The organism is Cohnella baijiui (assembly GCF_020731285.1).
Classification (GTDB): domain Bacteria; phylum Bacillota; class Bacilli; order Paenibacillales; family Paenibacillaceae; genus Cohnella.
On record NZ_JAJFOW010000035.1, the window covers coordinates 1 to 56,532 of the forward strand.

The 56,532-nt window shown below is 61.9% G+C and carries 59 protein-coding genes (1 of these 59 only partly in view); 2 read left to right on the forward strand and 57 right to left on the reverse strand.

Annotation, left to right across the window (positions count from 1 at the left end; all coding sequences use genetic code 11):
- The 15 genes from LKX83_RS24270 to rpsB form a co-directional block, all read right to left on the reverse strand.
- Positions 1–769, reverse strand: a 769-nt coding sequence (locus tag LKX83_RS24270) for a translation initiation factor IF-2 N-terminal domain-containing protein (protein ID WP_227885422.1), incomplete at its 3' end; no start/stop codon positions are given.
- Positions 762–1,091 (reverse strand): L7Ae/L30e/S12e/Gadd45 family ribosomal protein, encoded by a 330-nt coding sequence (locus tag LKX83_RS24275; protein WP_227885423.1) that lies wholly within the window; start codon positions 1,089–1,091, stop codon positions 762–764. The genes LKX83_RS24270 and LKX83_RS24275, both read right to left, overlap by 8 nt.
- Complete coding sequence (rnpM, locus tag LKX83_RS24280; RefSeq protein WP_227885424.1) at positions 1,078–1,395, reverse strand: RNase P modulator RnpM; 318 nt, start codon at positions 1,393–1,395, stop codon at positions 1,078–1,080. The genes LKX83_RS24275 and rnpM overlap by 14 nt, the downstream gene beginning before the upstream one ends.
- Before the next feature lie 49 nt (positions 1,396–1,444).
- Positions 1,445–2,542 (reverse strand): transcription termination factor NusA, encoded by a 1,098-nt coding sequence (nusA, locus tag LKX83_RS24285; protein ID WP_227885425.1) that lies wholly within the window; start codon positions 2,540–2,542, stop codon positions 1,445–1,447.
- A 26-nt stretch (positions 2,543–2,568) separates the two neighbouring features.
- On the reverse strand, positions 2,569–3,030 hold the full coding sequence (gene rimP, locus LKX83_RS24290) for a ribosome maturation factor RimP (RefSeq protein ID WP_227885426.1): 462 nt from the start codon (positions 3,028–3,030) through the stop codon (positions 2,569–2,571).
- A 218-nt stretch (positions 3,031–3,248) separates the two neighbouring features.
- A complete protein-coding gene (locus LKX83_RS24295) occupies positions 3,249–7,568 on the reverse strand; it encodes a PolC-type DNA polymerase III (RefSeq protein WP_227885427.1) in 4,320 nt (1,439 codons plus the stop codon).
- Positions 7,569–7,808: 240 nt separating this feature from the next.
- A complete protein-coding gene (proS, locus tag LKX83_RS24300) occupies positions 7,809–9,257 on the reverse strand; it encodes a proline--tRNA ligase (protein WP_227885428.1) in 1,449 nt (482 codons plus the stop codon).
- A gap of 34 nt (positions 9,258–9,291) precedes the next feature.
- Positions 9,292–10,554 carry an RIP metalloprotease RseP gene (gene rseP, locus LKX83_RS24305; protein WP_227885429.1) on the reverse strand — a complete coding sequence of 421 codons (1,263 nt, stop codon included), beginning with the start codon at positions 10,552–10,554 and terminating at the stop codon, positions 9,292–9,294.
- Positions 10,555–10,654: 100 nt separating this feature from the next.
- The gene (locus LKX83_RS24310; RefSeq protein ID WP_227885430.1) at positions 10,655–11,800 is read right to left on the reverse strand and encodes a 1-deoxy-D-xylulose-5-phosphate reductoisomerase; all 1,146 of its coding nucleotides are present in this window, start codon (positions 11,798–11,800) and stop codon (positions 10,655–10,657) included.
- Between the two features lie 41 nt (positions 11,801–11,841).
- Positions 11,842–12,633 (reverse strand): phosphatidate cytidylyltransferase, encoded by a 792-nt coding sequence (locus LKX83_RS24315; protein WP_227885431.1) that lies wholly within the window; start codon positions 12,631–12,633, stop codon positions 11,842–11,844.
- A 3-nt stretch (positions 12,634–12,636) separates the two neighbouring features.
- Entirely contained in the window at positions 12,637–13,440 is an 804-nt protein-coding gene (locus LKX83_RS24320) for an isoprenyl transferase (RefSeq protein WP_370639123.1), read from the reverse strand.
- A gap of 69 nt (positions 13,441–13,509) precedes the next feature.
- Positions 13,510–14,064: a ribosome recycling factor gene (gene frr, locus LKX83_RS24325; RefSeq protein ID WP_227885432.1), complete on the reverse strand. Its 555-nt coding sequence runs from the start codon at positions 14,062–14,064 to the stop codon at positions 13,510–13,512.
- A 2-nt stretch (positions 14,065–14,066) separates the two neighbouring features.
- The gene (gene pyrH, locus LKX83_RS24330) at positions 14,067–14,795 is read right to left on the reverse strand and encodes a UMP kinase (protein WP_227885433.1); all 729 of its coding nucleotides are present in this window, start codon (positions 14,793–14,795) and stop codon (positions 14,067–14,069) included.
- Between the two features lie 84 nt (positions 14,796–14,879).
- The gene (gene tsf, locus LKX83_RS24335; protein ID WP_227885434.1) at positions 14,880–15,530 is read right to left on the reverse strand and encodes a translation elongation factor Ts; all 651 of its coding nucleotides are present in this window, start codon (positions 15,528–15,530) and stop codon (positions 14,880–14,882) included.
- A gap of 130 nt (positions 15,531–15,660) precedes the next feature.
- Positions 15,661–16,359 (reverse strand): 30S ribosomal protein S2, encoded by a 699-nt coding sequence (gene rpsB / locus LKX83_RS24340; RefSeq protein ID WP_227885435.1) that lies wholly within the window; start codon positions 16,357–16,359, stop codon positions 15,661–15,663.
- Between the two features lie 376 nt (positions 16,360–16,735).
- On the opposite strand from rpsB, the gene LKX83_RS24345 reads away from it, so the two are divergent.
- Together LKX83_RS24345 and LKX83_RS24350 are read left to right on the forward strand one after the other, a co-directional pair.
- Positions 16,736–17,167 carry a hypothetical protein gene (locus LKX83_RS24345; protein ID WP_227885436.1) on the forward strand — a complete coding sequence of 144 codons (432 nt, stop codon included), beginning with the start codon at positions 16,736–16,738 and terminating at the stop codon, positions 17,165–17,167.
- The gene (locus tag LKX83_RS24350; protein ID WP_227885437.1) at positions 17,164–18,240 is read left to right on the forward strand and encodes a phosphodiester glycosidase family protein; all 1,077 of its coding nucleotides are present in this window, start codon (positions 17,164–17,166) and stop codon (positions 18,238–18,240) included. Before LKX83_RS24345 ends, LKX83_RS24350 begins: the two co-directional genes overlap by 4 nt.
- A gap of 126 nt (positions 18,241–18,366) precedes the next feature.
- Here LKX83_RS24350 and LKX83_RS24355 read toward each other — a convergent pair whose 3' ends face one another.
- From LKX83_RS24355 to topA, 42 genes are all read right to left on the reverse strand, one after another.
- Positions 18,367–18,918, reverse strand: coding sequence for an endolytic transglycosylase MltG (locus tag LKX83_RS24355; RefSeq protein ID WP_227885438.1), 552 nt, complete (start codon positions 18,916–18,918; stop codon positions 18,367–18,369).
- Positions 18,902–19,525 carry a hypothetical protein gene (locus LKX83_RS24360; protein WP_227885439.1) on the reverse strand — a complete coding sequence of 208 codons (624 nt, stop codon included), beginning with the start codon at positions 19,523–19,525 and terminating at the stop codon, positions 18,902–18,904. The genes LKX83_RS24355 and LKX83_RS24360 overlap by 17 nt, the downstream gene beginning before the upstream one ends.
- A 32-nt stretch (positions 19,526–19,557) precedes the next feature.
- Positions 19,558–19,887 carry a hypothetical protein gene (locus LKX83_RS24365; protein WP_227885440.1) on the reverse strand — a complete coding sequence of 110 codons (330 nt, stop codon included), beginning with the start codon at positions 19,885–19,887 and terminating at the stop codon, positions 19,558–19,560.
- Positions 19,888–19,939: 52 nt separating this feature from the next.
- On the reverse strand, positions 19,940–21,352 hold the full coding sequence (locus LKX83_RS24370; RefSeq protein WP_227885441.1) for a DUF342 domain-containing protein: 1,413 nt from the start codon (positions 21,350–21,352) through the stop codon (positions 19,940–19,942).
- A gap of 54 nt (positions 21,353–21,406) precedes the next feature.
- Positions 21,407–22,192 (reverse strand): FliA/WhiG family RNA polymerase sigma factor, encoded by a 786-nt coding sequence (locus LKX83_RS24375; protein WP_227885499.1) that lies wholly within the window; start codon positions 22,190–22,192, stop codon positions 21,407–21,409.
- 16 nt (positions 22,193–22,208) lie between these two features.
- A complete protein-coding gene (locus LKX83_RS24380; protein ID WP_227885442.1) occupies positions 22,209–22,625 on the reverse strand; it encodes a hypothetical protein in 417 nt (138 codons plus the stop codon).
- A 1-nt stretch (position 22,626) separates the two neighbouring features.
- Positions 22,627–23,121: a chemotaxis protein CheD gene (locus LKX83_RS24385; protein ID WP_227885443.1), complete on the reverse strand. Its 495-nt coding sequence runs from the start codon at positions 23,119–23,121 to the stop codon at positions 22,627–22,629.
- Positions 23,118–23,705: a chemotaxis protein CheC gene (locus tag LKX83_RS24390; protein WP_255654848.1), complete on the reverse strand. Its 588-nt coding sequence runs from the start codon at positions 23,703–23,705 to the stop codon at positions 23,118–23,120. The genes LKX83_RS24385 and LKX83_RS24390 overlap by 4 nt, the downstream gene beginning before the upstream one ends.
- Before the next feature lie 36 nt (positions 23,706–23,741).
- A complete protein-coding gene (locus tag LKX83_RS24395; protein ID WP_227885445.1) occupies positions 23,742–24,203 on the reverse strand; it encodes a chemotaxis protein CheW in 462 nt (153 codons plus the stop codon).
- A 28-nt stretch (positions 24,204–24,231) separates the two neighbouring features.
- Positions 24,232–26,331, reverse strand: coding sequence for a chemotaxis protein CheA (locus LKX83_RS24400; protein ID WP_227885446.1), 2,100 nt, complete (start codon positions 26,329–26,331; stop codon positions 24,232–24,234).
- The gene (locus LKX83_RS24405) at positions 26,322–27,881 is read right to left on the reverse strand and encodes a protein-glutamate methylesterase/protein-glutamine glutaminase (protein ID WP_227885447.1); all 1,560 of its coding nucleotides are present in this window, start codon (positions 27,879–27,881) and stop codon (positions 26,322–26,324) included. The genes LKX83_RS24400 and LKX83_RS24405 overlap by 10 nt, the downstream gene beginning before the upstream one ends.
- A gap of 34 nt (positions 27,882–27,915) precedes the next feature.
- On the reverse strand, positions 27,916–28,779 hold the full coding sequence (locus LKX83_RS24410; RefSeq protein WP_227885448.1) for a MinD/ParA family protein: 864 nt from the start codon (positions 28,777–28,779) through the stop codon (positions 27,916–27,918).
- Positions 28,772–30,295: a flagellar biosynthesis protein FlhF gene (gene flhF / locus LKX83_RS24415; protein WP_227885449.1), complete on the reverse strand. Its 1,524-nt coding sequence runs from the start codon at positions 30,293–30,295 to the stop codon at positions 28,772–28,774. The genes LKX83_RS24410 and flhF overlap by 8 nt, the downstream gene beginning before the upstream one ends.
- Positions 30,292–32,325 (reverse strand): flagellar biosynthesis protein FlhA, encoded by a 2,034-nt coding sequence (gene flhA, locus LKX83_RS24420; RefSeq protein ID WP_227885450.1) that lies wholly within the window; start codon positions 32,323–32,325, stop codon positions 30,292–30,294. The genes flhF and flhA overlap by 4 nt, the downstream gene beginning before the upstream one ends.
- Before the next feature lie 45 nt (positions 32,326–32,370).
- A complete protein-coding gene (flhB, locus tag LKX83_RS24425) occupies positions 32,371–33,471 on the reverse strand; it encodes a flagellar biosynthesis protein FlhB (protein ID WP_227885451.1) in 1,101 nt (366 codons plus the stop codon).
- Between the two features lie 37 nt (positions 33,472–33,508).
- Entirely contained in the window at positions 33,509–34,297 is a 789-nt protein-coding gene (gene fliR, locus LKX83_RS24430) for a flagellar biosynthetic protein FliR (RefSeq protein WP_227885452.1), read from the reverse strand.
- A gap of 7 nt (positions 34,298–34,304) precedes the next feature.
- Positions 34,305–34,574, reverse strand: a complete 270-nt coding sequence (gene fliQ, locus LKX83_RS24435; protein WP_227885453.1) for a flagellar biosynthesis protein FliQ — start codon at positions 34,572–34,574, stop codon at positions 34,305–34,307.
- 33 nt (positions 34,575–34,607) lie between these two features.
- Positions 34,608–35,318: a flagellar type III secretion system pore protein FliP gene (gene fliP, locus LKX83_RS24440; RefSeq protein ID WP_370639124.1), complete on the reverse strand. Its 711-nt coding sequence runs from the start codon at positions 35,316–35,318 to the stop codon at positions 34,608–34,610.
- Between the two features lie 38 nt (positions 35,319–35,356).
- Positions 35,357–35,890, reverse strand: coding sequence for a flagellar biosynthetic protein FliO (locus LKX83_RS24445; protein WP_227885455.1), 534 nt, complete (start codon positions 35,888–35,890; stop codon positions 35,357–35,359).
- A 17-nt stretch (positions 35,891–35,907) separates the two neighbouring features.
- Positions 35,908–36,270 carry a response regulator gene (locus LKX83_RS24450; RefSeq protein WP_227885456.1) on the reverse strand — a complete coding sequence of 121 codons (363 nt, stop codon included), beginning with the start codon at positions 36,268–36,270 and terminating at the stop codon, positions 35,908–35,910.
- 24 nt (positions 36,271–36,294) lie between these two features.
- A complete protein-coding gene (gene fliY / locus LKX83_RS24455) occupies positions 36,295–37,554 on the reverse strand; it encodes a flagellar motor switch phosphatase FliY (RefSeq protein WP_227885457.1) in 1,260 nt (419 codons plus the stop codon).
- Complete coding sequence (fliM, locus tag LKX83_RS24460; RefSeq protein WP_227885458.1) at positions 37,544–38,545, reverse strand: flagellar motor switch protein FliM; 1,002 nt, start codon at positions 38,543–38,545, stop codon at positions 37,544–37,546. The genes fliY and fliM overlap by 11 nt, the downstream gene beginning before the upstream one ends.
- Positions 38,546–38,617: 72 nt before the next feature.
- A complete protein-coding gene (locus tag LKX83_RS24465) occupies positions 38,618–39,106 on the reverse strand; it encodes a flagellar basal body-associated FliL family protein (protein ID WP_227885459.1) in 489 nt (162 codons plus the stop codon).
- Positions 39,103–39,336 carry a flagellar FlbD family protein gene (locus LKX83_RS24470; RefSeq protein ID WP_227885460.1) on the reverse strand — a complete coding sequence of 78 codons (234 nt, stop codon included), beginning with the start codon at positions 39,334–39,336 and terminating at the stop codon, positions 39,103–39,105. The genes LKX83_RS24465 and LKX83_RS24470 overlap by 4 nt, the downstream gene beginning before the upstream one ends.
- A 55-nt stretch (positions 39,337–39,391) precedes the next feature.
- Positions 39,392–40,216, reverse strand: coding sequence for a flagellar basal body rod protein FlgG (gene flgG / locus LKX83_RS24475; protein ID WP_227885461.1), 825 nt, complete (start codon positions 40,214–40,216; stop codon positions 39,392–39,394).
- 115 nt (positions 40,217–40,331) lie between these two features.
- A complete protein-coding gene (locus LKX83_RS24480; protein WP_227885462.1) occupies positions 40,332–40,718 on the reverse strand; it encodes a TIGR02530 family flagellar biosynthesis protein in 387 nt (128 codons plus the stop codon).
- Complete coding sequence (locus LKX83_RS24485) at positions 40,711–41,193, reverse strand: flagellar hook capping FlgD N-terminal domain-containing protein (protein WP_227885463.1); 483 nt, start codon at positions 41,191–41,193, stop codon at positions 40,711–40,713. Before LKX83_RS24485 ends, LKX83_RS24480 begins: the two co-directional genes overlap by 8 nt.
- A gap of 24 nt (positions 41,194–41,217) precedes the next feature.
- Complete coding sequence (locus tag LKX83_RS24490) at positions 41,218–42,615, reverse strand: flagellar hook-length control protein FliK (RefSeq protein WP_227885464.1); 1,398 nt, start codon at positions 42,613–42,615, stop codon at positions 41,218–41,220.
- A gap of 33 nt (positions 42,616–42,648) precedes the next feature.
- The gene (locus LKX83_RS24495; RefSeq protein WP_227885465.1) at positions 42,649–43,566 is read right to left on the reverse strand and encodes a MotE family protein; all 918 of its coding nucleotides are present in this window, start codon (positions 43,564–43,566) and stop codon (positions 42,649–42,651) included.
- Positions 43,567–43,607: 41 nt separating this feature from the next.
- On the reverse strand, positions 43,608–44,054 hold the full coding sequence (fliJ, locus tag LKX83_RS24500) for a flagellar export protein FliJ (RefSeq protein ID WP_227885466.1): 447 nt from the start codon (positions 44,052–44,054) through the stop codon (positions 43,608–43,610).
- Between the two features lie 12 nt (positions 44,055–44,066).
- Positions 44,067–45,389, reverse strand: coding sequence for a flagellar protein export ATPase FliI (fliI, locus tag LKX83_RS24505; protein ID WP_227885467.1), 1,323 nt, complete (start codon positions 45,387–45,389; stop codon positions 44,067–44,069).
- The gene (locus LKX83_RS24510; RefSeq protein WP_227885468.1) at positions 45,373–46,218 is read right to left on the reverse strand and encodes a FliH/SctL family protein; all 846 of its coding nucleotides are present in this window, start codon (positions 46,216–46,218) and stop codon (positions 45,373–45,375) included. The genes fliI and LKX83_RS24510 overlap by 17 nt, the downstream gene beginning before the upstream one ends.
- On the reverse strand, positions 46,211–47,227 hold the full coding sequence (fliG, locus tag LKX83_RS24515; protein ID WP_227885469.1) for a flagellar motor switch protein FliG: 1,017 nt from the start codon (positions 47,225–47,227) through the stop codon (positions 46,211–46,213). Before fliG ends, LKX83_RS24510 begins: the two co-directional genes overlap by 8 nt.
- A gap of 11 nt (positions 47,228–47,238) precedes the next feature.
- The gene (gene fliF, locus LKX83_RS24520) at positions 47,239–48,813 is read right to left on the reverse strand and encodes a flagellar basal-body MS-ring/collar protein FliF (RefSeq protein ID WP_227885470.1); all 1,575 of its coding nucleotides are present in this window, start codon (positions 48,811–48,813) and stop codon (positions 47,239–47,241) included.
- 44 nt (positions 48,814–48,857) lie between these two features.
- A complete protein-coding gene (gene fliE, locus LKX83_RS24525; protein WP_227885471.1) occupies positions 48,858–49,172 on the reverse strand; it encodes a flagellar hook-basal body complex protein FliE in 315 nt (104 codons plus the stop codon).
- A 68-nt stretch (positions 49,173–49,240) separates the two neighbouring features.
- The gene (gene flgC, locus LKX83_RS24530) at positions 49,241–49,684 is read right to left on the reverse strand and encodes a flagellar basal body rod protein FlgC (RefSeq protein ID WP_227885472.1); all 444 of its coding nucleotides are present in this window, start codon (positions 49,682–49,684) and stop codon (positions 49,241–49,243) included.
- Between the two features lie 32 nt (positions 49,685–49,716).
- Entirely contained in the window at positions 49,717–50,124 is a 408-nt protein-coding gene (gene flgB / locus LKX83_RS24535) for a flagellar basal body rod protein FlgB (RefSeq protein WP_227885473.1), read from the reverse strand.
- A 234-nt stretch (positions 50,125–50,358) separates the two neighbouring features.
- The gene (gene codY / locus LKX83_RS24540; RefSeq protein ID WP_227885474.1) at positions 50,359–51,126 is read right to left on the reverse strand and encodes a GTP-sensing pleiotropic transcriptional regulator CodY; all 768 of its coding nucleotides are present in this window, start codon (positions 51,124–51,126) and stop codon (positions 50,359–50,361) included.
- Positions 51,127–51,164: 38 nt separating this feature from the next.
- Positions 51,165–52,559, reverse strand: coding sequence for an ATP-dependent protease ATPase subunit HslU (gene hslU, locus LKX83_RS24545; protein ID WP_227885475.1), 1,395 nt, complete (start codon positions 52,557–52,559; stop codon positions 51,165–51,167).
- Positions 52,560–52,583: 24 nt separating this feature from the next.
- Positions 52,584–53,132, reverse strand: a complete 549-nt coding sequence (gene hslV, locus LKX83_RS24550) for an ATP-dependent protease subunit HslV (protein WP_227885476.1) — start codon at positions 53,130–53,132, stop codon at positions 52,584–52,586.
- A gap of 105 nt (positions 53,133–53,237) precedes the next feature.
- Entirely contained in the window at positions 53,238–54,569 is a 1,332-nt protein-coding gene (gene trmFO / locus LKX83_RS24555; RefSeq protein WP_227885477.1) for an FADH(2)-oxidizing methylenetetrahydrofolate--tRNA-(uracil(54)-C(5))-methyltransferase TrmFO, read from the reverse strand.
- A gap of 126 nt (positions 54,570–54,695) precedes the next feature.
- Positions 54,696–56,532: the 3' portion of a type I DNA topoisomerase gene (gene topA / locus LKX83_RS24560; RefSeq protein ID WP_227885478.1), read on the reverse strand. 269 nt of this gene lie beyond the right edge of the window; the window shows 1,837 of its 2,106 coding nt (coding positions 270–2,106); its start codon lies off the right edge, out of view — the gene reads right to left on this strand; the stop codon is at positions 54,696–54,698.

The window sequence follows — 56,532 nt, forward strand, 5'->3', positions numbered from 1 at the left end:
GACGGTTGCCTTGGTAGCCGCCGCCGCCTTGGCCTTGCGGACGATTGCCTTGGTAGCCGCCGCCGCCTTGGCCTTGCGGACGATTGCCTTGGTATCCGCCGCCGCCTTGGCCTTGCGGACGGTTGCCTTGGTAGCCGCCGCCGCCTTGGCCTTGCGGACGATTGCCTTGGTAGCCGCCGCCTTGACCTTGCGGACGGTTGCCTTGGTAGCCGCCGCCTTGGCCGCCCTGGCCGCGATGGCCTTGACCCCCTTGGCTGCTGCTCTGACCGCCTTGGCCGCCGCCTTGACCGCCTTGGCCGCCGCCTTGACCGCCTTGGCTGCCGCCGGACGCGCGCTCGCCGCTGGAAGCGCGATCGCTGCCGGAGCTAGCGCCATCCGAGGACGCGCCGCCGGACGGCGCCGCTGCCGGAGTGGCGGACGGAGCTTGCGGAGACGGCGCCGGACGGGAAGCCACCGAAGCCGTTTCCTCGCGGCGGCCGCCCTGCTGCCCTTGGCCTTGGCGTCCTTGTCCCTGCTCGCCGCCCTGACGTCCGCCGTTATTCGGCTTGCTCTGGGCCATCTTGGCCGCGGCATTGGCCTTCACGTCGCGGAAAAACTTCTCCACAGCATGGACCATGCCGTCTTCCATGACGCTCATATGGTTGTTGACGGGCAAATTGACCCGCTTCAGGATCGTAATTACTTCTTTGCTGCTCATGTTGAGCTGCTTGGCGTATTCGTACACCCGCAGCTTATCCTTGTTGTCATTCGCATCTTGTTTATTACTCAATATTCTCCACCTCCGAATGTTGAACGAAGCCCTCGCGGATCAACTTGGCGAAACCCGGATCCGTGACGGCGAACAGCACGCGTTCAGGCTTGCCTACGGCGCCCCCGAGCTCGTACCGCGAATATCCGATCAGCAGCGGCACGCCATAGCTTTCGCATTTGTCCGCCACTTTTTTGCGTGTATTGTCCGAAGCGTCCTCCGCGACCAGGACGAGCCGGGCTTCTCCGGCGCGGATCGCCTTCAGCACCGTCTCATCCCCCGAGACGAGCTTGCCGGCCCGCATGGCGAGGCCGAGACGGGACAAAGCTTTATTCGTCGTCATCGTCCCCCGCCAGCTCCTTGTTCGCGATGAATTCGTCTTCGACCTTGATGAAGTCCGCTTCGAGACTGTCGTAGATCTCCGGCGCGACCGGCGTCTTGAGCGCCCGCTCGAACGCCTTCGATTTTTTGGCCAGCTTGAAGCAGGAGGTTTTGCCGCACAGGTAGGCGCCGCGTCCCGGCTTTTTGCCGGTCAGGTCGATTTGGATGTCCCCTTGCGGCGAGCGAACGATGCGGATGAGCTCCTTCTTCGGCTTCATCTCCTGGCAGGCAACGCATTTGCGCTGCGGTATCTTCCTCGTTTTCAAAGGTTCCTCTCCCCCCGTCCTCGCAAAGGTTCCCCGGCATTGCCCGCGATCAGTCGATCGAGACGCTGTCCTGATGCATCGTGTCTCCGGCCGTTTTGGCGCGGCCGTACTCCTGCTCCGCCTGCGCCTCGCTCTTGATGTCGATCTTCCACCCGGTCAGCTTGGCGGCGAGACGGGCGTTCTGACCTTTGATGCCGATCGCCAGCGACAGCTGGTAGTCGGGCACGATGACGCGCGCCATCTTTTCGGCCTCGAAGACGATGACTTCGAGCACCTTGGACGGGCTGAGCGCGTTCGCGACGTATTCTTCCACCGATTCCGACCAGCGGACGATATCGATCTTCTCGCCCTTCAGCTCGGTGACGATCGTCTGTACGCGGACACCCTTCTGCCCGACGCACGAGCCGATCGGGTCGACTTCCGGATTGCGGGAATAGACCGCGATCTTCGAGCGGAAGCCGGCTTCGCGCGCGACGGAGCGGATCTCGACCGTGCCGTCGAAAATCTCGGGCACCTCAAGCTCGAACAGCCGCTTCAGCAAGCCGGGATGGGTCCGGGACAGGATGATCTGCGGACCTTTGCTCGTGTTCTCCACCTTGGTGATGTAGGACTTGACGCGGTCGCCCTGCTTGAATTTGTCGGTCGGCATCAGCTCGGTGAGCGGCAGCGCCGCTTCGACCTTGCCGAGATCCACGTACAGATTGCGGAGATCCATCCGCTGAATGATGCCCGTGACGATGTCCTGCTCCTTGTCGACGAACGCGTGATAGATCAGACCGCGCTCGGCTTCGCGGATGCGCTGCGTGACGACCTGCTTCGCCGTCTGAGCGGCGATCCGGCCGAAGTCGCGCGGCGTGACCTCAATCTCCGCGATATCTTCCAGCTGATAGTGTGGATTAATGCTGCGCGCCGCATCCAGCGCGATCTCGAGGCGCGGATCGAGCACCTCTTCGACGACCGTCTTGCGCGCGTATACTTTGATCGATCCGGTATTGCGGTTGATATCGACGCGAACGTTTTGCGCCGTATTGAAATTGCGCTTGTAGCTGGAGATAAGTGCCGCTTCGATGGCTTCGATCAGGACATCCTTGGCAATGCCTTTATCGCGTTCGATTTCGGACAGCGCTTCGATAAACTCCATGCTCATGTCGGGTCTATTCCTCCTCTCATTCGTTAGAACACGATGGCCAGGCGAGCCGAAGCCACTTTATCGTAAGGGATGGCATGCGTACGACGGCCGACCGTAACGCCCAAGACGCCGTCGTCGAAGCTGTCCAACCTGCCTTCGAATTCCTTCGCGCCGTCGATCGGCTCGTACGTCGTCACATAGACGTGCTTGCCAACGGCTTTAGCTACGTCGTCCGCTTTTTTGAGCGGGCGTTCCGCCCCGGGGGAGCTGACCTCCAGGAAGTAAGCGTCCGAAATCGGATCCGCCTCGTCCAGCTTGGCGCTTAAGAATTCGGAGATGCGGCCGCAATCGTCGATATCGATGCCGCCTTCTTTGTCTACGAATACGCGGAGAAAGTAATTGCTGCCTTCCTTCACGTACTCTACGTCCACGAGCTGGAACCCGTTGTCGTCCAGGAAAGGAGTGACAAGCTGCTCCACGACGGACTTGATCTTTGACGTGCTCAAATTCGTTTGACCTCCCGATTGCTTCAAATGGAATCGCCGCAGTCTTCCGTAACCTTATAAAGCCCAATGCAAAACGGAAAGAGTGGGTTTCCCCACTCTTCTGCAGACAGTGATATCCACATGATTACCAAAAATAATATACCATAACCGCAACTAGACTGGCAACGGATATTTTGCCATCCGCGCCCAACCGGGCCCGCCCGCGCCGCCCCGGCGGATCAGAACAACATCAGCTGGTTCGACTCAGGCAATCCGCGGAAGCAGCCCATACCCGAGAGCAGCTCGATGATCGTCTTCGACGCTTTCGAGCGCTGCTGGAAGTCTTCCACCGACAGATAGTCTCCGTCCTCCCGGGAGGCGGCGATAGCCTTGGCCGCATTGTCCCCGATGCCCGCCACCGCCGAGAACGGCGGAATGAGCGAGTCGCCGTCGACGATGAAGCGCGTCGCGTCGGAGCGGTACAGATCGAGCGGCTTGACGCGGAAGCCTCGCGCCGTCATTTCGAGGCCCATTTCCAGGATGGAGATCATGCCTTTCTCCTTGGGCGTCGCCTGGAAGCCTTTTTCCTCGATTTCGATCAGCGTCTTCAGAATCGCGTCGTAGCCTTGGCAGAACAACTCGACGTCGAAGTCCGCCGCGCGCACCGAGAAGTACGTCGCGTAGAACTGGATCGGATAGTACAGCTTGAAGTAGGCCGTGCGGACCGCCGAAATGACGTAGGCGGCCGCGTGCGCCTTCGGGAACATGTACTCGATCCGCAGGCACGAATCGATATACCACTGCGGCACGCCGCAGCGCTTCATTTCCTCGATCCATTCCGGCGTCAGGCCTTTGCCTTTCCGCACGCTCTCCGTAATCTTAAACGCGAGCGACGCGTCCATGCCGGCTTTGTAAATGAGGAACAGCATGATGTCGTCCCGGCAGCCGATGACGGTTTTGATTGTGCACGTATTATTCTTGATCAGCTCCTGCGCGTTGCCCAGCCAGACGCCCGTCCCGTGGGAGAGGCCCGAAATCTGCAGCAGGTCGGCGAACGACGACGGCTTCGTCTCTTCGAGCATCTGGCGGACGAACCGGGTGCCCATCTCGGGCACGCCGTACGTCGCGACCGGGGAGCGGATCTGCGACGGCTGCACCCCGAGCGCTTCGACCGAGTTGAACAGGCTCATGACCTTCGGGTCGTTCATCGGGATCGTGGTCGGATCGACGCCGGTCAAGTCCTGCAACATCCGCATCATCGTCGGATCGTCGTGCCCGAGAATATCGAGCTTGAGCAGGTTCGCGTCGAAGGCGTGATAGTCGAAGTGGGTCGTCTTCCACTCCGCGCTCGTATCGTCGGCCGGATACTGCACCGGCGTAATGTCTTCGACTTCGATGTAGCCGGGGACGACGACGATGCCGCCCGGATGCTGTCCCGTGCTGCGCTTGACCCCGGTACAGCCGGCGGCGAGCCGGTTCAACTCCGCGCCGCGCCACGACTTCCCTTGATCCTCCTGGTATTTGCGGGCGAAGCCGAAGCCCGTTTTCTCCGCGACCGTCCCGATCGTTCCCGCGCGGAACACGTTCTTATCCCCGAACATCGTCTTCGTAAAGTTATGCGCGTGCGGCTGGTATTCGCCCGAGAAGTTCAAATCGATATCGGGGACCTTGTCTCCTTTAAAGCCAAGGAACGTCTCGAACGGGATGTCCTGACCTTCGCCCCGCATGATCGTGCCGCAATTCGGGCAAGGCTTGTCCTTCAGGTCGAAGCCCGACGGCACGCTGCCGTCCAGGATCCATTCGCTGTAGCGGCAATCCGAGTTGCGGCACAAGTAGTGCGCCGGCAGCGGATTGACTTCCGAAATGCCGAGGAACGTCGCGACGACCGAAGAACCGACCGATCCCCGCGAGCCGACGAGATAGCCGTCCTGGTTCGACTTTTTGACGAGCCGTTCCGAGATGAGGTAGTTCGCCGAGAAGCCGTATTTGATGATCGGTACGAGCTCCTTTTCGAGGCGGGCCACGACGACCTCCGGCAGCTCTTCGCCGTACATGGCTCGCGCGGTGGCGTAGCAGGTGTCGCGGATTTCCTCGTCGGCGCCTTCGATGATCGGAGTGAACAGCTCGTCCGGGAACATGACGATCTCTTCGAAGCGATCGGCCAGCTCGTTCGGATGGCGGACGACGACCTCGTGGGCTTTGTCCCGGCCGAGGAACGAGAAGGCGTCCAGCATTTCGTTGGTCGTCCGCAAGTGCGCGTCCGGCTTGCGCTGGTCCTTGAGCGGGCTGAAGCCCGTGATCCCGTGGATCGTGATGTCGCGGAACAGCTTGTCCCGCGGGTCCAGATAATGGACGTTGCCGGTCGCGATGACCGGCTTGCCCAACCGTTCGCCTATGCGCACGATTTTGCGGAGCGACTCCTCGAGCTCGGCGCGGCTGCCGACGAGACCTTTGTCCAGCAGATGCATGTAAAAGTCGAGGGGCTGAACTTCGAGCACGTCGTAAAATTCGGCGACCTCGATCGCTTCCTCCTCGGACTTGTTCAGCACCGCCTCGTAGAACTCGCCTTTCTCGCAGCCGGAGATGACGAGCAGCCCTTCGCGCATTTCCATCAGCTTGCTGCGGGGAATGCACGGCACGCGGTGAAAGTAATCCGTGTGCGACAGGGAGATCAGCTTGAACAGGTTCTTCTTGCCCGCCGCGTTCAGCATGTAAATGCCGCAATGGAACGGACGGGACGTCTTCCAGCTGTTGACGTTGACTTCGTTGAGCCGGGACAGCTCGTTCACGCCCCGCTCCTGCGCTTCCTTCAGCTGCCCCTCGAGCACGCCCGCCAGCGCGATCGTGTCGTCGATGGCGCGGTGATGGTTTTCAAGGCTGACCTTGTACATGGCGGCCAGCGTGTTGAGCCGGTGGTTTTTCATGGTCGGATGAAGATAGCGGGCGAGCTCCAGCGTGTCGAGCACCGGGTTGTCCAGCGTCGGCAAGCCGAGTCGCTTGCAGTTTTCCTGAATAAAGCCGATATCGAAGCGCGCGTTGTGCGCGACGAGGACGGCGTCTTCGACGAAGTCGATGAATTCCTTCAGCTTCGGCTCGAGCTCCGGCGCGTCCTGGACCATCTCGTCCGTGATGCTGGTGAGCTGCTGAATGTTATAGGGGATCGGCTCGTGCGGATTGACGAACGTCGAAAACCGCCCGATCTCCTGCCCGCCCTTCACTTTCACGCCGGCGAGCTCGATGATCTTGTTCGCCGTGACGGACAGGCCCGTCGTCTCGATGTCGAAGACGACGTAGGTCGCGTCGGACAGCGATTGCTCGCGCGGATTCAGCACCATGGGGATGGCGTCGTTGACGACGTTGGCCTCGACGCCGTACATCACCTTGATCCCGTTTTTCTTGCCGGCCTTGGCCGCGTCGGGGAAGCAGTGCACGTTGCTGTGGTCGGTGACGGCGATCGCCTTGTGCCCCCACTTGGCCGCCGTCTTGATGTAGACGTCGACCGGCGTGACCGCGTCCATCGTGCTCATCGTCGTGTGCAGGTGGAATTCGACGCGTTTCTCCGCGGCTTCGTCCGTACGCGGCCTCGGCGCGAGAACTTCCTTCACGTCGCTCGGCATCATGATGAGCTCCGGCGGATTGAGGAAGCGGTCGTATTCGACGCGGCCCCGCAGCTTCAGCCATTTGCCGTTCGCGAGCAGGGCGAGCATCTTGTTGTCTTCCTTCGTCTTGCCGAACATCTTGATCGTGAGAGAGTCCGTGTAGTCTGTCACGTGGAACACGTAGAGCGTGCTGCCGTTGCGCAGCTCCTTCACATCGAGTCCGAAGACGGTGCCCTGGATCGTGACCTTCTTCTCTTCTTCCTTGATCGTCTCGATCGGCACGGGCGGATCCTTGATCTCGTAGCCGTGCTGCAGCGTCTGCGGCGCTTCGCCTTCCGGGACGGGCTCCTCCTCCGGCGGCAAACTCTGCATCATCTGCTGCACGACCTCCCGCTCGGCGTGGAGCTGCTTCTGCAGGAACTCCTCGTAAATCTCCTGCCGGGACTCGCCCACGCCGACGGTGAGCTTGACCCGGCACGCACGGCCGAACCGTTCCTCGAAAAACCGCACCGCTTGTCCGTCCACGTTTTTCTTTTTGGCCATCTCGAGCCCCATGCCGTCGAGCAGAGACAGCGTCACAAGCTCGCCTTCGGTTTCGGCGCGCGCCTTGGCGAGCCAGCCGTTGACGGAAACGAACGCGGTCTGCATCCATTCGGTGAAGAGCGGCCAGTATTCGGTCAGCAGCGCATGGGTCGGCACCGCGTCGGCATAGCGAATTCGGATGCCGATCGTCGCGTGGTGGCCGAGCTTGGCCTTCACCCGCTCGCTGAAGCCGGCATAGACGGCGGCCGGGAGCAGCGTTTCCTTCGCGAGATGGAACGTCCATTGCTTGTTCGCCTTGCTGACTTCTACCCGTTCTATGTAACCGTCGCGAAAATACCCGTCGATCCACTCGCCCGGCAGCTCCGCCTGCTGCAGCAGCAATTCAAATCTCTTCCGCTGATCCGGCGTCGGTTGCATCTATACGTTCCTCCCTATCCACCTTGCAAAAAACAAAAGCTTCCGCGGTTGGGGCGGGCCGGGCGCGAGCGCCGGCGGACCGCAATTCCTCAGGAAGCTTTTGCGATTCTCTTTCTCTTATTCTACCTGAACGCCCGGGAGTCATCAATAGACAAAGAACGACAACGCCTCTCGTTTGCCGGCTCGCGCCGCAAAAAAAGCCCAGCGACCGGACGGTCGCTGGGCTGCTAGATCTTTCTATTAATAGGCCTTGGCAAAGACGACCGTATGCGTGGCCGCTTCGCCGCAGGCGAGGCATTTCGTCTTCGTCTCGCCCGGCTCGAACGGGATGTTCCGGCTCGTCGCGCCGGTCTCGTCCTTCACCTGGCTTTCGCAGGCGTCGGAGCCGCACCAGCCGGCGAGCGCGAAGCCGCGCTTCTCTTCGAAGGCCGCCTTCAGTTCGTCGAGCGTTTCGACGGAGAAGGTGTGCTCGTCCCGGAATAACTTGGCGCGCGCGAACATCTCCTCGTGCACGTCGGCCAGCATCGCCTGCACTTCGGTGACCAGGTTATCCAACGGCACCTGCTTCTTCTCCCCGGTCACGCGGGAGACGAGGACGCAGTCGCCGTTCTCCAGATCGCGCGGTCCGAGCTCGAGCCGAACCGGGATGCCCCGCATCTCGTACTCGTTGAACTTCCAGCCCGGCGACACGTCGGAACGGTCGTCGACACGGACGCGGACGCCCGCCGCCTTCAGCTGCGCGAACAGCTCGTCCGTCTTGGCGATGACGGTCTCGCGCGTCTTGGGCGGACCGATCGGAATCATGATCACCTGCGTCGGCGCGACCTTCGGCGGCATCACGAGGCCTCGGTCGTCCCCGTGCACCATAATAAGCGCGCCGATGAGGCGGGTGCTCACGCCCCAAGACGTCGTATGACAGTATTCCTGGGTGTTTTCGCGGCTCAAATACTTGATGTCGAACGCCACCGCGAACTTCGTGCCGAGATAATGCGACGTGCCCGCCTGTACGGCGCGGCCGTCCTTCATCATCGCTTCGATGGAGTACGTGTCGACGGCGCCGGCGAAGCGCTCCGAAGGCGTCTTCTGCCCCTTGATGACCGGGATGGCCAGCACATCCTCGACAAACGCGGTGTAGACGTCGAGCATTTGCATCGTTTCTTTGCGGGCGTCGGCTTCGTCCTCGTGCGCCGTGTGGCCTTCCTGCCACAGAAATTCGCTCGTCCGCATGAACGGCAGCGTGCGTTTCTCCCAGCGGATGACGTTTGCCCATTGGTTGATGAGCAGCGGCAGGTCGCGATAGGAATTGATCCATTTCGCGTACATGTGCCCGAACATCGTCTCCGACGTCGGACGGACCGCAAGACGCTCCTCCAACACTTCGCCGCCGGCCTCGGTCACCATCGGCAGCTCCGGATTGAAGCCCTCTACGTGCTCCTTTTCCTTCTGGAAGAAGCTTTCCGGAATGAGCAGCGGGAAGTAGGCGTTGCGGTGGCCCGTCTCCTTGAAGCGGCGGTCCAGATCGCGCTGGATGTTTTCCCACAGCTCGTAGCCTTCCGGACGGAACACGATGCAGCCGCGCACCGGCGAGTAGTCCATCAGCTCGGCTTTTTTGATGACGTCGATATACCAACGGCTAAAGTCTTCGCCCTGCGGCGTAATTTCGGTGACAAACGCTTTGTCCTTCGACATAACGGCTCTCCAACTCCATTAGAAATGTAATCGACTATCCTTTGACCAGGCGCAAAATATCGTTGTACGTCACGACGACCATCAACAGCATGAGCATCGCGAACCCGATGAAATGCACGAGGCTTTCGCGGTTCGGATCGACCGGCTTGCCGCGGATGGCTTCGATGCCGATGAAGATCAGCCGGCTGCCATCGAGCGCGGGGATCGGCAGCAGGTTGAAAATCCCGAGATAGAGGCTGAGGATCGCGCCCCACATCGTCAGCTGCGTGATGCCCTGCTGAGCGATTTCCCCCGTCACCTGCGCGGTCCGTACCGGGCCGCCGAGATCGTCGATCTTGAATTCGCCGAAAATGAGCTTGCGGAAGCCCTCCATGATCGTTTTCGTGCTGTCGACCATGGCGTTGCCCGCGAACTTGAGCGTCTCTCCCGCACCGGCCCGCCGCATCTCGGGCGTCGGATAGAAGCCGGCCTTGCCGGTCTTATCGTCCGGGGTGATCGTGAGGGGCACCTGCTTGCCGCCGCGTTCGACGATCCACTCCATCGGCTTGCCCGCCGAAGCTTCGATCTTTTGCACGAGCTTGGCGCTGTCGCCGGCGATCGGATCCCCGTTGATGGAGACGATGAGATCGCCCTTGTGCAGGCCGCCCTGTTCGGCCGGAGAGCCGGCGTTCACTTTGTTCACGAACGTCTTGGTCACCGGCTCGACCGTCACGCCGGCCAGCTGAATGTAGACGGCGAACAGCACGAACGCCAGAATAAAGTTCATCATCGGGCCGGCGAAGATGGCCATCGCTTTCTTGCCGGCCGTCGCGCTGCCGAACTGGCGGTCGATCGGCGCGATTTGCGTGTCGCGGCCCTTGGACAGCAGCAGCGCCTGCCGGTGCACCGGATAGCGCTGAATGTCGCCGTCGACGTCCAGCGTCAGATGAAGGTCGCGCTCCAAATCGATCGACTTGACCTCGCCGCGGAGGATGTTGGTCCGCTCGTCGAGCCGGTCGAGATAGATGCGGACGACCTCGCCGTCCTTCACGCGGACGCCGACCGTCTGACCCGGCTGCACCTCGACGACCTCCGGGTCCTCGCCGGCCATGCGAACAAAGCCGCCGACCGGCAGGAGGCGCAGCGTGTACCGCGTCTCCCCCCGCTTGATCGAGAACAGCTTCGGCCCGAAGCCGATCGCAAACTCCCGGACGAGCACACCCGCTCTGCGGGCAAAGTAGAAGTGTCCGAACTCGTGAATCGAGACGAGCACGAAGAAAACGAGAACCGTCAAAAATACGACCTGTACCATTTGCATGCTATACTACCCCCGTTGCCGGTAACGGCTGTCCTTAGATTAACATTATTCTCCGAGGCGATACAAGAGAATACGGGCCTGTAACGGAACGGTAGCATTTTTAATTGCGGAACGTTTCCGCCTCCCGGCGCGCCCAGTCGTCGGCGGCCGTGATCGTCGCCAAATCCGGCTCCTGCAGCGGCTCGTGGCGCGCTAGCGCGGAAGCGATGATCGACTCGATGGCGAGAAACGGAATCTCTCCGCGGAGGAAGCGGGCGACGGCGACTTCGTTCGCCGCGTTGAACACGGTCGGAGCGGTCCCGCCCGCGCGTCCCGCCTCGTAGGCGAGGCGAAGGCACGGATAGCGCTCGAAGTCCATCGGGCGAAAATGCAGCGAGCCCGCCTGCAGCAGATCGAGCGGCGAAGCCGGCGATGGCCGGCGCTCGGGATAGGTGAGCGCGTATTGGATGGGCACGCGCATATCGGGATTGCCAAGCTGCGCCATGACGCTCGTATCGTGGAATTCGACCATGGAATGGACGATGCTCTCCGGATGCAGCACGACGTCGATCCGGTCGTACGGCAAGCCGAACAGCCAGTGCGCTTCCATCACTTCGAGCCCTTTGTTCGCCATCGTCGCCGAGTCGATGGTGATCTTGGCGCCCATCGACCAGTTCGGATGGCGAAGCGCCTCTTCGACCGTCACGTTCGCGAGCTCCTCGCGCGTCCGGTCCCTGAAGCTGCCGCCCGAGGCGGTGACGAGAAGCCGCTTCACGGCCCGTTTGTCCTCGCCGTTCAAGCATTGGAAAATGGCGGAGTGCTCGCTGTCGATCGGGAGCAGCGCAACGCCCTTATCGGCCGCGCGCTTCATGACGAGATGTCCCGCAGTGACGAGCGTCTCCTTGTTCGCCAGCCCGATCGTCGCGCCGGCGTCGATCGCGGCGAGCGTCGACCGGAGACCGACGCTCCCCATGACGGCGCAAACGACATAGTCCGCATCCGCGCCGGCCGCGGCTTCGATCAACCCCTCGTCGCCATAGACGAGACGGGTGCCCGGAGGCAGCTCCGCGCGGATCCGGTCGGCCAGCTCACGGCTGCCGACGGAGACGAGCTTCGGTCGGAACGCGTGCGCCTGCCGAACAAGCAGATCCGCGTTCGTGCCGGCCGCGAGGCTCGCCACCTCGTATCGCTCCGGCTCCCGCGAGATGACGTCGAGCGTCTGCGTGCCGATCGATCCGGTACTGCCCAGGACGGCCACTTTTTTCATCACTCACGCTTCCTTCCGATCAATATGTAAGATCAAGTTGCTCATGTCGGCAGAAGGCCGAGCAAATGGACGAGCGGGAATACGATGAGCCAGCTGTCCGTCCGGTCCAGGACGCCGCCGTGGCCCGGGAGCAAACGTCCCGAATCCTTGACGCCGCGAAACCGCTTGTACGCGGATTGGATCAGATCGCCGAGCTGCCCCGCGACCGCCGCGGCGAGGCCGATCGCGACCGCCCGCCCGAAGCCGAGCCTGTCCGGCCATGCGAGCGCGAACGCGACCGCGACGAGAATCGCGATGACGAGGCCGCCTACGGCGCCTTCGATGGTCTTGTTCGGGCTGATAGCGGGCCAGAGCTTGGTCTTCCCGACCGCACGGCCGACGAAGTAGGCGCCGGCGTCGGACGCCCATATGCAGAAAAAGACGAGCAGCGGCCAGAACATGCCGTGGGGCAGATCGCGGGTCGCCGCCATGTAGCGGAAGCCGAGCCCGATATAGAACGCTCCCAGGAACAGCAGGCTCGCATGCTCCAGCGTCAGCTTGTTTTTGCTGAAGACGGTCGAGGCGAGCAGCGCGAACATGAGCAACCAGGCGACGGCTTCGACCGAAGGCGCGCGCCAGCCGAACGGCAGCTGCGGCAGCGCGAGGACGAGAACGGCGGCGAAGCCGGCCAGCACGTCCCCACGCGTCGTCTTTTGGCCGTTCAGCTTGACGTATTCGTGGAACCCGATCAGCGCGAGCACGGCAAGAATGCCCGTATAGTACCAGCCTCCAAGCCAGAGCAACACAAGGAAGCCCGCTCCGGCGATCACGCCGGTTACGATCCGTTGTCCCATGGCCTAGAGTCCTCCGTAACGGCGAGCCCGCCGTTGGTATTCGCGGATCGCCTCGTGGAAATGCGCTTCGCTGAACTCCGGCCAGTATACGTCGGTAAACCAGAATTCGCTGTAAGCGAGCTGCCACAGCATGAAGTTGCTGAGCCGCAGCTCGCCGCTCGTCCGGATGAGCAAGTCGGGATCGGGCAGCTCACAGCTGAGCAGGCCCGCGCTGAAGTCGGCTTCGGAGATGTCGTTTGGATCGATCTCCCCGCTCGCCGCACGTCTCGCGAGCTGGCGCGCCGATTCGACCATTTCCATGCGGCTGCCATAATTCAGCGCGAAGTTCAGCACGAGTCCCGTGTTGTTCTCCGTCTTGCGCACCGCTTCCTCCACCGCCGCCAACGTGAAGTCCGGCAACAGCTCGCGGACGCCCATCATGCGGACGCGCACGTTGTTGCGCATCAGTTCGTCCAGCTCCAGCGACAGAAATTCCTGCGGCAGCTTCATCAGGAATTCGACTTCCGCCTTCGGCCGCTTCCAGTTTTCCGTGGAAAAGGCGTACAAAGTCAAATAGCGCACACCTAGGCGGTCTGCGGCTTGGGTGATCCGTTTGACGGTTTTCATCCCGTTGTGATGCCCGGCGATGCGGGGAAGGCCGCGGGCTTTGGCCCAGCGTCCGTTCCCGTCCATAATGATCGCCACGTGCCGCGGAATATCCGTGGGCGACAAGTCATTTCCATCGCGGGAAGATTCGGAAGCGGCCGTCCTGGTCGTCATTCCGTCCTGCTGCTTCTTCCGGAACCAACCGTTCAAGAAACGGTTCATCATGGCTGTTCCCCCTGATCCAGAACAATAAACGAACCCCACCTTGCGGAGGGGCCCTGTCGTAAGGCATTACACTTCCATGATCTCTTTTTCTTTGGCGGCGAGAATTTTGTCCACTTCGGCCACGTAGCGGTCGGTGGTCTTCTGGACGTCCTCTTGATGCCGGCGGGACTCGTCCTCGGAAATTTCGCCTTTTTCTTTTTTCTTGATGTCGTCGTTCGCGTCGCGGCGGATGTTGCGGATGGCGACCTTCGCTTCCTCGCCGTATTTTTTCGTCGACTTGACGAGATCCGCGCGGCGCTCTTCGGTGAGCGGCGGGATGTTGAGGCGGATGATCGTGCCGTCGTTCGCCGGCGTGAGGCCGACGTCGGACTTCAGGATCGCCTTCTCGATCGCGGCCAGCGCCGACTTGTCCCACGGCTGGATGATCAACGTGCGGGAGTCCGGCGTGTTGATCGAGCCGAGCTGGTTCACCGGCGTCATCTCGCCATAGTATTCCGCCTGGACGCGGTCCAGCATAGCCGGAGACGCGCGTCCCGCGCGCAGCGTGGCCAGTTCGCGCTTCAGCGCGCCCAGCGCTTTTTCCATGCGTTCTTCCGCGTTTTTCTTAATCGCTTGAGGCATTGTTATTCCACGCTCCCCTTAACGATGGTGCCGATCTTCTCGCCCATGACGGCCCGTTTGATATTGCCTTTTTCGGTGATCGCGAAGACGAGAAGCGGAATGTTGTTGTCCATGCAGAGCGACGATGCGGTGGAGTCCATGACGCCGAGATTTTTGTTGAGCACGTCCATGTAGGTCAGCTGTTCGTATTTCTCTGCGGTGGCGTCTTTGAACGGATCGGCGCTGTATACCCCGTCCACTTTGTTTTTCGCCATCAGAATCACTTCGGCCTCGATCTCGGCGGCCCGAAGCGCGGCGGTCGTATCCGTCGAGAAAAACGGATTGCCCGTACCGGCGGCGAAAATGACGACGCGCCCCTTCTCCAGGTGGCGGATCGCGCGGCGGCGGATGTACGGCTCGGCGATCTGCTGCATCGCGATCGACGTCTGTACGCGCGTCGGTACGTCGATCTGCTCGAGCGCGTCCTGCAACGCGAGCGAGTTCATAACCGTCGCAAGCATGCCCATGTAGTCCGCGGTCGCCCGGTCGATTCCCTTTTGGCTGCCGGCGATGCCGCGCCAGATGTTGCCTCCGCCGCAGACGATCGCGACTTCGACGCCGAGCTCCACCACTTCTTTGACTTGATCGGCGATCGACAGGATGGTCGACGCGTCGATGCCGTATCCGTTCGACCCGGATAGCGACTCGCCGCTGACCTTCAACACCACTCGTTTGTAGACGGGACGATTCAACGTAAGTACCTCCACCATTTCTCTATTTCAGCAAACCGGATACCCTGAAAAAAAGGGAACACCGCGTGTTCCCTGCACGTGAAATTATGCTTTGACTTGCGCCATGACTTCCTCTACGAAGTTGTCTTGCTTCTTCTCGAGGCCTTCGCCCAGCTCGAAGCGGACGAAGCGGCGGATGGAGATTTGCTCGCCGATCGTAGAGATCTTCTCGTTCAGCAGCGTTTGGATCGTTTTGTCCGGATCCTTGACGAACGATTGCTCGAGCAGCACGTTCTCTTCGTAGTATTTGTTCAGGCGGCCTTCGACCATCTTGTCGACGATCTTTTCCGGCTTGCCTTCGTTCAGTGCCTGGTTGCGCAAAATTTCGCGTTCTTTGTCCAGCTCGCCTTGTTCGACTTCTTCGCGGCGGATGTATTTCGGGCTGGCAGCGGCGATGTGCATCGCCAGATCGCGCACGAATTCTTTGAACTGATCGGTCATGGCGACGAAGTCGGTTTCGCAGTTGACTTCGACCAGCACGCCGATGCGGCCGGCGCCGTGGATGTAGGACTCTACGCGGCCTTCGGTGGCGACGCGGTCGCCTTTCTTGGCGGCGGCGGCAAGGCCCTTCTCGCGGAGCAGCTCAGCGGCTTTCGTCAGGTCGCCGCCCGCTTCCTCCAGCGCTTTTTTGCAATCGAGCATGCCTGCTCCCGTTTTCTCGCGAAGCGTTTTTACGTCTGCTGCGTTTACTGCCACTTGAGATACCCTCCTGAGTCTTCCGCGCCCGCGGGGCGGAGTCCGTATGTTCTTATTTTTCAAAAAAAGGGCGGCGAGAAGGTTCTCTTCTGACCACCCTTGTTCTAGCAAAGCGTAAGTTGCGATTCGATTAAGCCGTCGTCTCTTCGCCTTGGCGGGAATCAACGATCGCATCGGCCATCTTCGACGTCAGGAGCTTCACGGCGCGGATTGCGTCGTCGTTGCCCGGGATGACGTAGTCGATCTCGTCCGGGTCGCAGTTCGTGTCTACGATGCCGACGATCGGGATGCCCAGCTTGCGCGCTTCGGCGACCGCGATGCGCTCTTTGCGCGGGTCGATGATGAACAGCGCGTCAGGCAGCTTGCGCATGTGCTTGATGCCGCCCAGGAATTTCTCGAGGCGCTCCTTCTCCTTGCGGAGCAGGATGACTTCTTTTTTCGGCAGCACTTCGAACGTGCCGTCCTGTTCCCATTTGTCCAGCTGGTGCAGACGGTCGGTCCGCTTCTGGATCGTGGAGAAGTTGGTCAGCGTGCCGCCGAGCCAACGTTGGTTGATGTAGAACTGGCCGCTGCGCTCCGCTTCTTCCTTGACGGAGTCTTGGGCTTGCTTCTTCGTGCCGACGAACAGCATCGTGCCGCCTTGTTCGCCGAGCTGGCGAACGAAGTTGTACGCTTCGTCGACTTTCTTGACCGTCTTTTGCAGGTCGATAATGTAAATGCCGTTACGCTCGGTAAAGATGTACTTGTCCATTTTCGGGTTCCAACGACGGGTTTGGTGGCCGAAGTGTACCCCAGCTTCGAGAAGCTGCTTCATGGAAATAACTGCCATCTTCACTGCACCTCCTGAATGGTTTTTGTAGGTGAATCTCCTCCGCCGGTTCGCGCCTTCCGCCAGAACTCCCCGCAGGAAGCACCGCTGACGGAATTGAACGGCGTGCGTTTTTTCACACCGAGCAATAATATAACACACGATGTCGGATGTTGCAAGACGAACGCGACGATCCGAACGCTCTCCTCCGCAGGAGCGATCCTTTCGCCCCTCCGCGAGCCTGCGAATCGTGGGACGATTGGCGCATTTTTTGCCGATTTATGTTACAATCCCATGATGTTCCGCAACTTTTCCGTCTCCCAGTCGTTAGTACGTTCGTACTTATTCTGACGTCGCAGCCGCAATGACAACAAGAGAGGTGTAAGCAGAAACGAAAATGAGAACTTCGACAGCGCAAGCCGTATACCCCGACACGTATCCGGAGACGCCCCCCCGCAAGCGGACCAAGGGCCCTCTTCTCTTTTATGCCGTCCTTTGGACCGTCCTGATCGCCGCAGGCGTCCTGGGCGCCAAGGCCTACTCCGATCATATCCAGCGCCAGGTGGCCGCCGATCTCGAACGGCAGACGGCCGTCCAGATCTCCGCCATGCAGCAGGACTATACGAGCCGGATCGCAGCGCTCGAGTCGGGCTACCAGCAATCGATCGCCCAAATGGAAAGCAAAATCGAGGCCCTGAACGAGCTCCTTACCTTCGCCAAGGACAATGCCGATACAAAGACGGACAACAGCAACAAGCTGTACACGCAGCTGGCGGAAGTCAAGAAGCAGCTCGCCGAGCTGAAGAAAAGCCTGGACGTGCTGAAATGAGCGCGATCGCCGTCCGTCCGCTGAACCGGACGCTGCTGCTCGCGTGCGCGCCGTTTCTCGGCCTGCTCCTTTGGCTGTTTCTCTCGAACGTAAGCCTCGAGCTGTCCGAACAAGCCTACCCGCAGCTCGGCGCTCAGTCGCCGGCGTCCGCCGGAGCGGACGGACCCGCGCTCGCCGGCCTCGACCAGGCGCGGGAGCTGGCAAGCGGCACCGGCCAATCGATCAAAAAGCAGATCACCCTGTACCAAAAGACCAATGCCGACATGGCCAAGATCGCCTCGATCGCTTCAAGCCAGGCGGGCCGTCCCTATCAGATCTACGATAGCCGGATTACGCGCAAGCTTGGCAGCCCCTCCGCGACGATCCGCTCGGACAAGCTGGATGCGCAGCTTTATTACTTGGGGACGCAGAACTTCCAAAGCTATGCGGTGAAGATCAAGATGAAGAAACAGGACGCGGCGAAGCTCGTGCTCGGCAACGACAAGATCGGCGGCGCGGAGACGACGCTGTCCGCGGCGAACCGCTACAAGGCGGCCATCGGCATCAATGCCGGCGGCTTCGCGGACGGCGGTGGCAAACGGTACCCGCTCGGCACGACGGTTGTCGGCGGGAGCTACGTCGACGGCTTCCAGCCGACGATGAAGGACCTGTTCTTCGTCGGCCTGAACGCGAACAACAAGCTCATCGGCGGCAAGTTTTCGAGCCAGGCGCAGCTGGATGCGCTCGGTCCGAAGTTCGGCGCCACCTTCGTGCCGATCCTGATGAAGGGCGGACAGCCGACCGTCATCCCCGACAAGTGGCGGACAAGCCCGAAGCGGGCGCCCCGCACCGTCATCGCGAACTACAAGGACGACCAGCTGCTGTTCCTGATCGCCAACGGCTACAACGAGAACGGAAGCTCCGGCGCCACGCTCGAGGAAATGCAGCTGCTCCTGCAGAGGTACGGCGCGGTCGACGGGTACAATCTGGACGGCGGCGGCTCCACGTCGCTCGTCTTTAACGGACGGGTCGTCAATTCGCCGTCCGACGGCACGCTGCGCAAGCTGCCGACGCACTTTTTGTTTTTTAAATAGGAAGGCGAACGAGACCGCGGCCGGTTGCCGCGGTCTCCTTTGTGCCCATCGCAGCCCCCGGCGCCGTTCGTCGGTACGGCAAATCCGGCGCGGGATCCGCACCGTCAAAATAAAAAACCGCAGGAATCAATGCTTCCTGCGGGTGAGCTCCGCGATGATCTCGTCGAACGTCGGCTCGGCCTGGAACGTGCATAGCCCCACCTGCAGCGACTTGGCCTGCGGCTTCGCTTTTTTCAGAAACGCCGCCTTGTCGGCGATGAGTCCCATCTCCTCCAAGTTCGAAGCGACGCGCGTGAGGTCGTCGTTATAAGCGATATATAAATGATAGGTTCCCTTCTCGGCTTTCGACGCCTCCCGTGAAGGCGCAGGCGCGTCCGGCTTCGCCGCCTCGCTCTCCTGGAGGGCTTTTTCGGCCGCGCCCTTCGCATCCGCCGCGGCCTTGTCCGCCGCCTTCTTCACGGCTTCGTCCAGCTGCTCTTGGCTGTACGTGTCTCCGCCGAGCTTGAGCAGCGAGTAGCCGAGTCCTTCTGCGTCCTTCTTCACCGTCTCGAGGCTCAGCGAATCCCTCTCCTGCAGCTGCGACTCCTGCTGCCGGGCGGCCGTCATCAGCTGCAGCATCGAAGCGCCGAGCATGAGGCCGATGCCGAGTCCGACGAGCAGGCTACGATTTTTGCGCATGCCGCTCCTCCTCCCGGCGGGCCAGCTGTAGAATCAACTGTACTTCGCCTTTGTTCATATTCATCGCTTTGGCGATCTGCTCGACGGAGCGGCCCCGGTCATGAAGGTCGAGCAGCTCCCCGTAACGGCCGCGCATGCTCGTCTGCGGAGCGGAGACGGGCGCCGACTCCGCAGCCACGGCAGCCGGCCGCTCGGTCGCAACGGTCTCCCCGCGCGCGCCGACGGCCTCGGCAGCCGTTACCTCCGGCTCCGCCGCGACCATCGGCTTCGGCGACTGCGGCTCGGATGCGGGCACGGTCTCCTCGCGTCGCGCAGGCGATTCCCGCGCTTCCAGGGAAGCGGCCGCAAGCTGTTCCCCCTGCGCCGTCATTTGCTTTTCCAGCTCTAGTATCCGGCGGCCCAGCCGGGCGACCGTCTCGTCCTGCTCCTGCTTAAACGTCGCGACGGCGTCCACCAGCTCGCGATTTTCCGTCTCGAGCTCGCTCAGCAGCAAATCGTACGCCTGCTCGTCCGACGCCTCGCGCTCCTGCGGCTTGGCCCGCGGGAGCAGCCAGCCGTAGCCGGCGATCGCCGCTCCCGCCACCACGATGGTCAGCCAAGGTGCCATGCCTTCTTGCCCCTTTCCCGCGGCATTCCGCTTCACAGCGTGAAGTCGATATGCCGCCCTTTGAACGGATGCGCATTCGCGCTCTCTTTCGCCTCGTTCGCGCCCTCTTCGGACGCGCTCTCCCGCTTGGACGGGCTGCGGGAATCGCGTTTGCCCTCCCGCGGCTCCCGCTCGGAGATGCTCTTGCCCGCCGTTCCCTCGGACTTTGTCATCTGCTGAGCTTGCCGCTCTGCTCGCTTCATCGCCTGGTCGCCGAGTGCGGCCTGCTCCATCGCCGGCCGCTGCTGCTGATGCTGATGCAGCTGCGTCAACTCCACGGAACGCGGGATGGACGTCTGCAGGTCCAACGGTTTGAAGCTCACGGACTTCCCCCTCTCTACAGCCGCCCGAGTCGGGCCTGGGCGCATGCTTCCTTTAATGGTACGGAATCATGATGATCTCTCCGTCCGAATACCGAAAGGATACCCGCATCGCGCTGTCCTTGACGAACCGGGTGTACCGGCCGATGACGATTTTCGTTCCGCCGTAGATGGTATGTACCGCGTCGACGCGGGACGACTCCGCGTCCTCGAGCGTCTTTTCGATCTCGAGAATCTGTTCCCTGGCCGCCTGCAGCTCATCGGACGTCTGCCTGCGGGTCGAAGTCAGCTTGATCCGCATCGCCAGCCGGTCGGCGGACAGCTGACCGACGGAAGCCAGTTGGTTCAGCATGGCAAGCGCCTTCTCCGTCTTGTCCAGGTTTTCCGCCAGGAGCCGGATTTGATTGCGCAGCTCGACGAGCTCCTGGCGAAGCTCGGGCCGCACGCCCACCTCGACCGCGGTCGCCGTCGACATGGCGTTGCCGATCGTCCGCGCCGCCACGCGTTCGCCGGCCTGCAGGACACCGCCGACGATCAAGCCCTTGGCCCCCGCGCAGACGATGTTGCGTCCCGCTCTGACGTTCGCGTGCATGATGCTTTGCGACACCACCACGTCCTGCCCCGCCGTGACGTTGCCTTCCTGGATAAAGGAGCAGCGCACATCGCAGCCGGCTTTGACGTAGCCTTTGTTGCTTCCGATAATGCCGCCGGAAATCTCGATCGAGCCGTCCGACTCGACCTCCGCCCCTTCGATGCCGCCGGTCACGCGGATATCTCCGGCCGCCCGGATGCGAAAGCCGGTCAGCACGTTGCCGCGAATGACGACCGTGCCTACGAAGTCGATGTTGCCGATGTTGTAGTCGACGTCACCGTTCACCTCGAAGACGGGAAAGACGTTCAGCTTGTCCTTGTCCGTACGGGTGACGAGGCCGTCGATCGCCGCGTACATCGCCGTTTTTTCCGGGTTGACGACGACGTTTTTGCCGACTTTGAAATGCGCTTCCTTGCCATCCTTGGCGGGAAGCTCCTCGCCCGTCACCGCCATGCCGGAGACGCCGGCTCCCGGCGGTACGCGAGAAGCGATGAGCTGGCCCGCCTTCACATTGGCGAGCTGTGTCACCTCGCGGTAATCGACGCTTCCGTCCCCTCGCTCGGCCGGGCGTTTGTCGCTGTTGGTCTCTTCGAACAGCGCTTTGACGTAGCCGTTCTCGCCGGGCTCCGGCGCCGTTCCGATCGCCACCACGTTTTGGGAGAAATAGAAGTCCTGAGGACGCTGCACGATCATCGTCAGCGTATCGCGCTGAACGCCGTGCCGGATGCCGTAGCCGGACAACACCTGCTCCAGGTCCCGCTCGGTAAGCTTCAAGGCGCCCTCTACCCGCTTAAAAATTAAAATGGCTTTTAACTTGTCTTCGGTTATGGTCACTTCCATCATCTGATCCCAAGAGAGATCCTGATCGCCGGACATCGACTGACGCCTCCCATCCAGTTTCGTGAATACCGTTAACGCCTTGCGACGTAGCTATTTTTGCAGCAGTTGATCCTTTTGCTTGGCCAGCGCCGCGCGCAGTCGAAGAATCGCCTTGGAATGAAGCTGTGAGATACGCGAAGGCGACAACGACATGACCTCGGCGATCTCGCTTAGCGACAGATCTTCGTAATAGAAGAGCGAGACGACGGTTCGCTCCTTGATCGTCAGCTTCTCGATCCCTTGGGCGAGCGAATCCTTCAAGTACGTCTCGTGAACCTTGAACTCGGGATTTAGCGCCTTCTCGTCAACGAGCAGCGACAGGCGCGTCTCCGACTCCTCCTCGCGGATCGGCTCCTCGAGGGAGCAGATCGTCGCCACCGCGACTTCCTGCAGCATGTGCTGAAAGTCCTTTTCCGATATATTCAAATAGTCGCAAATCTCTTCGTCTGTCGCCGACCGAAGATGCCGCTGTTCCAAGACGGCGTATGCGTCCTCCATTTTTTTCGCTTTGTCGCGAACCGAACGCGGCACCCAGTCCCCCTGCCGCAGCCCGTCGATGATCGAGCCGCGGATGCGCCAGGAGGCGTAGGTTTCGAACTGCAACCCGCGCTGGTAGTCGAATTTTTCGATCGCGTCGATCAGCCCCATCGATCCGTTGCTGACCAGATCGTCCTTGGAGACGTTCTTGGGCAGCCCGACGGCCATCCGGCTCGACACGTAATCCACAAGCGGCAAATAATGCTCGATCAGCTCTTTTTTCGCGTCCGAATCCCCTTCTTCTTTCCAACGGAGCCAGACTTCATGATGGGATAGCCGGGAACGGGATTGATCGATCATCACTGCTTCACCTTCCTTATTCGTCCGTCAGGCGCCGGACCGCCTGTACCACTTGTTCGGGTTCCGGATGATCTATCGATACGAGCTTGGGCGGGTCCAGCGGCTGGAATCCGGCAACCGGCTCGCCGCCGGCGCCCGTCCACTGCCGCTTCATCAGATCCGTCAACGATTCGTCGTCGCCGGGCGTCGTCACATCGAGGACGGCTCCCCGCCCCTCTTCCGGAATCGGCTGCGGAAGCAGCGGCACCTGTGCCGGCCGCAGCAGCTGGCCCCAGACAAAGCGGACGAGCAAGCCCAGCAGGCCGAACGCCGCGAGCGCGTAGAGGCTGCGCAGCAGCGTCGTGCCTATCGGATTGTGTCCGATCGAAAAGAGAAGCGTCAGCACCGCCCCGAAGAAGGCGAACCCGACATTCCATCGCCAGGAACCGATCATGTTAAATCTCCTTTACGCCGTTCTGAACGCTGCGGATGGTCAAGATGCCTTTCGCGCTGTCCAACTCGATCGTGCGTCCGTAATTGCCGCCCGTATCCTCCGCGATGACGGGGATCGACCATTTGGCCAGAGCCGCATGCGAGGATTCCACGTTGCGGGGACCGATCCGCATGCTGTCGCTGCCCCCCGCGAAAGCGAACATCTGCGCCCCGCCGGCCATCTTGGCGACCAGCTTGGACAGATCCGCTCCCGCGTCCTTCATGCGCGCGAGCAGCTCGGGGATCGCGGTATCCGCGTACTTGGCGACATTGAGCTGATCTCCCCGCGAGATGTCGGAGCTCGGCAGCATGATGTGCGCCATGCCCGCGATGCGCCGGCCCGCATCGAAGAGCGTCAGTCCGACGCAGGAGCCGAGGCCGGTCGTGCGGAGCGAGGCGCCGCCCGCAGCGACGTTCAGGTCGGCCATCCCGACTTTGACGATAACGGCCTCGCTCATTCGACCGGCACTCCCAACGCGCGGAACATCCGCTCGAAAGACTCCGGATCAGGGATGAAGAAAAAGTGGCCCTCCGCTTCGTGCTTGCCTTCGAGGAAGGTCGTGTCGATGAGCAGCGCGTCGTCGCCCATCGTACCGAACTGCAGCAGGCCGTACGTCAGAATGGCGCCGGCCATGTCCACGGCGATGGACGGGACGGTCGGCGACAGCGGCAGTCCGGTCAGATCCGCCAGCGACGACAGATAGGAGCCGGCCAAAATATTCCCGATCTCGGACAGGGCCGACATCTCCATCTCGGTGAATGTCTCTCCGCCCGTCGTCTCGAAGGCAAGCAGCCCCTGCAGCAGTCCGCGTGCCTGCTCCCGGCTCATGAGAAAAAAGATGTTGCCGGGGGCTTCGCCTTCGACCCGCAGAAACACGGCGACGACGACTTCCTCCGGTCCGCCGACGCGGTCCGCGATCTCCTCGAAAGGGATGAAGCTGACCGTCGGGACCGCCATGTCGACCGGCTTGTCGAGCAGCCGGGAGAGCGCGGTGGCCGCATGTCCGGCTCCGATGTTGCCGACCTCGCGGAGCACGTCCATTTTGAACTCGGTATCGTGGTTGAACAGCTTCACCGGTTACGCCCCGAATTGTTCCAGCTGGATGATCTCCGACCGGTTCAACACTTCCGACAGGTTCAGGAGAATCAGCAGGCGGTCTTCGCCGAACTTCGCCACGCCGCTCAAGTATTTGGCCTTGATGCCGCCGACGACTTCGGGCGGAGTCTCCACCGCGTCGGACGTCAGGTCGATGACGTCGTTGGCCGCATCGACGATGAAGCCGACTTCGAGGTCGTTCGCCGCGACGATGATGATCCGCGAATTGTCGGTCGGCTCCGTTTCGGCGAGGCCGAATCGGCTGCGCAGATCGATGACCGGGACGACGACACCGCGCAGGTTGATGACGCCTTTGACGAAGGGCGGCGTCTTGGGCACGCGCGTTACCGGGGACATCCGTTCGATCGTGCGGACCTTGTCCACTTCGATGCCGTACTCTTCGTGCGCCAGCGTAAATACGATTACCTTGAATTCCTCTGCCATTGGGAGCCCTCCTCGAAATGGTCTTCCATTATTTGATTAACGCGTTCGGGTCGACGATCAGTGCCACTTGCCCGTCGCCAAGGATGGTGGCGCCGGATACGACGTCCAGGTTCGTCAAGTACTTGCCCAGCGTCTTGAGCACGATCTCGCTCTGCCCGATCAGCTCGTCGACGAGCACCGCGGCCAGCTTGTCGCCTTTGCGGATGACCAGCATCTCGGTTTCCTGCTCGCCCTCGTCCCGATAATCGGGGGAATCGAGCAACTGCGCCAGCGAGACGACCGGGATGATCGCCTTGCGGTACTCGATCATCCGGCTGCCGTGCACCTCGCGGATGTCCGTCCGCTTGGCGATCGCCGTCTCGACGATGGAAGACAGCGGAAAAGCGTATTTCTCGGAGCCCAGCTTGACTAGCATCGCCGAAATGATCGACAGCGTCAGCGGCAGCTGGATGGAGAACTTCGTGCCGGTGCCCGGATTCGAGGTGACCGACACTTGGCCGCCCAGCGATTCGATTTTCGATTTGACGACGTCGAGCCCGACGCCGCGGCCGGAGATGTCGGAGATTTTGTCTGCCGTGCTGAAGCCCGCAGCGAACAGCAGCATGTTGATCTCGTCGTCGCTCAGCTTCTTCGCCTCTTCGGCGGAGACGACGTCCCGCTTGATCGCGATTTCGAGCACCTTGGGACGGTTGATCCCGCGGCCGTCATCCTCGATCTCGATGAAGACGTGGTTGCCGCTGTGGAAGGCGCGCAAGTGAACCGTACCCGACTCGCTCTTGCCCGCCGCGATACGATCTTCAATCGGCTCTACGCCGTGGTCGACCGAGTTGCGGATCAAGTGGACGAGCGGATCGCCGATCTCGTCGATGACCGTCCGGTCCAGTTCGGTTTCCGCACCGGTGACGATCAGGTCGACCTTTTTGCCGAGCGACTTGGCCAGATCGCGGACCATGCGCGGAAAGCGGTTGAACACGCTGTCGACCGGTACCATGCGCAGCTTCAGCACGATGTTTTGCAGATCGCTGCTGACGCGGGCCATATGCTCGACCGTTTCCGTCAGGTCGTTGCGGCGCACTTCCGAAGCCAGCTGCTCCAGCCGGACCCTGTCGATCAGCAGCTCGCTGAACAGGTTCATGAGCGAATCCAGACGGTCGATATCGACCCGGATCGTGCGAGGAGCGGCGCTGCCTCCGCCTCCGGACGCCGCAGCCGCGGGACGGGCGCCGCCTTCCGGCGCCGCCGGTCGGTTGGCGGGAGCGGCGGCGGGCGCCGCTGCAGGCGCCGCGGCGGCCGCAACTTCCTTCATCGCCTGCATCGCCTCTTGGTTCGACGCTTCGCGCGACTGGTCCAGCTCGGCGAGCGATTCGAGATCTAACGGTGCGACGACAACCGATTCCAGCTCCGAGACGCGGTTTAGCGTCTCCTCGAGCTGCTCCTGGTCAATCCTGGAGATATAGTAGACCGAGAAGCTGCGGTCGAATTGCTCCTGTTCGATCTCCTGAACGGACGGATGCGACTTGACGACTTCGCCGTTGCGCTCCAGCGCGTCGAACACCATATAGGCGCGAACGGCCTTCAGCAGGCAGTCGCTGCGGATCGTCACTTCGATATGGAATACCGGGTTGCCGTTTTCGATCGATTGGCGCAGCACGGACAGCTGGTATTGGTCGAGCAGCATGTGCGCGGCCACGAGCGACAGCTCCGACGATGCGGCGCCTCCCGCTTCCGCGGGCGAAGCGGCCGCGGGCTCGCCGCTGACGATCGCCTTCAGCTGCGCGACCAGGCCGGCGACGTCTCCGCTGCCGGTGCCCCCGCCGATGATATCCTGGACCATCGCTTCGAGCGCGTCCAGGCATTGGAACAGCGTATCGAAAATGCCGCCGTTCATTTTGAGCTTGTCGTTGCGCACGAGGTCGAGCACGTTTTCCATTTCGTGCGTGAGCGATGCCAAGTCTTCGAAGCCCATCGAGGCGGACATGCCTTTGAGCGTGTGGGCGGACCGGAAGATGACTTGGACGATGCTGATGTCTTCGGGCGCTTGCTCGAGCTTCAGCATGTTTTCGTTCAACGCTTGCAGATGCTCGCCCGCTTCGTCGATAAAGATGGACAAGTACTGATTCATTTCCACTGGCCGACACCTCCTGATTGGTCATCCGTGCGTTGCCCTGCCGGGCTTCGCCGGCTTACCTGTTGCGCGAGCAGCCCCGCAATCTGCTGCAGCTTCGCTACTTGCGCCGCAGCTCCGCATTCGATCGCAGAGCGCGGCATGCCGTAGACGACGCACGTCTCCTCCGCTTCCGCGATCGTCGAGACGGCCCCTCCGTCGCGCAGCGCCTTCATGCCTTTGGCGCCGTCGCTCCCCATTCCCGTCATGAGAACGGCGTGGCGCCGGAGCTCGGGGAACGCAAGGAGCGATTCGAACAGGACGTCGACGGACGGGCGGTGGCCGCTGACCGGCGCTTCTTCGGAGAGCGCGATGCGGTAAGCGCCCGACGCGTCCTTTGCGAGCGACAGATGCCAGCCGCCGGGGGCGAGGTACGCCTCGCCTGCGCGGACGGGCTCGCCATCCCGCGCTTCGCGGACCGGGATCTTCGCGAACGATGCTAGACGCTGCGCGAGCGAAAACGTGAATTTCGGCGGCATATGCTGCACGATCAACACCGGCGCCGGGAAGTCCGCCGGCAAATTCGCGATGACCTCGTGCAGCGCGCGCGGGCCGCCGGTCGACGTGCCGATCGCGACCACGTCGGTGAACGCCGCGCTTCGGACCTGCGCCGCAGCAGCCTCGGTTCCGCCCGTGCGGGCGGCGGGTGCGGGCGACGACGGCCGCTCGGCGCGCGGGGGCTTAGCGGGACGCGCCGTCCGGGCGAGCCCGCTTTCGGCGGCCGGGACTGCCGGAGGAACGGGCGCGCCGGACGCCTTGCGCGAGGCGGGCCGCGGCGTGCCGGGCTCGTCCGGCCGCTTTCTCGCCGCCGGACCGGTCTGCGCCGTGCCGCCCGCTGCGGCGGCGCGAGGTGCTGCACCCGGCTTCGGCGAGGGCGGCGCCACGGTCCCGGCGGGCGGCTCGCCCGCCTTCGGTGCCGGACTTGCCGCTCCTTGCGGCTTCCGGTCCGGTGGCCTCGATTCGGTCGGCTTCGGTTTGGCCGGCCCCGGCACAGGCGGCGGCGCTGCGGTCGAAGGCGCCGACGGCGGCCGCTCATGGGTGGCAGGCTCCGCGGCGGCGACCGGCTCGTCCGGGTCCTCGAAAGGCGCCGGCAGCCGCATGGCGCCCGATTGCGCCATCTCGGCGGCGTCGTGCAGCTTTTCGAGAAGCTGCTCGCCCACCTGCCTGATGTCCAGCTTCACCGAGCCGTCCGGCTTGCGGATGAAATCGATCGCCCCGTACTGGAGCGCGCGGATCGTATCCCTCGTGCCGCGGTCGGTGACGGCCGACATCATGATGACGGGCGTCGGACGCTCGGCCATGATCCGGCGAAGCGCCTCCAGGCCGTTCATCGCGGGCATCTCCAAATCCATCGTAATGAGATCGGGTCCGAGCTCCCTCGCCCGCTCCAGCGCTTCGGCGCCGTCTTTCGCGGTGCCGACGACGCGGAACGCGCCATCCGCCGCGATCAGGTCGCTCACCACTTTTCGCATGAACGGGGAATCGTCGACCACCAGCACTTTGAACGCGTTCATGCGGCTCCCCCTTTTCGACGTCTAAGTTGTTGGTTCAGCTCCACAATTTGCGCATTCGCTGCAAGAAGCCTTTGAGGTTGCGTTCCGGCGCGCGCGGCTCGGCGCGTACGTACGCGGCTGCGATGCCGTCGATCCCTCGGGCCGCCGGACAATCGGGATAGGCGATCGACAGCGCCGTCTGCCGCTTGACCGCCCGAGAGACATGGCCGTCGTCCGGAACGAAGCCGAGCAGCGGCAGCTCCAGCTGCAGGTAGGTCTGCGCGACCTGCCGAATGTTGTCGGCCGTCTGCCGTCCTTCCCGCTCGCCTTCGACGCGATTGACGACGAGGCGGAACGCGGCGTCCTGTCCCATCTGCCGCACCATCTTCATGAGCGCGTAGGCGTCCGTAATCGAGGTCGGCTCCGGCGTCGTGACGACGATCGTCTCGTCTGCGGCGCCGATGAAGCGGAGCGTTTCCTTGGAGAGCCCCGCGCCCGTATCGAACAAAAGGAAGTCCACGTGCCCGTGAAGCTTGGCGATTTCCCCGGTGAAGTAGTCGAGCTCCGCCTCGCTGAGCCGGATCAAATCCCGGAAGCCCGAGCCTCCGGCAATGAATTGCAGGCCGCCCGGCCCGGACTGGATGATCTCCCAAATCGACTTTTCCCGCTTTAGCAGGTGGAACAGGTTGTACTTCGCAGGCGTCCCCAGCAGGACGTCGATGTTCGCCATGCCGATGTCGGCATCGAACAGGAGCACGCGGTATCCGCGATTCTGCAGCGCAAGGGCGAAGTTCAGGCTGAAGTTCGACTTGCCGACGCCGCCCTTGCCGCTCGTCACCGTGACGATGCGGGTGGATCGGGCACCGCCGAGCTCGCGGGAATGGACGAGATGGCGGAGCGCTTCGGCTTGATCATGCATCGGCGGCGTCCCCCAGCAGCTTCGCGATCAGTGCATCCGCATCGAACCTGCGAATGTCGTCGGGCACGGTCTGTCCGAACGTGACGTACGGGATTTGGAACCCGAATTCCATCACGAGGTTCAGCATCGCGCCGTACGAGTCCGTCTCGTCCATCTTCGTGAGCAGCAGCCGGTGGACGCCGTAGCGCGCGAAGTTCTCGGCCACCTGCCGCATGTCGCCGTATTTGTGCGTAAGGCTCAGGACGAGAAACGTCTCCGCCTTCTGCCCTGGCGCCAGCAGGCTGTTCACTTCGGAGACGAACAGCTCGTTGCGGTAGTTGCGGCCGGCCGTGTCCATGAACAGCAGATCGCGGTCCTCCAGCTTTTTGTAAGCGCGGGTCAGCTCAGAAGGCGAAAAAACGACCTCGAGGGGCACGTTCAGGATGTCTGCGTACGTCCGCAGCTGATCGACGGCCGCGATCCGGTACGTATCCGCGGTGATGAAGCCGACCGACCGCCGATGGACGAACGCCTGCTCGGCGCCCAGCTTGGCGATTGTCGTCGTCTTGCCGACGCCGGTCGGACCGACGAAGTTCACGATCTTCGTCTCCGCCGACAGCCCGTCGTCCGCGGCCGGCGCCAGCCATTCGCGGAGCAGCGCCGCCCCCAGCGCATAAGCCGTTTCGTCGTTCGACCCAGCCTCCGCCTCGTTCCGCTCCGCGAGCCGGGCGGTGACCGCCTCGGCGAACTGCTCGACGTAGACGGGCTCGACGCCCTGCACGGCCAGCCGGCGAGACAGCGCGAGGACCGCCTCGGGCATCGCGCGCTGGGACTGCTCCCGGTTCGCCCGCTGCATATACGCCTTCAGCTCGCGCAGCTCGGCGAGCAGCGCGGCCGTCTCGGTCGCAGCATCTCCGGCCGGCGGTGCCGCCGTCGCTTTCGTTGGCGCGGACGGCATCTTCGCCGCCGCGGCCTCCGTATGGGCCGCGCCGCGCAGGCTGTCCGACAGGACGGCCGCGAGCTGCGCCGCCATCGACGCCCCTTCCCCGGAGGCCCGCGCTTCGCCCGGCCCGGCCGCCGTCCTCGCGGACGGCCGCTGCGCGGGCTCAGGCGGTTCCGTCTGCCCCGGGCTGGCCTGCGGCCGGGCTAGCGGCGCGGCTTCCGCGCTGCCGCCGTACCGCTGGCGGATCGCGCCCGGCGGCAGTAGCGGCGCCTGCCGGGCCTCCTCCGCCGGCGGATCGTCCGCCAGCACGGAGGCCGCCGGAGGCTTCGTCGCCGGCAGCGGCGGCCGCTGCGCGCGCTCGGCCGCGGACGAAGGCGCCGCGGGCCGGCTCATGGGCGCGCGGTAGGACGGCTTGGCGGCTTCCTTCTCGTCGACCGCGGCGATCACCTCCACACGTTTCTTGCGGAACATGCCAAGAAATCCGCCCGTGCGGATTTCTTTGGTGTTGAGGATGACGGCGTCGGAGCCGAGCTCGCTGCGGATGAGCTGCACGGCTTCGGGCAAATCGCCTACCAAATATCGTTTGACCTTCATGCGTTCACCACCCCGACGCTTTGCACTTCGATGTTAGGCTCCAGTTCGCTGTAGGACAGCACTGGAATATCTTGCAGACTGCGTTCGATCAATTGGCGCATGTACATCCGGATATTCGGCGACGTCAAGATGATCGGCTGCTGTCCGGACTGCAAGGTCTTGTTGATTTGCTCGCTCAGTTTGTTGTAGATCGATTGCGTGGAGGACGGCTCCATCGCCAGATAGCTTCCCTGATCGGACTGCTGCACCGCCTCCGCGATTTTCTTCTCGACGCCGGGGCTGACCGTGATGACCTTGAGCGGCTCGCTCGGATTCGCGTACTGCTGCGTAATCTGGCGCGACAGCGCCTGCCGCACGTATTCGGTCAGGACGTCGGGGTCCTTCGTGTACTTGCCGTAATCCGCCAGCGTCTCGAAGATGGTGACGAGGTCGCGGATCGAGATTTTTTCCTTCAACAGCTTCGCAAGCACCTTCTGGATGTCGCCGATTGTGAGGATGTTCGGGACGAGCTCGTCCACCAGCGTGGCGTAGCTCTCTTTGACGCTGTCGACCAGCGATTTCGTCTCCTGGCGGCCGATGAGTTCGTGCGCGTAGCGCTTGATCACCTCGGTCAGATGCGTCGCGACGACCGACGGCGGGTCCACGACCGTGTAGCCGGCGAGCTCCGCCCGCTCCTTCGTCGCTTCGTCGATCCAGAGCGCCGGCAGCCCGAAGGCGGGCTCCTTCGTCGGGATGCCGGTAACCGACTCGTCCTCGAAGCCGGGGCTCATGGCCAGGTAATGATGCAGCAGCAGCTCGCCGCGCGCGACCGTGTTGCCCTTCATCTTGATGACGTACTCGTTCGGCTTGAGCTGAATGTTGTCGCGGATGCGGATGACCGGGACGATAAGTCCCATCTCGAGGGCGCACTGGCGCCGGATGAGAATGATCCGGTCGAGCAGGTCGCCGCCCTGCTGCGTATCGGCCAGCGGGATGAGCCCGTAGCCGAACTCGAATTCGATCGGATCGACCTGCAGCAGGCTGATGACGCTCTCGGGGCTGCGGACCTCTTCGATCTGCTTCTCCTCGACGAGCAGCTCTTCCTCGTGCTGCCGCTTCGCCAGGTTGCGTTGGAGCCGGTAGCCCGCGATCGCGAGGATGGCGGCGTACGGCACCGTCGCCAGAAAGCCGATCGGCGTCGCGATGCCGAGCAGCATGACCGTGCCCGCCACGATGTACAGCAGCTTCGGATAGCGAAACAGCTGCGTGGACAAATCCTGTGCCATGTTGCCTTCCGAAGCGGCGCGGGTGACGATGATGCCAGTCGCGGTGCTGATGAGCAGCGCCGGGATCTGGCTGACGAGACCGTCCCCGATACTGAGGATGGCGTACGTGTTCAGCGACTCGTTCAGCGACATGCCGTGCATGGCCATCCCGATGATGAAGCCGCCGATCAGATTGATGACGACGATGATGATGCTGGCGATCGCGTCCCCTTTGACGAACTTGCTCGCGCCGTCCATCGCGCCGTAGAAGTCGGATTCCTTCTCGATCTTCTCCCGGCGCTCGCGCGCTTGCGTCTCGTTGATGAGGCCGGCGTTCAGGTCGGCGTCGATGCTCATCTGCTTGCCGGGCATCGCGTCGAGGGTGAATCGTGCGGCGACTTCGGCGACGCGCTCGGAACCTTTGGTGATGACGATGAACTGCACAATGACGAGGATGAGAAAGACGATAACCCCGATCGCGATCTCCCCGCCGGCGACGAAGCTGCCGAACGTGGAGACGACGTTGCCTGCATCATGGTCCCGGAGGATGAGACGTGTCGTCGATACGTTTAGCGCCAGCCGGAACAGCGTCGTGATGAGGAGCAGCGTCGGGAAGATCGAAAAATGGATCGCGTCGCGCGTGTTCATGGAAATCAGAAGAATCATGAGCGCGGCCGAGATGTTGATGATCAGCAGCAGATCCAGCAGATGCTTAGGGATAGGGACGACCATCATCAGGACGATGCCGATGATGCCGACAAGAATGCTTAAGTCCCGGATTTTCATTGGCGTTCCCTCCCTCTCACGTTGATGCGCCTGACGCGCCCTCGCTTACACTTTCCTGCGGCCTTTGAGCCGATATACATAGGCCAGCACTTCCGCGACCGCCTGGAACAGATCCGCGGGGACGACGTCCCCGATCTCCGTCCGTTCGAACAGCGCGCGGGCGAGCGGCTTGTTTTCCATCGTGACGACGTCGTTCGCCTTGGCGATCTCCCGAATCCGCAGCGCCAGGTAATCCTGGCCCTTGGCGATGACGCGCGGCGCGTCCATCCGGGTGCTGTCGTACTGCAGCGCCACGGCAAAGTGCGTCGGGTTGGTGATGATGACGTCGGCTTTGGGCACTTCCTGCATCATCCGCATGAGCGCCATGCGCCGCTGCCGTTCCTTGATCTTGCCTTTGATGAGCGGATCGCCCTCGGCGTTTTTGAATTCGTCCTTGATGTCCTGCTTGCTCATCCGCAAGCTTTTCTCGTATTCGTACTTCTGATAGTAGTAGTCTCCGATCGCCAGAACGAACAGCATCGAAGCCACGAGCAGCGCGAGCCGCGCGGTGAGGCTGGCCGCAAACGAAAAGACGTCTTCGACGGGCACGTGGGACAGCGCCATGATGCGGTCCCTCTCCGCCCAAATGACGAGATAAACGACGAGAGCGACGGCGGTCAGCTTGAGCGAGCTCTTCGCAAATTCGACGAGCGAACGCGTCCCGAACAAGTTTTTCACGCCGCTGATCGGGTTCAGCTTGTTGAAGTGCGGCTTCAGCGTCTCCGTCGTGAACAACCATCCGATCTGCGCGTAGCTGGCAGCCAGCGCCACGACGAAGGTGGCCACGAGGATCGGCGCCAGGATCAACAGCATCTGCACCGCGTACTTGGCGAACATCGCGAACGCGTTCGCTTTGGTGACTTCCATCGATAACCCGTTGCGGAACGTATCCGCGAACAAGCCGAACACCCGTTCATGGAAGAAGGAACCGAGCATGAGCATGACCGACAGGACGGCCACCAGAATGAGCGAGCTCGCGATCTCCGGGCTTTTGGCAACCTGGCCTTTTTCGCGGGCTTCGCTGCGCTTTTTGGGCGTCGCCTTCTCCGTCTTCTCCCCCGCGAACAGCTGCAGGTCGAGCCGCAGCAAGCGGCGGTCGCGGTTCATTCGGGTATCCTCCTTCGCGAGCGGCTTCCCGGTCCGTTCACGGCTGGGTGGCCTTCATGATGACGAAAAGCTTCTCGAGCGCCCCGAACATACGGTCGAACACCATCTGAAACAGCGTGCCGAATCCCGGCATGAGCAGGATGAGCAACGCCAGGCCGACGAGAATTTTGACCGGAATGCCGATGACGAACACGTTGTACTGCGGCGCCGTACGAGCCAGCAGTCCGAGCCCGGCGTCGGTCAGAAACATCGCGACGACGAGCGGCGCGGCGATCTGCAGCGCCAGAAGAAACGTATCCGCGAACGTGCGGGCGAGAAAGTCCGTCATCCTGCCCTCGTAAACGGTATGGAACAGTTGCCCGTCGAGCGGCAGCCATTTGTAGCTGTCCATGATCGCGCCGATCAGGTAATGATGGCCGTTGATGGACAGAAAGACGAGCGTCAGCAGCATGAACTTCAAGTTGCCCATGATCGGCGCCGACGCGCCCGTGAGCGGGTCGACGATGTTCGCGATGCCGAATCCCATTTGAATATCGATGAAGGCGCCCGCCGTCTGCACGACGGTAAAAAACAGGTAAGCGGTATACCCGATCACGAGACCGGCGAGCACTTCCTTCAGAATCGCCAGGATGTACGCTCCGTCCAGCGGCACGGGATTATCGAAACCGACCGTCAGAAAGACGACGATCGAAATAAAAAACGCGAGTCCGACTTTAAAGGTCTTCGGGATCGTCCGCGTCGAAAAGACCGGGGCGACCATCAAAAACGAGGCGATTCGACAGAGCACGAGCATAAAGGCAGGGAACACCTGCATCACCGTGTTCATGCGCGCCTCAACCGATATAGTTGGCGAGATTGCCCAGCAGGTGGGTCGTAAAGTCCACCATCGTATTCAGGATCCACGGACCGAACACGAGCAGGGCGACGAAGACGGCGATGATCTTGGGGATAAACGCCAGCGTCTGCTCCTGAATCTGCGTCGTGGCCTGAAAGATGCTGACCAGCAATCCGACGATCAAGCCGATCCCGAGCATCGGGGCGCTGACTTTCAATACCGTATACAAGGCCTGCCCCGCCAACCCGATGATGAATTCGGCGCTCATTCCATTCCCTCCCAGTGTCGTCCTCGCTTTTAATCAGGTCTGAAAGCTTTCGAGCAGCGATTTGACGATGAGGTACCAGCCGTCGACAAGCACGAACAGCAAAATCTTGAACGGCAGCGAGATCATGACGGGCGGCAGCATCATCATCCCCATCGCCATGAGCGTGCTGGCCACGACCATATCGATCACGAGGAAGGGAATGAAGATCATGAAGCCCATCTGGAACGCCGTCTTCAGCTCGCTGATCGCATAAGCCGGGACGAGTACGGTAATCGGGATGTCCTGGTAGGAGTTCGGCTTCTCGGTCTTCGTGTACTTCATGAACAGGAGCAAATCCTTCTCCCGCGTGTGCTTGTACATGAAGGCTTTCATCGGCACCGCCGCTTTTTCCAGGGCCTCCGTCTGACTGATCTGGCCCTTCAGGTAAGGCTGCAGCGCCTGGTCGTTCACCTGCGTGAGCGTCGGCGACATGATGAACAGCGTCAGAAACAGCGCGAGTCCGATGAGCACTTGGTTCGGCGGCATCTGCTGCGTGCCGAGCGACGTCCGGACAAATCCGAGCACGATGACGATTCGGGTGAAGCTCGTCATCAGAACGAGAATGGCTGGCGCCAGGCTCAGCACCGTAATCAGCAGCAGCAGCGACAGCGAGGAAGCCCCGATCGGCTCTTTGCCGTCGCCCATCGTGATGCTGATCGCCGGACTGCCTTCGGCGAACGCCGTGCTGCCGGCGTAAAGCATCATCGCGATCATGGCCGACATACTTGCGGCTAACTTCTTCTTCATGGTTCTTCCGTCCGATCTTCTGTTCGGCTGTCCGAGAGCATCTGGCCGACCTTCTGCCGGCGTTCCGACAGCTGGCGCAGACGATTCTCCAGCGTTTGTTCGAAGCTGGGCGCCTGCGGGGACGCCGTCGGTTCCTCCGGCGCGGTGCCGGACCGCCTCCGGTCCGCCCACTGGCGCAGCCAGGGAGGCAGGCCGGGCTTCGCCTCCGCGTTCGCGACGTCTTGCGCCGCCAGGAGCGCCGCGACCTGTTCCGGATCGCTGATGCATTCGATCAGCGTGACGTCGTCTCCGACGCCGAGGACGTAGATGCGGCCGTTCCATTCGACGATCTGCATCGACTTGTTCGTCCCGAGCGGGAGGCCGCCGAGCGAGCGAAGCGAGCGGTTCATCCACCAGCCCCGGTTGCGCTTGCCGACGAACCGAAGCAGGAAAACGATGGCGACGACCATCAATGCGAGGACGAACAGTACCCACAGAAGATCCCAGGAGGACGTCCCGGCGTACTCGCTCGCCATTCTGGTTGCGGGCATTCGTCGAACGCTCCCGTCTAGCCGAGCGTCTTCTTGATGGCTTCGATGACGCGGTCCGCCTGGAACGGCTTCACGATGAAGTCCTTCGCGCCCGCCTGGATGGCGTCGATGACCATCGCTTGCTGCCCCATCGCCGAGCACATGATGACTTTGGCGTTCGCGTCGAGCTTGCGGATTTCCTTGAGCGCGGCGATGCCGTCCATTTCGGGCATCGTGATGTCCATCGTGATGAGATCCGGCGTCAGCTCTTTATATTTCTCGATCGCTTGAGCGCCGTCTTGCGCCTCGCCGACCACCTCATAGCCGTTTTTCGTCAAAATGTCACGGATCATCATGCGCATGAATGCAGCGTCGTCTACGATCAAAATGCGGTTTGCCATATCGGGTTCCTCCCAGTGAGTACGTTATTGGATTTTTTGGACGCGATCCCATTGGCTGACGATATCGGTCACGCGGACGCCGAAATTTTCGTCGATGACCACGACCTCGCCTTTGGCGATCAATTTGTTGTTAACCAAGATGTCTACGGGTTCGCCAGCCAGCTTGTCCAGCTCGATGATGGAGCCTTGGGACAACTCCAAGATATCCTTGATTTGTTTCTGGGTGCGCCCCAGCTCGACCGTCACGCGCAGCGGGATGTCGAGCAGCAGGTTCAGGTTCGTTTCGTCGACCGCGCCGGGATGTCCGGCGGAGAAATTCGCGAACTGGACGGGCTGCACGCTCACGTTGCGGTGGGCGGCCCCTCCGAGCGCTTGCGGCTGCGCGGGCGGGCCCGCGTAAGCCGGTTGCGCGTAAGCCGGCTGCGCCTGCGGCGGCACGGCGGGCGACGGCGTCTGCGGAGGCGCGTAAGCGGCCTGCTGCGCCGGAGGCGGCGTCTGCGAGGCTTGCTGCGCCGAAGGCGGCGGGCTGTACGCCGGAGGCGCTTCGTAAACCGTCTCGTACGCGGGCGCGGCCTCCTCGGCCGCGGCGCCCCCGATCAGGGAGGAAACGAGCTCCTTGGCGAACGGCACCGTGATGAGCTGCATGATCGTCGAATCGATCAGATCGCCGATCTTGAGACGGAACGAAATTTTGACGAACAGTTCCTCGGGCGGAATGTTCTCCGTGCCGGTATTGTTCTTCACGTCCATCACGTCGATCGCCGGCGGCGAGATGTTGACGAACCGGTTGAAAATCGTCGACATCGACGTTGCGGAGGAGCCCATCATCTGGTTCATCGCTTCTTGGACGGCACTCACGTGAATCTCGTTGAGTTCCTCCGTTTGCACGTTGCCTTCTCCGCCAAGCATGAGGTCGGCGATCACCTGCGCGTCGTGCGCCTTGATCACGAGCGAGTTGATGCCTTCGAAGCCCGACACATAGTGCACATGAACGGCGACGTGAGGCTTCGGGAATTCGCTCACGAACTTGCCGCGAGAGATCATGGACACTTGCGGCGTCGTGATGTCGACCTTGCGGCCGAGCAGGGTGGACAGGGCCGTGGCCGCGCTGCCGAAGGTGATGTTGCCGATCTCTCCGAGCGCGTCCTGCTCCAGCGCCGTCAGGTAATCTTCGACCCGCAGTTCGCCGTCCGGATAGGCGGCGGTCGCTTCCGGCTGTTCGCCGGACGATTGCCTCAGCAGCGCGTCAATTTCCTCCTGGGACAGGTAATCTTTACTCGTCATACCCTTCTTCCACTCCTTCGCTGACGATCTCGTCGATCTGAACCGCCATTTTATCCCGCACCGTGCCCGGGCTGCCGATGAACTTGAGCTTGTCGCCCACCTTGATGTCCAGGCCGCTGCCGGTGCTCTTATGTAATGCAATCACGTCGCCGACGGCGAGATTCAGGAACTCGTGCACGGAGATTTTCGAGGATCCCAGCTCTGCGATGACCGGCAGCTTCGCCTTCGAGACGCGCTGCTCCAGATGCCTTTGCTCTTCGGGCGCCCGCGTCTTCTTCTGCGAGACGAACCAGTGATGAACGGAAAGCTTCGGCATGATCGGCTCGATGACGACGTGCGGAATGCAGAGGTTGATCATCCCGGTCGTGTCGCCGATCTTCGTGCTGAGCGAGATGAGGGCGATCGTCTCGTTCGGGGAGACGATCTGCATGAACTGCGGATTCGTCTCGAGCGCCTCGAGGCGCGGCTCCAGATCGAGGACCGTTTTCCAGGCTTCCTGAAGCGTCTCCAGCGCGCGGCTGAAAATTTTCTCCATGATGATCGTCTCGATCTCGGTCAGGCTCCCGATCTTGGTCGGCGCGGAGCCCGCTCCGCCAAGCAGCCGATCCAGCATCGCGAAGGCGACGTTGGGGTGAACCTCGAGCACCATCCGTCCTTCTAGCGGTTCCGCTTCGAAGATGTTCAGGATCGTCATTTTCGGAATGGAGCGGATAAACTCGTCGTAGGGCAGCTGCTCGACCTGCACGACGTTGATCTGGACGAAAGTCCGCAGCTGCGCTGAAAAATAGGTCGTCAGGAAGCGGGCGAAGTTCTCGTGGATCCGGGTCAAGCTCCGGATATGATCCTTGGAGAAGCGGACCGCCCGTTTGAAGTCGTAAGCCCTGACTTTTTTCTGCGTATCTTCCTTGCGAAGCTCCTCCGCGTCCATCTCTCCCGAGGAGAGTGCCGCCAGCAGGGCGTCGATCTCATTTTGTGAGAGCACGTCAACCATTTTCGTCCCCCCTTTCCCGAGGATTCGGATGCTAGGCTAGTTATGCGATGCCGTGAGACGGAATGCGAAACGCTAGAGTTGCTGCATCAGGAAGTTCGTAATGCCGATTTTCGTGACCTTCCCTTTGGTCAGCACGGGGTTGATCTCGTTCAGCAGCGTGGCCAGCAGGGTGTCTTTGCCTTTGCTGCCGCCTTGCAGCTGCTCTGGCGTCACGTCCCACAGGATGCGGTTGACGATCGGCTTGACGAGCGGGTCTTTCACTTTATCGAACTCTTTCTTCGCGGCCTCGCTGTCCAGTTGGAACGAGAACCCGAAGATGACGATGTAGTTCGTATCCGAAATGTTCGTCTTAATATCATTCAATTCGGATGTGACCTTGATCATCTCGTCGCCGGAGATCTGCTCGGCCTTCACGTTTTTCACGCTATCCTGGGCTTCCGCTTGCGCGTTCTTGGCGCCCGAGTCGCCTCCGAATAAGGTCGACCAGGAGTATATGCCGACGAGGACGATGAGCGTAATCGCTAGCAGCAGAGATACGAGCCAAGGCAACATTTTTTTCATGACGATGCTCCCTCCGAATGCGCGTCCGGCGGACTTGCGAGCGCCGCCATGACGCCGATACTGCGCAAATAGTGCCGGATGGAACGGATCACATCCGAAGAATTTTCCATGACGATGTACTTCTTGCCGGACGTCAGCGTAATCATCGTGTCCGGGGTTTGTTCCACGGTTTCGATCAATAGCGCGTTGATATAGAACTGGCTGCCGTTAAGCCTCGTGACAGCGATCATGAGGATCCCTCCGCACCTACCGGGAGGGAGGCTCCCTCCCGGATCGGGACTTCAATTACCGTTTGAGGTTGACGACCTCTTCCAGAATGGAATCGGACGTGGTGATGATGCGGGAGTTCGCTTGGAAGCCGCGCTGCGCCACGATCATCTCGGTGAATTCGTTCGTCAGGTCGACGTTGGACATTTCAAGCTGTCCGACAATGATGGCGCCCGTGCCGTTCTCGACATCGTTCGCTGCGTAGATGTTCAGCTCTCCGTCGGGATTGGCGTTCGGCGTCATGCGGTACAGATTGCCGCCGATCTTCTCGAGACCGCCCGGATTTTGCACTTTGGCGACGCCGATGACGGAGCCCGTGGCCGTCGGATTTCCATCCTGGTCGATCGAGACGATGGAGCCGTCTTGCTGGATCGCGTAGGACGTTACGTCTTCTGGCAGCTGGATGATCCCGCCGCCGTCCGCCTGCATCACGAACATGCCGTCCGCGTTGACGAGCTGGCGGTTGGCGTCGAACGTGAAGTTCCCCGCGCGCGTCAGATAAGCCGGCGTGCCGTCGGGAGAGGGGCTGACTACGAAAAAGCCGTCGCCGTCGATTCTTAGGTCGGTCGGCACGTTCGTCGTCATGGCGCTGCCCGGCGTATGGACCGTGTCGATCGCGGCAACCGTCACGCCGAGGCCGATCTGTTTGGGGTTCACGCCGCCGCGTTCGTTGTCGATCGGCGCGGTGGCGCCGGACATCGACTGGCTGAGGATATCCTTGAACATGACGCGGCCGCCTTTGAAGCCGACCGTATTGACGTTCGCGATGTTGTTGCCGATGACGTCGAGCTTCGTTTGGAAGCCGCGCATGCCGGATACGCCGGAATACATGGAACGCAACATTATCGAATCTACCTCCTGCTCGGATATACTGCTGAATTTGACCGCTTCCGTCGTTCCGCGGTCGAGGGCCTCCTGTCTGAGGTCCGGCCCATCTTGCTCATCTCTCGGTCCATTCTCAGCGCACGATGACCGCGCTGTCGATCTGAGTGAACACTTGGCTGGCGTCTTGTCCGTCCATCGCCGTCACGACCGTGCGGCTAGGAACGTTTACGATCATCGCGATGTCGCGGAATAGCACGAGCGAGTCGCGCGCGCCTTTCGCGGCCGCCTGATCGATCGCGCCTGCAATCCGGTCGAGCTGCTCCGGCGCGAAGGCGATGCCCCGCTGCGTGAGCCTCTGTTCCGCATGAAGACTAAAGCGCAGTTGCTCCCGGCTGAGCAGCTTTCGGAACGTGTCGTCCCCGCTTCCTCCGCCAGTCTCGGCTATCGTCGGCTGTCGCGACTGCCGGAGCGGCGCGGCTCGCCCCGTTCCCAGCTGGCCGACGAGAAACCGGTCACTCATGAGCCGTCTCCTCGCCTTCGGGGGCGCCGCCCGGGGCGGTCGGGATCGTAACCGAGGTCAAATCCGAAATTTTCACTTCCGATTTGCCGATCTGGGCGTATTGCTCGCCGTTTCGCATGACGATCGACTGCACGATGCCCGACATCGTCTGGGTCGTGCCGTTCTCCGCCATGCCGATCCAGCTGGCCTGCATGCCGATCAGATTCGAAGCGATCGCGGCCGATTGCGTCAGCCGGTGCAGCTCCGAAGCCATGTTCATCGTCTGCTCAAGCGCAGAGAACTGCGCCATCTGCGAGATGAACTCCTTGTCCTCCATCGGCTGCATCGGGTCTTGGTTTTTCAGCTGGGTGACCAGGATTTTCAGGAATTCGTCCTTGCCCAGCTCCTTGCTCGGCGTCGCCGCCGCTTTCGAAACGTTGCCGGACGAATAGTTGGGCCACACCAATTTGTTGCCGATGCCCGGGGATGATGCCATGCCTTCACCTCCCTTTTCCGTTCGTTAAGCCTGAACGTTCAGCTCGTTGCCGTACCCGGCGTCCCGCAGCGAGGCGGTGCGCTCCAGTTCGGATTCGAACGCGACCGGCTCTTCGGCCTGGCTGCTGCCGCGCCGTCCGCTTCGGCCGCCTTGTCCGTCGCCGGATGAGGACCGGCGCTGTTCCTGATGGAGGAAGGACGTCGCCTCGCCGAGCTCCGGCCGCTGCACGACTTCCATGCGCTCGACCTGAATGCCCTGCACCTGGAGCGAGCTTCGGAGCTGAGACAGCTGCGTTTCCAGCAATTCCTTCGCGGCTTCGTTGTGTGCCACGAAGTGCGCGTTCAGCTGACCGTTTTGCAGGACGAGACGAATCTCGACTTGGCCGAGATGCTCCGGCGTCAAGCTCAGCCGCGCCTCTGTCGTGCCGTTCCCGCCGCTCAGCGTGAACTGCTTCACGAGATACTTCTCCATCTGTTCCGCGAACTGCTGAACCGGCACTTGGGCCGGGAGTGCGGCTTTGACTGCGGCGCCGTCCGTCTTGCCGGCGGTTTCGCCGCCGGAGAGCGTCCAAGTGAGCGCCGAGGCATCGTCGCCGGCCGCTTCGCCCGCGGTTGTGGCGGACGCTTCCGCGACTTCACCGTTCGTCGCACCAGCGTCGGCCGGCTGCAGGTTCCAATGGAGGATCGGCTCCCGGAAGACGTTCGCCGCGCGTTTGGGCTCGACCGGAGCGGCCGCTGCCGCTGTCGGCTGCTGGATCGCCGCTTCTTGCTGCACAGGGCTTGTTCCGCCCGGGATCGCCGCGGTCGCGGGAGCGTTTGCCGTCTCCGGCTTCGCATTCCCCGTCGCGATCCACTGCCGAAGCTGCTTCGCGGCGTCGTCCAGCTGCTCGTTCGGCAGCGCAGCGTCGTCCGGCAGCGTCTTCGTTTGCAGGAGCGCTTCCTTCAGCGCGGCTAGCAGCGGGTTGCCGCCTTGAGCCGGGAGCGGCGAAACTTCGGTCGCTTGCGCGGCTCCGCTCGGAATCGGTTCGCCTTCCGGCGTCCCTTCCGATGTCGGCTGAGCTTGGGGCAGCAGCGCCTGGAGACCGGCGAGAAGCTGGGCAAGCTGGTCCATTAAGTCGTCCGGCAGCTCATCGTCCGCCTGCGGCTGCGCGTCGCCGCTCGTCAATTGATCGAGCAGGGCAAGCAGCGCTTCGGCCGGGTTCGCTCCGCCTGTGCCTTCGTCCGTTTGCCCGATCGTGCCGAACAGGCCCAGCAAGCCGAGTGAAGGCGTCGAGCCGCCGGAAGCGCCGTTGGCTCCGCCGGTGCCGCCAATCGCCTGGACGAGCGCGCTGGCGAAGCCGGCGCCGTTCCCGCCCGCGGCTTTGCCGCCTGCGGCCGGTGCGGTCGACTGGCCCGCAGATGCCGATAACACGGGGATGTTCATCGATATCACCTCCTTTCGGATCCGCCCGGCGGATCAAGGATTGGCGGGCATGAGCTTGCTGACCAGTTGCGCGGTCTTCTTCTTGTCTTGGTCGGACATTTCGGCGAGCACCTTGGAGCGGGCGGTGTCGTCCATCGCCTCCAGAATGCGAAGCGTCTTGGTCTGCTCCGTCGCCGCCATCTGGAGCAGCAGCGGAGCCGCCTTTTTGGCGTCCATCGCTCCGAACGTCTTGCCGAGCGCCGCGATGTCCAGCGTCGTCCCGTTCGCCGTCGTGCTCTTGGATTGATTCTGCAGCTCGCGGATGCGGGCTTGCAACGCCGCGATTTCGCGGTCCTGCACCGAATCCGCGTCCTTGAGCCGCATCGTGACGTCCGCCGCAACCTTCGGGGTCATCTTCTCGAGCACTTTGCCCCGCTGGTTGTCGTTCATCGCGCCCAGCACGAGCGCCGCTTCTTCGACGGACAGGCTTTCCATGATCGGTGCGGCTTTGCCCGGCGTCATCTTGCCGTACATGTCGGCCAGCGAGCGGATGCGCGTCTCGTACGCGTCGGTCGTGACCGTCTTGTCCGACATTTGCTTGTTCAGCGCCTCGATCTGGCTTTTCAGATCGTCGATCGTCTTTTGCTGCTGCACGGCTTTGCCGTCCGCCTGTTTGAGCGCGTTGTCGCGGTCGACCAGCAGCGCCTTCAGCTCGTCGACCTTCCCTCTGGCTTCGCTTGCGGTCGTCTCGGCGCCGGCGTCAGGCGCCGTTTCCGAAACCTTGCGGTCGGGAATGATCGATTTGACGAGCGGAATTTTGTTTCCGAAATCCTGGGCGGCATGCCGCCAGGTCGGATTGAACAGCAGCAGCAGTACGAACAGCAGCACCGCGGTAAAAATGATAGGCGTAATAAAAAAGAGAAACCGTTCAAAGCCGGAATAGCCGCTTTTCTCTACATTGGCGTCCGCCACGGCTCTCCCCTCCCCTTCGCGTTAGCTCATTCTGTTGTCGTTTATCCCCGCGAGGCAGCCGCGGCGCGTCGGGTGGCAATCTCGTCCAGCTCGTTCTGTTCCCGCTGCAGCATTTCTTGCCGGAAGCGGTGAAGCGCCTTGCCGCGCGCGTTCAGCCATACCTTCTCGTCGACCGTCTTGCCGCGCAACGCAATCTGACGCTGCTTGACGCGTTCCTCCGCGTCGCGGACGCCTTGACGCTGCCGGCTGATCCGCTCGTCCAAAAACGAGATATAATCCTGCAGCAGGTGAAGCTCCGCGAGCGGTGTCGGCTGCTGCGCCTTCCCCGCGAGCGCCGACTCATACTCGTCCCGCTCGCGCCGGAGGGCGGCGAGACGATCCTCTTCGCTCTTTAGCTGTCCGAGCGACGCGGCGTACTCCCACTCCGCCATCGACTTTTCGCTGCCCTTCAGGTCGACGATTTTCTGCAGCGGATAATGAAACTTCACCGGCCTTCACCCTCATCTCTTGTAGAAATCGATGACCAACCGTTCTTTGGCTTCCGGATACGTCACGCTTTCGGTCGTCTTCTGCTGCGAAAAGGCGTTGATATCGTCGATCGCTTGGATCGCTTTATCAATTTGCGGATTCGATCCGCGCTGGTACGCCCCGATATTGATGAGGTCTTCCGAATCCCTATATATAGCGAGCAGCCGCTTGAGCTCTTCGGCCGCGTCCTGCTGCTCGCCGCCGACGATATCCTTCATGACCCGGCTGACGCTCGCGAGCACGTCGATCGCGGGGAAATGCCCCTTGTGGGCCAGGTGCCGGCTCAGGACGATGTGGCCGTCCAGGATCCCCCGTACCGCGTCGGCGATCGGCTCGTTCATGTCGTCGCCGTCGACCAGCACGGTGTAAAATGCGGTAATCGAGCCGGTCGGGCCCGTCCCGGCGCGCTCCAGCAGCTTCGGCAGCGCTGCGAACACCGACGGGGTGTAGCCGCGCGTCGCGGGCGGCTCGCCGATCGCGAGGCCGACCTCGCGGAGGGCCATCGCGTAGCGCGTCACCGAGTCCATCATGAGCATGACGTTCTGGCCGCGGTCCCGGAAGTATTCGGCGATCGACGTCGCGATTAGCGCGCCCTTGATCCGGATGAGCGCCGGCTGGTCCGACGTCGCGACGATAACGACGGAGCGCGCGAGGCCTTCGGGACCGAGATCCCGCTCGACGAACTCGAGCACTTCCCGCCCCCGTTCGCCGATAAGGGCGATGACGTTCACGTCCGCCGCCGTGTTCCGGGCGATCATGCCGAGCAGCGTGCTCTTGCCGACGCCCGAACCGGCGAAGATGCCCATCCGTTGTCCCTGACCGACCGTGAGCAGCCCGTCGATGCAGCGGACGCCCGTGCCGAGCGGCTCGGTGACGCGCGGCCGCTTGAGCGGATTGCCCGGCGTGTTATGCGTCGAATAACGGGGCATCCGCGCCGGCAGCCTGCCGCCTTCAAGCGGCTGTCCCAGGCCGTCCAGCACCTTGCCGAGCAGTTCGGAGCCGACCTGCACGGTGAGCGGGCGGCCGGTCGCGACGACGTCGCAGCCGGGGCCGATCGCCTGCAGATCGCCGAGCGGCATGAGGAGCACCCGGTTGTTGCGGAACCCGACGACTTCCGCGAGGATCGGCGCTCCGCCTTTGGCGGGATGGATATGGCACACTTCGCCGATGCTCGCGTCAGGCCCCTCGGATTCGACCGTGAGGCCGATGATCTGGGCGACCTTGCCGTTGACCCGTACGGGATCGAGATGGCGAAGCGCCTCCGCATAGCGCGTCGCGTCAAGCTTCCGTAACATCGGGCCTCCCCTCCTCGTGAGCGTGGGCAGCGATTTGCAACAATTCCTGCCGGATATTCGTCAATTGAGTATCTAGCCGCGCGTCGATGCTGCCGAACGCGGAGCGAATGACGCAGCCGCCGTCCTTCACCGACGGGTCGGGGAGAATGTGAAGCTCGGCCTGCGAGTCGATGGAGAGCAGCAGCTCCTCCTTCGCCGCCTGGACGAAGGCGTACTGCGAGGGCGCGACGCACAGCGTGATGACGCCCTGCTCCTTGCGCCGGGAGAGCGCCTCGCCCATCAGCGCCACCGCGAGCTGCGGCGACTCCTCGAGCTTGCGCCCGACGATCTTGCCGGCGATCTCGCAGCTGAGCTCGACGACGAATTGCTCGGCTTCGGCGATCAAGTGCTCCCGCTCGTCGTACGCCTGACGCACGATTGCGAGCGCATCCTGCAGCGCTTCGTCCATCTCGCCGCGGACCGCGGCTTCGGCCGCTTCGGCGCCCTGGCGATAACCTTCGTCGTAGCCTTCGCGGGAGCTGGCCGCGCGCAGCGACTCGTCGTCGGCGCGCCGTTCGGCCCACCAGGCCGCCGTTTCCCGCTCGGCTTCCGTTCGGATCCGTTCCGCTTCTTCGCGGGCTTCGGCAAGCAAACGCGCCGCCGTTTCTTCCGCGTCCTGCAGGATCCGTTCTTTCAACGATTGAGTTTCGACATCAATCGCGTCATTTCCTTCGTTTTCGCCAGTTTCGGAGGAAATATTTTGTCTCGGTGCCGTATATTGCCGAAGAATCTCGAGCCGCTTCAAATCGTCCAGGGAAATGACATGGCCGGATTTGATCAGATTAGACAATGATATCGTCTCCTCCGCCGCGAGCGATGATGATCTCTCCGGACTCCTCCAGCCTGCGGATCGTCGCTACGATGCGCGTTTGCGCCTCCTCGACGTCGCGGAGCCGGACAGGCCCCATGTACTCCATTTCTTCCTTGAACGTCTCGGCCATGCGCTTGGACATGTTGCGGAAAATCGCGTCGCGCACTTCCTCGCTCGCCACCTTGAGCGCGAGCTGCAGGTCGGCGTTTTCGATGTCGCGGATGATGCGCTGGATCGAGCGGTTGTCGAGATTGACGATGTCCTCGAAGACGAACATGCGCTTTTTGATCTCCTCGGCCAGCTCTGGATCCTGGATCTCCAGCGAGTCGAGGATCGTCCGTTCGGTTCCGCGGTCGACGCCATTGAGGATCTGGACGATCGATTCGATGCCGCCCGCGTTCGTGTAGTCCTGCGTAACCGTGGCCGACAGCTTTTGCTCGAGCACGCGCTCGACCTGGGCAATGACCTCCGGCGACGTGCTGTCCATGAGCGCGATCCGGCGCGCGACGTCGGCTTGCTTTTCCTGCGGCAGCGACGAGAGCACGGCGGACGATTGATCGGGCTGCAGGTAAGAGAGCACGAGCGCGATCGTTTGCGGATTTTCGTTCTGGATGAAGTTCAGAATTTGCGTCGGCTCCGCCTTGCGGGCGAAGTCGAACGGCCGCACCTGCAGCGTCGCCGTCAGCCGGTTCAAGATGTCGCTCGCTTTTTGCGAGCCGAGCGCCTTCTCGAGAATTTCCTTGGCGTACGTGATGCCGCCTTGGCTGATATACTCCTGCGCAACGCAAATCTGGTGAAACTCGTTCAGGATCGCTTCCTTCTCCGCGCCGTCCACTTTGCGGACGTTCGCGATTTCAAGCGTCAGCTGCTCGATCTCGTCTTCGCGCAGATGCTTGAACACCTGGGCCGACACTTCCGGCCCCAAGGTGATGAGCAGGATCGCCGCTTTCTGGCGGCCGCTCAGTTGCATTTGGTTCCCTTTCGCCAACGATGCCACCTCTATTCGTCCACCAGCCAAGTCCGGAGGAGGTTCACGAACTCATCCGGTTTGCGCTTGGCCAGTCCTTCCAGTTGCTTGCGAACCTGACTCTCGTTCGTAACGCTCTCGAGGTCGATCGTAGGCATTTCCACGCGCGGCGTCTCGAGTTCGGCTTCCGCTGCGGCCGCTTGTGCGGCTTTGCGACGACGATAGACGATGTAGCCTGCGCCGCCCAGCAGCGCCAGCGCCGCCACGCCGAGTCCGGCGAGCCAATACGTGGAAGCGGCCGTGCCCGAGCTTCCGCTCGCGTTGCTGTTGAACGTCTGCGCGATGATGGACACCCGGTTGTTCAGGTCGGTGTCCGTGTACGTCTGTCCCGAATCGGCCAGCAGCGTGCGGACGTTGTTCACCAGCATTTGCTGGATGACCTGCTGCTTCTCCGGCGTGATGACCGAAGAATCGACGCCGACGCTGATGGACAGGTCCTTCACCTGGTAAGGCGCGTAGGCGATGTCGGTCTTCTCGCGGCTCGGCTCGTAGTTGATCGTGCTGCTCGACTTCTCCGAGCTGGACGAATCGCCCGCGCTCGACGACGGATAGTTCGGCACGTCGGTTTGCCCGGTGCCGGCTACTCCGCCAGCCGAGCCGTTCGCGCCGGTGTACGATTCGTTCGTCTGCTGCTCGCTGATGACGATCCCTTTGTTGTCGTTGTTCTCGAGCGGCAGCACCCGGTTGAGCGTCGTCGACTTCTGGTCGAAGTTCAGCGACGACATGACGCTGACGACCATGTTGTCCATGCCGACGATCTGCGCCAGGAAGTTCTGGATGTTCGACTTGATGCCGTTCTCGAACTGGCGCTGGATTTCGAATTGCTGGTCGAGGATCGTGCCGTTCATTCCGCCGGAGCCGCCGATTTTATTCGAAGGCGTCAAATCGCTGGTCGGGCTCGTGATCGTGATGCCTTCGATGTCCATGTTCGGGACGGCCGTCTTTACGAGATTGTAGTAGCTGTCGATTTCGTTTTGCTTCGGCCGGTAGCCCGGCTTGAAGTTGATGACGACCGACGCCGTCGCCCGTTCCTTGTCCGCGTCGTTCAGGAAAACCGACTCTTCGGGCAGGTTCACGAGCACCTTCGCCCGCTTGACGCCCTGCATGCTTTGCAGCAGCTGCTGCACTTCGCCGTTCAGCGCGTTGCGGTATTTGACTTTGAACTCCTGGTCCGTCGTGCCGATCGTCGAAGACGACTTGCTCATCTCCGCGAAACCGATCGAGCCGTTTTGGACGAGTCCCTGCGAACCGACATCCACCTTCACCTTGTCGGCTTTGGCGCTCGGCACCGAGATACTGGAGCCGGCAGCGCCAAGCTTGTAGGGAATGCCGCTGCTGTCCAAGTATTCGATGATCGCCGCGGCGTCGCCGCTGTCCAGATCCTGAAAAGCAATCTCGTATTGCGTTCTCGTGAAAAAATAAGTCAGCAATATAATAAATAAGAGAAGCAGTGCAGCCGACGAGGCGAGCACCCACTTTTGCGTTTTGGTGTATTGGTTCCAGAAGCCGGTCAGCTTCTCCCGAACCTGGAGCCATCTCTCGTTCACGATTTCACCTCACCTGCGGACTGTGCTACATTGAAAGGCTGCGATTACATTTGCATCCGCATGATTTCCTGATACGCTTCGATCACCTTGTTGCGGATTTGGGAGGTGAGTTCCAGGCTGAGTTCGGCTTTGGTGGCGGCGATCATGACGTCGTTCACGTCCGCCTCCCCGATAATGAATTGATCCGTGACCGCGTGCGCGTTCTGCTCCTGCGCGGCGACGCCGTCGATCGCTTGTTTGAGGAATGCCGCGAAGCTCTCCGTCGCCTCGGCGGGGGTCGCCTGCTTCGCCGCGGACTGCAGCGGCGAAAGGGTGCCGGCGGCGATGCCGGAGACGGGCAAGAAATGATTCTGAATCATGTTTCAACCTTCTCCTATTCGGGTAAAGACCCGTGGAATGTGCGCGAAACTGGCGCTGCGGGACGCGGTCAGCGTCCGATCTCGAGAGACTTGGAGAACATCGACTTGCTCGCGTTGAGCGCCGTGACGTTGGCTTCGTAGGAACGGGAGGCCGAAATCATGTCGACCATCTCCTTCAGCACGTCGACGTTCGGCATGCTCACCATGCCGCTTTCGTCTGCGTCCGGGTGCGTCGGGTTGTACACCGTCTTGAAGGGCGCTTCGTCCTCGCGGATCGACGTCACTTGAACCCCTTGGGCTGCGGAACCGTCGAGCTTTTCGGTCAACATGTTGCGGAACGGCGACTGGATCGGTTCGACGACGACCAACTTGCGCTTGTAAGGCACGAACTTTCCATCCACGTATGACGCGCGCGTCGTCTCGGCGTTCGCGATGTTGGACGAAATGACGTCCATCCGCAGCCGCTGAGCGGTTAAGGCCGACGCGCTGATATCAAAACCGCCTAACTTCATCATAGATTCCCCCTATCTAGCGTGGTTTCGGATTATTTGCCCAATCCCGTTCGCATCATTTTCACGTCGTGGTTCAACTGCTGAATAAACAGGAGATACCTCAGCTGGTTTTCCGCCAGCAGCGACATCTCTTTGTCGATGTCCACGTTGTTGCGGCTGTTGTTGATCGCCGACGACTGATCCGTCACCACTTGGGCGCTGGGCGCCGGCCAGGATCCGCCGATCGGAATGTGCCGCTCGTCCGTACGGAAGCCGGACAGCTGCGCACCGGGCTCGCCGGTCATTTCTTGCGCCAACAACTCCTCGAAGGAAACGTCGGACCGCTTGAAATTGGGGGTGTCGACGTTCGCGACGTTGTTCGCATACACCCGCTGCCGCATCGAAGCGGCATTCAGCGCGCTCTCCAACCGTTGGAATGATGCTCCGCTTAACAAGTCCATCCTCTGCCAACCTCTCCATCAGGAAGATTCTGTTACTTAATTCAACGCATGAAGCCATTTTCCTGCTTTATTCGACATTTCGCTCGCCGTTTCCGATCAAATGCCGTCGATTGGTGACAGATTAAAAAATTCTAAGAGTATCATCTCTGACTACGCGACATGTGACAATAAGAAAAAAGCCCTAATCTTGTGTCCAAGATTAGGGCTTAAATGCTTGAAAAACGCTGAAATGCCTTAGTTTTTGCGGGCTGCCAGCTCCGGAAGAAGCTTGGCGTTAATAATGCGAATGTACGTGCCTTTCATGCCGAGCGAGCGGGTCTCGATCACGCCCGCGCTTTCCAGCTTGCGCAGCGCGTTGACGATGACCGACCGGGTGATCCCTGCCCGATCCGCGATTTTGGAAGCGACCAAAAGTCCCTCTTTGCCTTCTAATTCCTCGAAAATATGGTCAACGGCTTCCAGCTCGCTGAAGGACAAGGAGCCTACCGCAATCGAGACGACGGCTCTATTCCGCGCTTCCAATTCTCGTTCTTCGGCCCGTTCGCGGAGGATCTCCATACCTATAATCGTAGAACCATATTCCGCCAAAATCAGATCCTCATCCCGAAAAGAGTGCCCCTCGCGAGCTAGGACTACAGTCCCAAGTCGGTCGCCGCCGCCGATGATGGGCACGATCGTCACGACTTGGCCGGCGAAGGCGGCTTCGACGGGTGCAAGCGTCTCGTCGGGCGCGACGTTGGCCGCCGTCTCCAGGATGCGCAGAAACCGGTCGTTCGTCTCCTGCGGAAAGCGAAGCTCGTCGAGCTGCTCCTGGCGCAGCCACATTTCGGGGAACTGCTCGGGCAGCGCGGCGCCGAGAATTTTGCCCCGCCTGCTGACGACGAACACGCCGCCGGTCAGCGTCTCCCGCAAGCCTTCGGCCATCTCGCGGAAGTTCAGGGACTTGCCCGCCGCCTTCTGGAGCAACGCGTTCAGCGTGCGGGTTTTCTCCAACAAAGTCATGATCACATATCCTCCTGCCTAACGATCGACAACATGCTCTATAAGATATATTGACTCAAATCGCGGTTGCTTGCAATGGTGGAGAGCTTCTCGCGAACATATTCCGGCGTGATCGACAGCTGTTCGAGCTGCAGCTCGGGCGCTTCGAACGACAAATCCTCGAGCAGCTTCTCCAGCAGCGTGTGCAGCCGGCGCGCGCCGATGTTCTCGGTGTTGCGGTTGACGTCCTGGGCCAGGCTGGCCAGCTCGCCGATCGCTTCCGGCGTGAAGGTCACCTCGATCCCTTCGGTCTGGAGCAGTGCCGTATACTGCTTCGTCAGCGCGTTCTCCGGCTCCGTCAGAATGCGCACGAAATCTTCGTCCGTCAGACTGCTCAGCTCGACGCGAATCGGGAAGCGGCCCTGGAGCTCGGGGATCAGATCCGAAGGCTTGGCGATATGGAACGCCCCGGCGGCGATGAACAGAATGTAGTCGGTCTTGACCGGACCGTACTTGGTGACGACCGTGGAGCCCTCGACGATCGGCAGGATGTCCCGCTGCACGCCTTCGCGGGAGACGTCCGGCCCTTGGCCGCGGCCCGCGCTCGCGATTTTGTCGATTTCGTCGAGGAAAATGATGCCCGACTGTTCGGCACGCCGCACGGATTCGGAAATAACGTCATCCATGTCGATCAGCTTGTTCGCTTCCTCCTGGACGAGCACCTTGCGCGCTTCCTTGACGGTCAGCTTGCGCTTTTTGCGCTTCTTCGGCATGAATTGGCTGAACATCTCTTGCATGTTCTGACCCATCTGCTCCTGGCCGGGTACGTTGAACATGTCGAGCATGGAAGGCGTCGCGTCCTCGACCTCGATCTCGACCTGCTCGGATTCGAGCGCGCCCGCTTCGAGCTTCGCCTTCACGTCGCTGCGCTTGCCCTGAAGCGCCGGATCGACCGGCTCGGGCTCTTCGGGCGCTTGATTCTGTCCGCCGCCGAACAGCATTTCGAGCGGGTTGCGCTGCGACTTCGGCTTCGTCGGCGACGGCACGAGGAGCGCGGCCAAGCGCTCGTTCGCGGCGACCTCCGCTTTGTCCCGCACTTTTTCCGTCCGTTCCTCCTTCACCATCCGGATCGACGTCTCCACCAGATCGCGTACCATCGATTCCACGTCTCGTCCGACGTAGCCGACTTCGGTAAACTTGGTCGCCTCGAGCTTGACGAACGGAGCGTGAACCAGCTTCGCGAGGCGTCTGGCGATTTCCGTCTTGCCGACGCCGGTCGGGCCGATCATGAGAATGTTTTTCGGCACGATCTCGTCGCGGACCGCCTCGGGGAGGCGGCTGCGGCGGTAGCGGTTGCGCAGCGCCACGGCGACCGAGCGCTTGGCCTGCTTTTGTCCGACGATGTATTTGTCCAGCTCCGCGACGATCTGCCGGGGCGTCAATTGTTCGTTCATCGTTATCCCTCCGCTCCCTTGGTTTTAGATCTCTTCGACGATCAGGTTGTCGTTCGTGAAGACGCAGATCTCGGAAGCGATCTGCAGCGCGTTCCGGGCGATCTCCTTCGCCTCCATCTGCGGCGCGTGGCGCTTCAGCGCGCGCGCGGCGGACAGGGCGAAGCTGCCGCCGGAGCCGATGGCGAGAATGCCGTCGTCCGGCTCGATCACTTCGCCGTTGCCGGAGAGCAGCAGCATGCCGGTAGCGTCCACGACGAGCATCATCGCCTCCAGGCGGCGAAGCACCCGGTCGGAGCGCCAGTCCTTGGCCAGTTCGACCGCGGCGCGCTGCAAATTGCCGTGATGCTCCTCTAGCTTGCCTTCGAATTTCTCGAACAGCGTGATCGCGTCCGCCACCGAGCCGGCAAATCCGGCCAGCACCTGGCCGCGGTATAGGCGGCGCACTTTTTTGGCCGTATGCTTCATCACCATGCTGTTGCCGAACGTCACTTGGCCGTCGCCCGCGATGGCGCCTTTGCCGTTGTGGCGGACGGCGCAGATCGTCGTGGCGTGGAAGGTTGCGTTGGTCTCCATCGTTTCCTCTCCTCCTTGGGCGGTCCGGTTAGCCGGCCGCGTCTCCTCGCGGGAAAGCGCCGAAGCAGCGGACGCTACGAATCGCGCTGCCGCTGCTTCTGGTCGCTAATTGACATTTTGCGGAACGGCGTCGGCCTTGAAGGCCTCAATCGCGACGATCGCGCGGGAGGCGATCGCGTCGTTTTTGTCGCGCTTGCTCTTCATCCGCTTCTCCAGCGGCGGGAACAACCCGAAGTTCGCGTTCATCGGCTGGAAGTGACGGAAGTCCGCCGTCGTGATATAGTGCGCCATGCTGCCGAGCGTCGTTTCGGGCGGCGGCACGATCGGCGCGAGCCCGCGCGCCAGGCGGCCCGCGTTCATGCCCGCAAGCAGACCCGAGGCAGCGGATTCGACGTAGCCTTCGACGCCGGTCATCTGGCCGGCGAAAAACAGCGTCTCGCGGCCGCGGTATTGATATGTCGGTTGCAGCAGCTTCGGCGAGTTGATGAACGTGTTGCGGTGCATGACGCCGTAGCGGACGAACTCGGCGTTTTCGAGTCCGGGGATCAGCGAGAAGACCCGCTTCTGCTCTCCCCACTTCAAGTGGGTCTGGAACCCAACCAGGTTGAACAGCGTGCCGGCGGCGTTGTCTTGACGGAGCTGGACGACGGCGTGGGGAAGCTTGCCGGTGCGCGGGTCGACGAGCCCGACGGGCTTCATCGGCCCGAACAGGACGGTCTGCTTGCCGCGCTTGGCCATGACCTCGATCGGCATGCAGCCCTCGAAGTACATTTCCTTCTCGAAGTCTTTGACCTCGGCCGTCTCGGCCGTGACGAGCGCCTCGTAGAACGCCTCGAACTCCGCTTCGGACATCGGGCAGTTCAAGTAGGCGGCCTCGCCTTTGTCGTAACGGGAAGCCAGGAATACCTTCTCCATGTCGATCGATTCTTTCTCGACGATCGGAGCGGCGGCATCGAAGAAATAGAAGTATTCTTCGCCGAACAGCTCCTGGATTTGGCGGGACAGGTCCGGCGACGTAAGCGGTCCGGTCGCCACCACGACGATGCCGTCCGCCGGCAGCGAGGGCAGCTCCTCGTTGACGACCGTGACGAGCGGGTGCTCGCGCAGCCGGCTCGTCACCTCGCCCGAGAAGCCGTCCCGGTCGACCGCGAGCGCGCCGCCGGCGGGCACGGCATTGCGGTCGGCCGCCGACAGGATGAGCGAGTCGAGCAGGCGCATTTCGGCTTTCAGCACGCCTACGGCATTGGTCAGGCCGTTCGCGCGCAAGCTGTTGCTGCACACCAGTTCGGCGAATTTATCGGTATGATGGGCGGGCGTCCGGCGGGCCGGACGCATCTCGTACAATCGGACGGGAACGCCTTGAGAGGCGATCTGCCAAGCAGCCTCGCTGCCCGCCAGACCGGCCCCGACGACCGTCACGGTAGGGTAAGTAGTCAAATGTCGGTTCCTCCTGCACGGCTACCCGGCGAGCGGCCGTTATGACAATATCGGGCGGAGGCAGCCGGCATGGAGCGTACTCCATCCGGCTGCCTGCATCCGCCCTGTTTGCGCCGAAGCGCGAGTTCAGTCCTCTTCGTCCGATGCCTCTTCGGGCTCGGCAGCTTCTTCGCTGTGATTGCACTTCGTACACTGCCAAGTGACGCCGGCGCGGCTCCGCTTCTCGACCATCAGCCCGCCGCATTCCGGGCAGGGTTTGGCCACGGGTTTATCCCAGGAGACGAAGTCGCATTCCGGATACTGGTCGCAGCCGTAGAAGACGCGGCCCTTTTTGCTCCGGCGCTCGACGACGTGTCCTTTGCCGCACTTCGGACAGGTGACGCCCGTCGCTTTGACGATCGGCTTCGTGTTGCGGCACTCGGGGAAGCCGGAGCAGGCCAGGAACTTGCCGAAACGCCCCATCTTGTAAACCATCGGGCTGCCGCATTTGTCGCAGATCTCGTCGGACGGTTCGTCCTTGATCTCGATCTCCTTCATCTCTTCTTCGGCTACTTCGAGGCGCTTTTCGAACGATTTGTAGAACTCGCCGATGACGTCGACCCAGTTTTCCTTGCCTTCTTCGACCTCATCGAGGTCACCCTCCATATGGGCGGTGAATTCGGCGTTCAGGATTTCCGGGAAAAACTCCTCCATCAGCTGGATGATCAGCTCGCCGAGCTCCGTCGGGAAAAACTTTTTCTCCTCGATGGCGACGTAGTTCCGCTTCTGGATCGTTTCCAGCGTCGGCGCGTACGTGCTCGGCCGGCCGATACCCAGTTCTTCGAGTGTCCGAACGAGGCGAGCTTCCGTGTAGCGAGGCGGCGGCTGCGTGAAATGCTGCTTCGGCTCGATCGCGTCCGTCTCGACGACGTCGCCTGTCTTCATCGCCGGCAGCAAGCGGTCTTCCTCCGTCGTGCCGTCGTCGTTGCCTTCGACGTACACCTTCATGAAGCCCGGGAATTTCAGCTTCGAGCCGTTCGCCCGGAAGCCGACCGAACCGCTTTGCAGATCGATCGTCATCGTGTCGAGCACGGCGGACTCCATCTGGCTCGCCACGAAGCGCTCCCAGACGAGCTTGTAAAGGCGAAGCTGATCTCGCGAAAGCGAGGCTTTGACCTCTTCGGGCGTCCGCAGGACGGATGTCGGGCGGATCGCCTCGTGCGCGTCCTGAGCGTTCGCGTTCTTCTTCAAATAGACGCGCGGCGTTTCCGGATAATAGCTTTCGCCGTATTTCTCCAGGATGTAGGATTTCGCTTCCTCTTGGGCAACGGGCGAGATTCGGGTCGAGTCCGTACGCATGTACGTGATCAGACCGACCGTGCCTTCGGCGCCGAGGTCGACGCCTTCATAAAGCTGCTGGGCGATCTGCATCGTCTTGGAGGCGCGGAAGTTCAGCTTGCGGGCGGCTTCCTGCTGCAGGGAGCTGGTGATGAACGGCGGCGACGGATGGCGCTGGCGCTCCTTTTCCTTCACTTCGCCGACTTGAAACGGGCGGTCTCCGATCTGCCGGAGCACTTCGTCAACCTCCGCCTCGTTCGAAAGCTCCTTCTTCTCGCCGTTCAAGGCGTGGAACTTGGCCTCGAACGCCGATTTGCCGATTTTCAGGTGGGCGGTGATGCTCCAGTATTCCTCAGGCTGGAATGCTTTGATCTCGTTCTCGCGGTCGATGATGAGCTTGACGGCGACCGACTGCACGCGGCCGGCGCTAAGTCCCTTCTTGACCTTTTTCCAAAGGAGCGGACTGATCTTGTAGCCGACCAGGCGATCAAGCACCCGGCGAGCCTGCTGGGCGTTCACCAGGTCCATGTTGATCGGGCGCGGCGCCTTGAAGGCGTCCTTAACCGCTTGCTTCGTGATTTCGTTAAAAACGACGCGGCAAGCGTCTTTCTCGTTCAGTTCCAGATAGTGCGCCAGGTGCCAGGCA

Bases quoted from the DNA above. Each gene is read 5' to 3' on its own strand.
- LKX83_RS24275 (WP_227885423.1), bottom strand. From the start codon at position 1,091: ATGACGACGAATAAAGCTTTGTCCCGTCTCGGCCTCGCCATGCGGGCC.
- nusA (WP_227885425.1), bottom strand. From the start codon at position 2,542: ATGAGCATGGAGTTTATCGAAGCGCTGTCCGAAATCGAACGCGATAAA.
- LKX83_RS24295 (WP_227885427.1), bottom strand. From the start codon at position 7,568: ATGCAACCGACGCCGGATCAGCGGAAGAGATTTGAATTGCTGCTGCAG.
- proS (WP_227885428.1), bottom strand. From the start codon at position 9,257: ATGTCGAAGGACAAAGCGTTTGTCACCGAAATTACGCCGCAGGGCGAA.
- rseP (WP_227885429.1), bottom strand. From the start codon at position 10,554: ATGCAAATGGTACAGGTCGTATTTTTGACGGTTCTCGTTTTCTTCGTG.
- LKX83_RS24310 (WP_227885430.1), bottom strand. From the start codon at position 11,800: ATGAAAAAAGTGGCCGTCCTGGGCAGTACCGGATCGATCGGCACGCAG.
- LKX83_RS24315 (WP_227885431.1), bottom strand. From the start codon at position 12,633: ATGGGACAACGGATCGTAACCGGCGTGATCGCCGGAGCGGGCTTCCTT.
- LKX83_RS24320 (WP_370639123.1), bottom strand. From the start codon at position 13,440: ATGAACCGTTTCTTGAACGGTTGGTTCCGGAAGAAGCAGCAGGACGGA.
- frr (WP_227885432.1), bottom strand. From the start codon at position 14,064: ATGCCTCAAGCGATTAAGAAAAACGCGGAAGAACGCATGGAAAAAGCG.
- rpsB (WP_227885435.1), bottom strand. From the start codon at position 16,359: ATGGCAGTTATTTCCATGAAGCAGCTTCTCGAAGCTGGGGTACACTTC.
- LKX83_RS24345 (WP_227885436.1), top strand. From the start codon at position 16,736: ATGAGAACTTCGACAGCGCAAGCCGTATACCCCGACACGTATCCGGAG.
- LKX83_RS24350 (WP_227885437.1), top strand. From the start codon at position 17,164: ATGAGCGCGATCGCCGTCCGTCCGCTGAACCGGACGCTGCTGCTCGCG.
- LKX83_RS24355 (WP_227885438.1), bottom strand. From the start codon at position 18,918: ATGCGCAAAAATCGTAGCCTGCTCGTCGGACTCGGCATCGGCCTCATG.
- LKX83_RS24360 (WP_227885439.1), bottom strand. From the start codon at position 19,525: ATGGCACCTTGGCTGACCATCGTGGTGGCGGGAGCGGCGATCGCCGGC.
- LKX83_RS24370 (WP_227885441.1), bottom strand. From the start codon at position 21,352: ATGTCCGGCGATCAGGATCTCTCTTGGGATCAGATGATGGAAGTGACC.
- LKX83_RS24375 (WP_227885499.1), bottom strand. From the start codon at position 22,192: ATGATCGATCAATCCCGTTCCCGGCTATCCCATCATGAAGTCTGGCTC.
- LKX83_RS24380 (WP_227885442.1), bottom strand. From the start codon at position 22,625: ATGATCGGTTCCTGGCGATGGAATGTCGGGTTCGCCTTCTTCGGGGCG.
- LKX83_RS24385 (WP_227885443.1), bottom strand. From the start codon at position 23,121: ATGAGCGAGGCCGTTATCGTCAAAGTCGGGATGGCCGACCTGAACGTC.
- LKX83_RS24390 (WP_255654848.1), bottom strand. From the start codon at position 23,705: ATGGACGTGCTCCGCGAGGTCGGCAACATCGGAGCCGGACATGCGGCC.
- LKX83_RS24395 (WP_227885445.1), bottom strand. From the start codon at position 24,203: ATGGCAGAGGAATTCAAGGTAATCGTATTTACGCTGGCGCACGAAGAG.
- LKX83_RS24405 (WP_227885447.1), bottom strand. From the start codon at position 27,881: ATGAACGCGTTCAAAGTGCTGGTGGTCGACGATTCCCCGTTCATGCGA.
- LKX83_RS24410 (WP_227885448.1), bottom strand. From the start codon at position 28,779: ATGCATGATCAAGCCGAAGCGCTCCGCCATCTCGTCCATTCCCGCGAG.
- flhF (WP_227885449.1), bottom strand. From the start codon at position 30,295: ATGAAGGTCAAACGATATTTGGTAGGCGATTTGCCCGAAGCCGTGCAG.
- flhA (WP_227885450.1), bottom strand. From the start codon at position 32,325: ATGAAAATCCGGGACTTAAGCATTCTTGTCGGCATCATCGGCATCGTC.
- flhB (WP_227885451.1), bottom strand. From the start codon at position 33,471: ATGAACCGCGACCGCCGCTTGCTGCGGCTCGACCTGCAGCTGTTCGCG.
- fliR (WP_227885452.1), bottom strand. From the start codon at position 34,297: ATGAACACGGTGATGCAGGTGTTCCCTGCCTTTATGCTCGTGCTCTGT.
- fliQ (WP_227885453.1), bottom strand. From the start codon at position 34,574: ATGAGCGCCGAATTCATCATCGGGTTGGCGGGGCAGGCCTTGTATACG.
- fliP (WP_370639124.1), bottom strand. From the start codon at position 35,318: ATGATGCTTTACGCCGGCAGCACGGCGTTCGCCGAAGGCAGTCCGGCG.
- LKX83_RS24445 (WP_227885455.1), bottom strand. From the start codon at position 35,890: ATGCCCGCAACCAGAATGGCGAGCGAGTACGCCGGGACGTCCTCCTGG.
- LKX83_RS24450 (WP_227885456.1), bottom strand. From the start codon at position 36,270: ATGGCAAACCGCATTTTGATCGTAGACGACGCTGCATTCATGCGCATG.
- fliY (WP_227885457.1), bottom strand. From the start codon at position 37,554: ATGACGAGTAAAGATTACCTGTCCCAGGAGGAAATTGACGCGCTGCTG.
- fliM (WP_227885458.1), bottom strand. From the start codon at position 38,545: ATGGTTGACGTGCTCTCACAAAATGAGATCGACGCCCTGCTGGCGGCA.
- LKX83_RS24465 (WP_227885459.1), bottom strand. From the start codon at position 39,106: ATGAAAAAAATGTTGCCTTGGCTCGTATCTCTGCTGCTAGCGATTACG.
- LKX83_RS24470 (WP_227885460.1), bottom strand. From the start codon at position 39,336: ATGATCGCTGTCACGAGGCTTAACGGCAGCCAGTTCTATATCAACGCG.
- flgG (WP_227885461.1), bottom strand. From the start codon at position 40,216: ATGTTGCGTTCCATGTATTCCGGCGTATCCGGCATGCGCGGCTTCCAA.
- LKX83_RS24480 (WP_227885462.1), bottom strand. From the start codon at position 40,718: ATGAGTGACCGGTTTCTCGTCGGCCAGCTGGGAACGGGGCGAGCCGCG.
- LKX83_RS24485 (WP_227885463.1), bottom strand. From the start codon at position 41,193: ATGGCATCATCCCCGGGCATCGGCAACAAATTGGTGTGGCCCAACTAT.
- LKX83_RS24490 (WP_227885464.1), bottom strand. From the start codon at position 42,615: ATGAACATCCCCGTGTTATCGGCATCTGCGGGCCAGTCGACCGCACCG.
- fliI (WP_227885467.1), bottom strand. From the start codon at position 45,389: ATGTTACGGAAGCTTGACGCGACGCGCTATGCGGAGGCGCTTCGCCAT.
- fliE (WP_227885471.1), bottom strand. From the start codon at position 49,172: ATGATTCAGAATCATTTCTTGCCCGTCTCCGGCATCGCCGCCGGCACC.
- flgC (WP_227885472.1), bottom strand. From the start codon at position 49,684: ATGAAGTTAGGCGGTTTTGATATCAGCGCGTCGGCCTTAACCGCTCAG.
- flgB (WP_227885473.1), bottom strand. From the start codon at position 50,124: ATGGACTTGTTAAGCGGAGCATCATTCCAACGGTTGGAGAGCGCGCTG.
- codY (WP_227885474.1), bottom strand. From the start codon at position 51,126: ATGACTTTGTTGGAGAAAACCCGCACGCTGAACGCGTTGCTCCAGAAG.
- hslU (WP_227885475.1), bottom strand. From the start codon at position 52,559: ATGAACGAACAATTGACGCCCCGGCAGATCGTCGCGGAGCTGGACAAA.
- hslV (WP_227885476.1), bottom strand. From the start codon at position 53,132: ATGGAGACCAACGCAACCTTCCACGCCACGACGATCTGCGCCGTCCGC.